The organism is Parabacteroides provencensis, assembly GCF_900232875.1.
GTDB classification, from domain to species: domain Bacteria; phylum Bacteroidota; class Bacteroidia; order Bacteroidales; family Tannerellaceae; genus Parabacteroides; species Parabacteroides chinchillae.
Genome location: NZ_LT960490.1, coordinates 230,687 through 288,357, shown reverse-complemented (window position 1 = coordinate 288,357; position 57,671 = coordinate 230,687). Strand labels below are relative to the sequence as shown.

The window sequence follows — 57,671 nt, the reverse complement described above, 5'->3', positions numbered from 1 at the left end:
GCGCTCCATCCATATGCAAATACATACTATTAGAATGAAGCAAATCGGCGATAGCCTTAACTTCTTCTATCGTATAGACGGTTCCCAATTCTGAAACCTGAGATATATAAACTGCCTTCGGTTGAGAATGATGACAGACACCAAAATTGTGTAACCGAGGCTTTATTAACTCCGGTGTCAATTTTCCATCCGGTGTAGAAATTGGTACAACAGCACACCCTGTCATTCGTGCCGGAGCACCACATTCATCTACATTTATATGTGCCGTCTCAGCACATATAATACTGTTAAATGGACGAGTAACGGCTTGCAGAGCTATTGAGTTCGCTCCTGTTCCATTAAAAACGAAAAAAGGAGATGCTACTTCTCCAAACACACTCTTAATTTTATTAACTGCGTCAGTGGTCCATGGATCATCGCCATAACCTACAGCATGATTATCATTTGCATTTACTACAGCATCCATAATTAAAGGATGCACACCTGAATTATTATCACTTGCAAAACTTCTCATCTTATTCCAATTTTGCACCAAAATTACAGATTTATTTAAAAGTATATCTTAAATAGTAACTATTTAAAACAAAAAAACCGCCCTACTAACTGTAGTAAGACGGCTTAAATTATGTTGTGTAATTATTTAACCATGCTTGAAGTCTTTTAGAATTTTTTGTAGTTCCTGACGGGCAAAGAAAATACGGCTCTTCACTGTTCCCAGAGGTACATTCAGTTTATCTGCGATCTCATTATATTTATAACCACTCAGAAACATAGAAAACGGTATCTTCAATTCATTATTCAAACTATTAATAGCTTTCGTAATTTCCTGAATCTGGTAAGCGCCGTCCGGCGTATCGAATCCCGAATCATTCACAACATCCAAATTGTACAGATCCACTCCTTGGTCTACAACCGTTTGTGTTCTTACAATTTTATGATAGTTGTTTATGAAAATATTACGCATAACGGTCAAAACCCAACCCTTGAAATTGATATTATCAACGAATTTTTCCTGATTATCCAATACCTTCAGCGTTGTGTCTTGCATCAAATCTTGAGCATCATCTCTGTTTGCTGTGAGCATTAATGCAAAATTCATCATATTTTCTTGCATGCTCAATAATTTTTTCTGAAATTGCAATGCATTCATACTAAGTTTATAATTAAAGGTTAAATACCTGAAAAGTATTATCCTTTCATTGTTGAAGGATGTACAAATGTAAATATAATATTTGAAATAAAAACCCATTTGAGAAATATTAATATTAAAAATCGCAACTTAATATTTCAACAATAAAACTTACTGAAAATGAGCGGAATTTACAACAAAATCGGGCCTTAAAAATCAATATTTACAAGTAGTATATTACAAAATGCAACATAACAAAAAAAACAAGAAGAATTAAGCTAAATGAGAAGTCTATTAACATTCATTTTACTCGGATTATTTTATCCTTCTATTCTATTGCTAGCCAACGCAAATGAAAAAACAATCATATATCAAATCGATATAAAAAAAGAAATAGATAATACCACCCGTCTATATCTTAGTAACGGATTGATAGAAGCACAAAGGCTAAAAGCAAAGGCTGTCTTAATCCATTTAAATACATACGGAGGATTATTAGAAGCAGCCGATTCTATGCGGACATCTATTCTTTACAGTCCGATTCCGGTATATGTGTTTATCGATAACAACGCAGCTTCGGCTGGTGCACTCATTTCCATTGCATGTAAAAAGATATATATGCGCAAAGGAGCCAATATAGGAGCTGCAACCGTAGTAAATCAAACGGGAGCAGCCATGCCTGATAAATATCAGTCATACATGCGTTCTATGATACGTTCTACGGCCGAAGCTCTCGGAAAAGACACTATTATACAACAAGGAGATACGACCTACAAATGGAAAAGAGACCCTCGTATTGCCGAAGCTATGGTAGACGAACGAGTAGTAATACCCAACCTGATAGATACAGGAAAGGTTCTGACTTTCACGGCTGATGAAGCCCGGAAATGGGGTTACTGCGACGGTATAGCAGAATCGACAGACGAAGTAATAACCAAATATCTAGGATTCCAAAATTACAAACTTGAATCATATACGCCATCCTGGTTCGACAATATCAAAGGGTTCCTTATGAATCCGATGGTTCAATCCATACTTATTATCATTATTATCGGAGGAATTTATTTTGAAATGCAAAGTCCAGGTTTAGGATTTCCGTCTATAGCCTCCCTTATTGCAGCTATACTCTATTTTGCACCTTTGTATATAGATGGATTAGCTCAGAACTGGGAAATTCTGGTATTTATAGCCGGCGTTATATTAATCGTTGCTGAAATATTTATTATTCCGGGATTCGGAATAGCTGGCATTAGTGGGATCATTTGTATAATAGCCGGACTCACCATGAGTCTTTTGAACAACACAGACTTCAACTTTGAAGGAGTTTCCGGGATCGAAGTAGGAAGGGCATCCCTTACCGTCCTCATGGGGATTGGAATCAGTTTTGTACTAAGTATCTGGATATCGAGTAAAATAGGAACCAAAGGCATATTTAAGAAAGTAGCATTAAATGCAGATTTGGAAAAGGCTGTATCTACTCCCATATTTAACAACTTAATAGGGAAAGAAGGCATTGCCGCCACCATCCTGCGTCCTTCCGGGAAAGTAAATATTGACAACGAATTATACGATGGTGTTTCCGAGAGTGGTTTTATAGAAAAAGGGCAACGGGTAAAAGTTATTCGTTTTGAAAATGCCCAAGTATATGTAGAAACAATATAAAAACAATGTAAAACAGTTAGATAAATTTGATTATACAATCTACTTTATCTAACTGTTTGTTTCTGATAAACAATATGTTTTTCTACGACAATATAATGTAAGGTACCCATAGCCATCAAATCACTTAAAATATTTTTTGCGGTATAGTAATTAATATGAGCAACTCGGCAGAATTGGGCAATACTTATACTATCATGTTCATCCAGCCAGGCAAACAGCTTTTCAACAGGTTTGCCTATTTTTAACAAAGTACCTTCCGGCTTCGACTTTTTCTTCCACGAAAGTATCAAAACTTCATTTGCCAGTATATTCTCATCTGCAACACGTATATAGGCTTTATATTTGTCTTCCTTATCCGGAGCACAATAAGGCTTATCCATGCCCGGTGCTATATAAACTTCGAGCACAATTTTACCATTAATATCCCATTTGGTTGCAGTAAAAGGCACTTCGGGACGAGTATACATTTTCGATGCAGCTTCTATCATATAATACTCTTCTTCACTCCTTATACCCGATATAGCTCCGTTGTCTTTCACTCCTATCAGTAAACGCCCTCCATCCGTATTCGCAAAAGCGCTCAAAGTACGTGCTATTTTTTTACTATCACTTACTTCAAATTTAAAATCGAGTTGCTGATGCTCTCCTTGTTCTATCAATGTTTCTATTGGATGCCTCTTCTTCATTTTGGCAGAATTTTTGACCTGCAAAATTAAAATAAATACATAACTTTGCCAATTGAAAAATCAACGAAACAATGTCCCAAATAGCTCCGCTAATATCCGACCTTGCTGTAATACTTATATCTGCCGGGCTAGTAACCTTGTTATTCAAATGGTTAAAGCAACCGGTTGTTTTAGGCTACATTGTTGCCGGAATACTCGCCGGACCGGCTATAGAACAAATTCCAACAGTATCCGATATAGAAAGCATTCATATCTGGGCAGACATTGGTGTCATTTTTCTTCTTTTTGCCTTAGGACTGGATTTCAGTTTTAAGAAATTAATGAAAGTCGGCGGAACAGCCGTCATCGGAGCAATTACTGTTGTTATCGGCATGATGACAGTGGGTTATATAACCGGGCTCTCTCTTGGATGGGGGCACATGAACAGTCTCTTTTTAGGAGGTATGCTTTCCATGTCATCCACAACGATCATTTTTAAAGCCTTTGATGATATGGGACTTCGTAACCAACGTTTTGCCGGTGTTGTTTTCGGCATATTGGTTGTCGAGGACTTATTTGCCGTCTTACTAATGGTATTACTTTCTACCCTTGCCGTCAGTAAACATGTAGAAGGCCTTGAATTACTTAACAGTGTAATAAAACTAGGAGCATTCCTTCTTTTCTGTTTTGTTGTCGGTATTTATCTAATTCCTTCCTTTTTGAAAAAAGCACGGGGTTTTCTAAATGATGAAACGTTATTAATTGTTAGTATCGGGCTTTGCCTCGGCATGGTTATAATAGCAACGAAAGCCGGATTTTCTGCTGCACTCGGAGCATTCGTTATGGGTTCTATCCTAGCTGAAACAGTTGAAGCCGAAAACATCGAACACCTTGTAAAACCGGTAAAAAACTTATTCGGTGCTGTCTTTTTCGTGTCTGTTGGAATGTTAATAGACCCGATGCTATTATGGCAATATAAAGTACCGATCATCATATTGACACTAGTAGTAATGATAGGACAAATCGGATTTGCTTCTTTCGGCGTATTACTATCAGGCCAACCATTAAAAATAGCAATACAATCAGGTTTTTCCTTAGCTCAAATCGGAGAGTTTGCATTTATTATCGCTTCTTTAGGATTAACGCTGAAAGTAACAGATCATTATTTATATCCTATAGTGGTTGCTGTATCTGTAATAACCACATTCTTTACGCCCTACATGATCCGGCTTGCCGAACCTGCATACAAAATAGCAGACCGGGTCATACCTAATTCCTGGAAAAAATTTTTGGTACGCTACTCTTCCGGTTCCAATACAATCCGGCAAAAAAGCGCATGGGATAAACTTCTCAAAGCATTAATGCGTATTGTTGGAACTTATACGGCCGTATCATTAGTACTCATCTTTATATGGCTCGAGTTTGTGGCACCTATTATCACCAAGGAGATACCCGGTATCAAAGGAGCTATATTAGCATTATGCCTCATCCTTGCTTTGATTTCCCCTATGCTACGGGCTATTATGATGAAAAAAAACCACTCGGAAGAATTTTTACAATTATGGAATGACAGTAAATACAACCGGGGACCTCTGGTTTCGCTTATCATACTTCGTATACTTTTATGCATAGGTATGGTTATGCTCCCCGTTGCCCAACTATTAAATTTGAAAGTGGGGATTGTATTGTCGGTTGCCTCTGCCGTGATTGCTATAATTATATTCTCAAAAAAATTAAAAAAACAGTCCATTTTAATGGAGCGTCATTTTTTCAGCAATTTAACTGCCCGCGAAACAGAAGCAGAGAAAAAAGCTCCAATCAATCAACGTTTTGCCAACCATTTACTAGAGAGAGACCTTCACTTAGCCGATTTTGAAGTTCGTCCCAACTCACCCAGTATGGGCAAAACATTACTGGAACTCAATTTCAGACAAAAATGCAATGTAAACATTGTAACTATTATACGTGGAAACAAACGGATTAATATACCGGGAGGCAATGAACGTTTATATCCATACGACAAATTAGTTGTTGTAGGAGGAGACGACGATCTGGAACATTTCCGCAAGTATATAGAAGAACGATACCGTTTATCCAATACCAATACAATCTCCGACAATACCGAAGAAATAAATATGGAACAGTTCACCATCGTATCCGGCTCACGATTAATCGGAAGAACCATTGTTGAATCAGGAATACGAGACAAAGCCGCTTGTCTGGTCATTGGTATCGAACGAGGAACTACATCCATCATGAACCCGCCTCCCAGTACAGTTTTTGAAGAAGGCGATATTATTTGGATCGTTGGAGAACGGGAAAAAGTTCTCCGCCTGAGCGAAGGTAAAAAATTATAACTTTACTATTACAAAGTACATAAATCATATAAATATGAAATTTATAGGAATTATACCCGCACGATACGCTTCCACCCGCTTTCCGGGAAAGCCTTTAGCCGATATGGGAGGAAAACCCATGATTCAGCGTGTTTACGAACAAGTGCAAAACGTATTGGACGCTGTTTGTGTTGCCACAGACGATAGTCGGATCGAAAATGCAGTAAAGGCATTCGGAGGTAACGTTGTTATGACCTCCGACCAACATCGTAGTGGAACAGATCGTTGCTACGAAGCCTTTTGTAAAACAGGCAATGGATATGATATTGTCGTAAATATCCAAGGCGACGAACCATTTATTCAACCCAAACAAATAGAAACAGTCAAAGCTTGTTTTTCCGATGACAGTGTCCAAATTGCAACTTTGGTGAAACCATTCCGTCCCGACGACGATTTCGAAACCACACTGTTCAATGCCAACTCTCCGAAGGTTGTATTAAACAAGAACAATGAAGCCATGTACTTCAGCCGTTCTATAATTCCTTATATGAGAGGAAAAAAATATACAGAATGGTTGCCCAATCATACCTATTATAAACATATCGGTTTATATGCATACCGTGCAAATGTTCTTAAAGAAATCACCTGTTTACCGCAATCTCCCTTAGAATTGGCGGAAAGTCTGGAACAACTGCGCTGGTTGGAAAACGGATATAAGATTAAAGTAGGAATTACTGAACTGGAGACAATCGGCATAGACACTCCCGATGATATGGAAAAAGCCCTTGAATTCCTTGCCTCCCACAAATAAGAATCGGTAATAGCCTCAACCAGGCCTATAGCATCCGGAGAACTAAACTTCTTCTGGATGCACTTTCTTTGTGCATTAGTTCCTGCAATCAGGATAAAGACCAACAATACAATTAAGAAAGAAGCAGACTTTACATTCAATTTTATTTTTCTGACAGTTCGTATCTGCAATACCAGCAAACCAAATACTAAAACCATGGCAGGCACCATAGCCCGTATCATTATGTAAGGATACAGATAAGCCTCTTCTTCCGAGATATCATAATAGCAAGCACCCAAAACAGGAAGCAAATAACTCAAGACCAAAAGTATCACCCAATATGTCCAACGAACCCTGCCACTTTCCGCTTCGTATAGAAGAACCATTAAAGAAAAAGCTATCAGACGTCCGCCCGCCACAAAATAAATCAATGGAAGCACTGCAATCCCAAGAATAAGAGACGCCCACTTTCCTTTTATTTTTGCATAAAGATAAAATGCGACCAAAGCAATCATTATCGATAAGGTGGAAGATAGCGAATTTGACAATTGGCAATAGAATATCCATTCAAATACAACCGGAAAAAGAGCATACAAAATAGCAATATTTCCAATATTGAATTTATTCAACATCTTGGTAATGATAAACCACTCAACTAAGAAAACCAAAGTTATTACACTCGCTACCACAGTAGGCGAGGAAAACCGAGAACTCAAGAAATCTCCTATAAAACTAGCTAATACAGCAGGTTTATCCAAATAGGAAGACAAATCGGAAATAGACACCGGAACAGGCATTTGCCCTGAATGGAACAAATAAAACGGATAGGAATAATTAAAAAACAAAAAACACGCAGTTACAAATATCACTGCAACTACTCCCCTCAACACAATTATCTTTTTTGCCATTATTTACGAATAATATGGTAGGAAAGGCCCAACGTTTTTTTAATTCCAACACACCAGGACCTTATTTCTATTACGGTGCAAACGAATTATCTATATATATTATACAAATTAGGCTATACAAATGTTCACAGTTTTTACGGGAAAATATCAATCATATTTAAAAATTCAAGAAAAAAAGGAGAAACCGATTTATACATCTGTTTCTCCTTTTTCAATTTGAATATTCGTGTCGTAGTTTATTTCCTTTTCTGCTGTTTTTGTTTTTCCAACTGAGCCTGCTGAACTTTCTGAGCCTCTTCCAGACGCTTCATAAAGCCAGATTTTTTAACGGGCTTCCTTTTATTGGCTTCCAATTTAGCCAGCAGCTTATCTTCGTTAATAGTATAACGGAATACAAGTGTCTGGATAATAGTTATCAATGTAGAAATAAAATAGTAATATGTCAAACCGGATGCATAGTTATTAAAAATAAACAAGAACATCAACGGCATCATATACATCATAACCTTCATACCCGGCATCTGTTGTTGTCCTGTATTGGTCATTTCCATATTATACTTTGTATATATAATATTGGTAATAGTCATCAACAAACAGAACAAACTGATATGATTACCAAAATAGGTCGAGATTATAGGTATTTGCGTATTCCAGCTTACAATAGCGTCGTACGTAGATAAATCGTGCGCCCAAAGGAAACTCTGGTGACGTAATTCAATAGCCGACGGAAAGAACATAAACAGAGCAACCAAAACCGGCATCTGCAATAACATCGGCAAACAACCACTCATCGGACTGGCTCCGGCACGACTATATAATTCCATCGTTGCCCTCTGACGCTCCACAGCCTTATCCTGTCCCGGATATTTAGCATTAATCTCTTCTACCTGCGGACGCAATACACGCAGTTTGGCAGAAGACATATACGACTTATAAGTCAACGGGAACAAAATAATCTTCACTATTAATGTTAACAAGAATATTATCAATCCGTAGCTATGGATAAACGAACCCAAAAAATCAAACAACGGAATAACAAAATACTGGTTTACCCAACGGAAAATACCCCAACCCAGCGGAACCAACTTTTCCAGATCCAACTGCTGGTCTTCCACTTTTACATCTTTATCAAAAGACTTTAACAAAGCAAATTTATTAGGACCGAAATAGAAACGGAAGTCTGTAGATTCTTTTCCCTGCAAATCGAACGGAACGGACGTAGTCGCTTTAAACCGCTTCAATATGTCGCCACTGGGAACCACTTCCGAGTCCAAAGTAGTTGCTTCAAAGCCTGTATCCGAAATCAATACTGTCGAAAAAAACATATCCTTATAACCAATCCATCTCAGACGGTTCGGAATCTGCTTGCTGTCGCTTTTAGATTCACTCAGGTATTCTACATTATCGGATATAAATTTATAGTACAATCCCACATAACGGTCTTCAAACTTACGTCCTTTCTCCTGCTGGATAATACCTTGTTGCCACATCAAATCAAGAGAGTTGGTAGACGGTGCCAACACGCCATTCATGCCTGTACCCTTTACTGAAAAAGAAAGCATATAATCATCCGGCTTTAATGTATATGTAAAGTCCAAAGAACTTCCTTCGCCCGTACTAAGGCGCATTGTTATTGTGTTCGGATCATTACCTTTTACCGGAGTAAAATACAATTCGCTTGTATTGACAACACGGTTTGTAGCCGTTACCAGTGTAAAGTTAAACTTAGAATCATTTTCATCAAAAAGAACAAGAGGTTTCGAATCATAAGTATCATATTCCTTCAGACGTGCATAACTGACACGTCCCCCTTTATTACTCAAATGAAGTTCTACCAGATCGTTTTCCAATACAGTATAGCTGTCTGTTCCTACCATAGCCTCAGCAAATACGCCGAAACTTTTCTCCAAACGGGCTACACGTACAGAATCGGGTAAGCTCTCTAATGCCTCCTCGGCATCAGCCGTCTTATTTTCCTGTTTTTGTAATTCTTGCTGTTGAGCATATTCAATCTTCGCGATCGAATCATTATAACGGCGTTTTGCCTCCAACTGCTCCGGCGAAGGCTGGTTCAGCCAGCTAAACCCAAATAAAACTACGCCTATTAGCAGGAAACCTATTATTGTATTTTTGTCCATCTATTATTTCTTCGATTTTTTATTATCTACAGCCGCCTTCACAAAACTAAGGAAAAGCGGATTCGGATTCACGACAGTGCTGTTATATTCAGGATGATATTGTACGCCGACAAACCATTTCAATTTCGGGATTTCTACGACTTCCACTAAATTGGTATCCGGATTCTCACCCGTACACTTCATTCCGGCAGCTTCAAACTGATCTTTATATTCATTATTAAATTCAAAACGGTGGCGATGGCGCTCCTGTATATGTTCTTTGCCATAAGCTTCATAAGCTTTAGAGCCTTTCTTCAAAGTACAGTCGTATGCACCTAAACGCATTGAACCGCCCATATTGGTTACATTTTTCTGTTCTTCCATTATGTCGATCACCTTATGAGCCGTATTCGGTTCCATCTCTGTCGAATTAGCATCGGCCATACCCAGCACATCACGTGCGTATTCTATAACCATACACTGCATACCCAGGCATATACCCAAGCAAGGTATATCATTTTCACGGGCATATTTAATAGCTGCAAACTTACCTTCAATACCACGCTGCCCGAATCCCGGAGCAATCAGTATTCCATCCATGTCCTTCAATAGTTCGGCAGCATTGCTGTCGTTCAACTTTTCAGAATGGAATAAATGCAAATCCAGTTTACGGTGATTATAAATAGCAGCCTGCAACAAAGATTCGTCTATAGACTTATAAGCATCCTGCAATTCTACATATTTACCTACCAATCCTATTTTTACTGATTCCGTAGCAGAAGTCTTCAGTGCAAGGAACTCTTTCCAGGGTTTTAATTCCGGTGTAGCTCCAACTTCCAATCCAACTTTGCGTAAAATTATTTCGTCCATTTTCTGACGTTGCAATACCAAGGGAACTTCATAAATCGTAGGGACATCTATTGACTGTATTACCGCATCTTCCGCCACATTACAGAACAAAGCAACTTTGCGTAATAAATCCGTTTTAAGTTCATGTTCGGTACGCAACACCAGCACATCCGGTTGAATACCTAATTCCTGCAACTGTTTTACAGAATGTTGCGTCGGTTTCGTTTTATATTCTTTCGCAGCCGCTATATAAGGCACATAAGTAAGATGTACGCAAATACAATTTTTACCTAATTCCCATTTTAACTGACGGACACTTTCAATAAAAGGCAATGATTCAATATCGCCTACTGTTCCGCCAATCTCCGTAATTACAAAATCAAATTTATATTTTGAACCCAGCAATTTTACGTTACGCTTAATTTCATCAGTGATATGAGGAACGACCTGTACCGTTTTCCCCAGATAATCGCCTTTACGCTCTTTACTGATTACGCTCTGATAAATACGTCCTGTAGTAATATTGTTTGCACGGGTCGTCTGAACATTCAAAAAGCGTTCATAATGACCTAAGTCCAAATCAGCCTCATGTCCGTCTACGGTTACATAACATTCCCCATGTTCATACGGGTTCAGTGTACCCGGATCGATATTAATGTACGGGTCAAACTTTTGGATAGTAACCTTGTAACCTCTTGCCTGAAGTAATTTACCCAATGATGCGGAAATAATGCCCTTTCCTAATGAAGAGACTACACCGCCCGTAACGAAAATGTACTTTGTATCTGCCACGTTAGTAATATTTTAGTTATCTTATTATTAGCATATTTGTATTTCAAAACTGCAAAGTTAGTGATTTTCATTTACACATACCAACAAGTAAACCATATTTATATTTTTCAAAACTTATAAGATACATTCCAAAACTTACATTCAACAATGATTGTATATGCCATTATACACACCAATAAATAAAAATATCACTACCCATTAAAATCCCCCACCTACTATTTATATAAAAAATCCTGTACTTTTATTCTTTTGACCTGGGTCAAAAGAATAAATATCCGTATCGTTTTCAATAAATTGTGCGATACAATAAATCAAACCACAAGGGGTCGAATGACAACGACAGAAGCTCATATAAAATCATCCGGATGAAAAGATTGTTATATGATGTAAAAGATTAGTAGATATCATTCTTTTTGGCTAATTTTGCACGCATTATAGCTAACAAATGTAAAACGGTATTATGATGATGAAAGGGTATAGCGCATGTGTATTATTGGGACTATTGTCCATAGTGCACTTTACAACGAAGGCTCAGGAATCTAATATTCTAACAGGCAATGCCATACAGCAGGCATCGCAGGCACAAATCATAACAGACACAATTCCTTCCGTCAACCTTGACGACAAGAACTTAAATAAAATTGTAGACATCCGTTCCCAATTCGAAAAGCAGAATAAAACCTATTCCGCTCCATCTGTTCCAAACGAAAGCCTGCTCCGTTTTCTGAAAAAGGATGAATTGGAACTTTCCGAAGAAGCATTGTATTGGGCACACCTGGTACGTGATGCCTCTACAGCTTTTAATGAAAACATGACTTTCAAAGATACAATTATCGTAAACCCGTTGTTTATGCCAATCGTCTTCAAAGGAGAAGTTCTTCCTAAAGACCTGAACTTCTTTGATCCGAATTCCCTGAAACCAAAAAGCATATTAAAACCTTTTGTCCAAACTGATACAATTTTTAAAAATGAACTATTGAATCGTAAGATAGAAGATCTGGCATATCAATATGTACAAAATAACTATCCAACTTATTTCCGCTATTCATTAAATGATTTGCCCAAGGACGTCATAAAACCAAAGGCTATCAAGAAAACGACTTACGAAGATTTACCTCTAAAAGTAGAAAACGAAGCTAGCTTCAGCGATGTCGATGCTCCGGTTAAATTCATCCCGGAAAGACGTTACTGGATATCACATTTTGAAAGCGCCATCCAGTTTGCCCAAAATTATATCTCGCCGAACTGGCATAAAGGAGGTGTAAGTACTTTAAACCTGACAAACCGTCAATACTTCGTATACAATTACAATAAAGACAAAATACAGTTTACCAACGAGTTGGAGTGGAAAACGAATCTATACACAGCGCCAAAGGATACTTTGCGCGATTATAAAATAGGCGATGACGTATTCCGCGTCCACAGCAACTTTGGTTACAGAGCATTCAATAAATGGTATTATACATTTGATGCCACATTCCAGACACAGTTATTTTCCAATTATCAGGAAAACACAAATAACATAATGGCTGCTCTTTTAGCACCATTCAGTGTTAACCTCGGTCTCGGTATGAAATATGACCTGAATAAAAAATTTGCGAACAAACGTCATAAAAACCTGACGATGTCTATAAATCTCGCACCTCTTTCTTATACATTTATGTATAGTATAGATAAGGATATCGATTTAGGACGTCACGGTTTCAAAAAAGACGAAGCAACCGGAAAGTTTGACAACAAGTTAAGCCAGTTCGGTTCTACTGTCAATGCTACCGCGACATTCCAGTTTAACCGTAATGTAAGCTGGTATTCGCGTTTTTACTACTTCACCAGTTACGACCGCATATTAGGCGAATTTGAAAACCGGTTAACAATGGCTATCAGCCGGTTCTTCTCAACCACTATATCTTTAAACCTCCGTTATGACGACGCTGTTGCCAAAAACGAAGACTTCGATTCTTATCTTCAAATTAATGAGTTGCTTAGTTTCGGGTTTAATTACAAATGGTAAGAAGAATTGAAAATATTCACATACTAAACTTTGTTAATCATGACATAATATCTAAATAATGACTATTTTTGCCTCGGTTTTGCAATGTCGAGATTACAAATATGAGTGATAGCATAAATCATAACGGAGTAATAGAAAAGATAGAAGGAAACCTCGTCTTTGTCAGAATTACACAGCAATCGGCCTGTTCAGGATGCCATGCAAAGTCTATGTGTGCAGCATCCGAATGTAAAGACAAAATTATTGAAGTTCCCGACTATACCGGAAAATTCCGGGTAAACGAAAACGTTACGATTTGCGGGCAAAGCTCATTAGGTCTTCAAGCTGTGTTGCTGGCTTTTATTCTTCCCTTGATTATTGTTGTCATCGCCATAGTTATAGGCAACAACCTGCAATGGAAAGAAACCATCAGTGGACTTTGCGGCCTTTTTGTATTAGCGGTGTATTATTGCATCTTATATTTTTTACGCGATAAACTAAAAAAGCGATTTATTTTTACTTTGAAAAAACTTAATTGATAATAATATCATGATTTTAATTGCCGTTATTTCTTTAGGAGTAATTGGAGCAATCGGTGCTTTGTTATTATACGCCGCCTCCAAAAAATTTGAAGTTTATGAAGATCCCCGTATTGCACAGGTTCAGGAAGCTTTACCGAGTGCAAACTGTGGAGGTTGCGGATATCCGGGATGTTCAGGCTTTGCAGGAGCTTGCGTAAAAGCTGATACTTTAGACGGGCTGTTATGTCCAGTCGGTGGAGCACCTACAATGGCAAAAGTTGCATCTATCCTGGGTAAAGAAGCCGCAAGTGCGGAACCGATGGTTGCAGTTGTCCGTTGTAACGGTACATGCTCGGCCCGCCCACGCAATAATCAATACGACGGATCTCAAAGCTGTGCCATAGCATCCACATTATATGGAGGAGAAACAGGTTGTTCCTTCGGTTGTCTGGGCTACGGAGACTGTGTAAACGCCTGTACATTCGATGCTATTCATATCAATATAGAAACCGGGCTACCGGAAGTAGACGAAGAAAAATGTACCTCTTGCGGTGCCTGCGTAAAGGCTTGTCCGAAGAACATCATCGAACTGCGTAAAAAAGGTCCGAAATCCCGCCGTATTTATGTCAGCTGCGTAAATAAAGACAAAGGAGCTGTTGCAAGAAAAGCATGTACAAACGCTTGTATAGGTTGCGGTAAATGTGAGAAAGAATGTCCGTTCGAGGCAATAACCGTTACAAATAATCTTGCTTATATCGACTATGCCAAATGCCGTTTATGCCGCAAGTGTGTAGCCGTATGTCCGACCGGCGCTATCCACGAATTGAACTTCCCGCCCCGCAAGGAAGCTGCGACGGACACAAAAACCGGAGATGATAAACCAACTCCTGCTCCAAAAACAGAAAAGACGCCGGTAACAAAGGAAGTTGCCGCCCCACAAGAAAAGGTCAAAGAAAAAACAAATTAAAATAAAATCTAATAGTATGCTAAGGACATTTCGAATCGGAGGTATACATCCGCCCGAAAATAAACTGTCTGCCGGTAAAAAGATTACAACGCTAGCTGCACCTAAACAGGTTATCATACCGTTAGGACAGCATATCGGTGCTCCGGCTGTTGCAGTAGTAAAGAAGGGTGACACGGTAAAAGTCGGTACGCTTCTGGCCAAAGCCGGTGGCTTTGTATCGGCCAATATCCACTCATCAGTTTCCGGCAAAGTAAATAAAATAGATAACGCTCTCGACGCAAGCGGTTACAGACGTCCCGCTATCTATATAGATGTAGAAGGAGATGATTGGGAAGAATCCATCGACCGCAACGAAACGTTGGTTAAGGATTGCAAACTATCATCTAAAGAAATCGTAGATAAAATAGCTGCTGCCGGAGTCGTAGGCTTGGGAGGGGCTACCTTCCCTACTCAGGTAAAGCTTACTCCGCCTCCGGGCAATAAGGCAGAAATAGTTATTATCAATGCTGTCGAATGCGAACCTTACCTTACATCCGACCATTCGTTGATGATGGAAAAAGGAGAACAGATCCTGGTAGGCGTTACCCTGCTAATGAAAGCTGTCAATGTGAGCAAAGCTATTATAGGCATCGAAAACAATAAACCGGATGCAATCGCTCACCTACAAAAGTTAGCAGCCAATTTCAACGGGATCGAAATCATGCCTTTGAAAGTTCAATATCCGCAAGGAGGAGAAAAGCAACTGATCGACGCCGTTATCCGCCGTCAGGTGAAAAGCGGTGCACTTCCTATCTCTGCCGGAGCAGTGGTACAGAATGTAGGAACAGCTTATGCCGTTTATGAAGCAGTACAAAAGAACAAACCGTTGTTTGAACGCGTAGTTACCGTTACAGGTAAAGGCGTAGCCAATCCTTCCAACCTGTTGGTTCGCATCGGCACTCCTATCCAGGAATTGATCAATGCGGCCGGCGGTATTCCTGAAAACACAGGCAAGATTATCGGTGGCGGCCCGATGATGGGAAAAGCTTTAATCAGCGCAGAAGTACCGGTAACAAAAGGCAGCTCCGGTGTGCTGATTATGAATAAAGAAGAATCCGTACGTAAACCTATGCGCGACTGCATCCGCTGTGCCAAATGTGTCAGTGCATGTCCAATGGGTTTAAATCCAACTCTATTGATGAACTCTACCGAATTCACAAATTGGGAACTCGCAGAAAAGAATTATATAACAGACTGTATTGAATGCGGCTCATGTAGCTATACATGTCCGGCCAATCGTCCGTTACTGGACTATATCCGTTTGGGTAAAGGTAAAGTAATGGGAATTATCAGGGCAAGAAAGTCATAAAAAAGAGCAATATGGAAAACAAATTATACGTATCGCCTTCGCCTCACATTCACGGTGGCGACAGCATAAGCAAAAATATGTACGGTGTACTGATTGCCCTTATTCCGGCTTTTCTGGTATCGCTTTACTTTTTCGGACTGGGAGCACTCATTGTTACTGTAACATCTGTTGTCTCCTGCCTGGTATTCGAATATCTGATCCAAAAATTCCTGATGAAAAAGGAAGCAACACTATATGACGGATCAGCTATATTAACCGGTGTTTTACTGGCATTTAATCTGCCGTCCAACCTTCCGGTCTGGATCATCGTAATCGGAGCTTTAGCAGCTATCGGTATTGGAAAAATGTCATTCGGAGGTTTGGGCAACAATATATTTAACCCGGCATTGGTAGGACGTGTATTCCTGCTGATTTCCTTCCCCGCACAAATGACTACATGGCCGGTTGCCGGCGAACTGCCTATGACCTATACGGATGCTCAAACCGGGGCAACCGTATTATCATTAATGAACGAAGGAATAACCCAATTACCTTCCTATGGTAATATGTTATTGGGAAATATGGGCGGTAGTTTAGGCGAAGTCAGTGCTGTTGCATTAATACTGGGACTTTTCTATATGTTATGGAAAAAAATCATTACCTGGCATATCCCGGTTTCAATACTGGCAACTGTATTTGTATTCACCGGTATTATGTATCTGGTAAATCCGCTGCAGTATGCAAATCCGTTTGTACACTTACTATCCGGAGGTTTATTATTAGGTTCCATATTCATGGCAACAGATTATGTAACATCCCCTATGAGTAAGAACGGAATGCTGGTTTACGGTGTAGGAATCGGTATTTTAACTACGGTTATCCGTTTGTTTGGTTCCTATCCGGAAGGCATGTCATTTGCCATTCTCATTATGAATGCGTTTACTCCGCTGATTAACAGTTATATCAAACCTAAACATTTCGGAGGAAAGTAAGCATGAAAAAATTAAAATCGACATTACCCAATATGCTCTTATCCCTGACTATTATCTGTCTGGTAGCCGGAGCAATATTAGCAGGCGTAAATATGTACACTCTGGAACCAATTGCAGCCTCAAAAGCTGCAGCTTTGCAAAACGCAATACAGCAGGTTGTTCCGGAGTTTGATAACAACCCGACTGAACAGGCTTATAAAGCTGTCACTTCCGAAGGCGATTCTTTAGTCATCTATCCGGCAACGAAAGATGGTAAATTTGTAGGAGCCGCCGTAGAAAGTAACACAAAGAAAGGCTTTGGCGGTGAAATTAAAGTAATAGTAGGCTTCGATCCGGAAGGTAAGTTGCTGAATTATTCAGTACTGCAACATACAGAAACCCCGGGATTGGGTTCTAAAATGCAGGAATGGTTTCGCACGGACAAAAACAAGCAAAGCATAATTGGCCGTTCTATGACAAATGGAAATTTGTCTGTAACAAAAGACGGCGGAGATGTAGATGCCATTACGGCAGCCACTATTTCAAGCCGTGCATTTCTGGATGCAGTAAACCGCGCTTATAGTGCATACAAAGGCGGAGCCGACGGAACAAGTGGAGCTACAAGTAAAACACAAACAGAAGAAGGAGGTGACAAATGAGCAACTTTAAGATATTGATGAACGGTATCATCAAAGAAAACCCGACTTTCGTCTTATTGCTGGGTATGTGTCCCACATTGGGTACAACCTCCTCTGCCTTGAACGGTATGAGTATGGGGTTGGCTACCATGTTCGTATTGATCTGTTCAAACATTGTAATTTCAGCGTTGAAGAACCTGATTCCTGACATGGTGCGTATACCGGCATACATTGTGGTAATCGCCACTTTCGTAACTGTCGTACAGATGTGTATGGAAGCTTTTGTTCCTGCGTTATATGCCAGCCTGGGACTCTTTATCCCTTTGATTGTAGTAAACTGTATCGTATTAGGGCGTGCCGAAGCATTTGCTGCAAAGAACGGCATTATTCCTTCTGCCTTTGACGGTTTAGGTATCGGATTAGGATTCACGATGGCTTTAACTCTATTGGGAGCTATCCGCGAAATGTTGGGAACCGGTAAATTCTTCGGCTTCTCTTTCATGCCGGAAGAATACGGTTCATTGATCTTTGTATTGGCTCCGGGTGCTTTCATTGCATTAGGTTATCTGATTGCAATTGTAAATAAACTCCGTAAAGCCTGATTATAAAAAACGAACGATATGGAATATATACTTATATTTATTGCCGCTGTATTCGTCAACAACGTAGTACTGGCACAGTTTTTAGGCATTTGTCCGTTTCTTGGAGTTTCCAAGAAAGTAGAAACCGCCGCAGGCATGGGAGCTGCCGTTACATTTGTGCTCACCATTGCAACGATCGTGACCTTCCTGGTCCAGAAATATGTTCTGGACGTCTTTGGATTAGGATTCATGCAGACAATCAGCTTTATCCTTATTATTGCCGCTCTCGTGCAAATGGTGGAAATTATATTAAAGAAAGTATCTCCGGCGCTTTATCAGGCATTGGGAGTATTCCTGCCTTTGATCACAACAAACTGCTGTATCCTGGGTGTTGCCATTCTGGTAATACAAAAAGAATATAATTTATTACAATCCGTAGTATATGCAATATCAACAGCTATTGGATTTGCGCTAGCTTTGGTTATCTTTGCAGGGATTCGGGAACAATTGGCTATGACCCATGTTCCTGAAGGCATGAAAGGCACTCCTATCGCATTGATTACTGCAGGTCTGTTAGCTATGGCTTTCATGGGATTTTCTGGTATTGTATAATTACGAATTTAAATAACACTAGAATGAAACAGAAGATTTTAGTAGCAGGCGGTACAGGCTATATAGGCTCACATACCACAGTGGAATTACAAAATGCAGGTTATGAAGTTGTCATCATCGACGACTTGTCTAATTCCAATATCGAGGTACTGGACGGTATAGAAAAGATCACGGGCATACGCCCTGAATTTATCAAATTAGACCTGAAAGACAAAGAAGGAACCCGCGAAGCACTGAAAGCCCACGCGGGAATAAAAGGCATCATTCTTTTTGCAGCAAGCAAGGCTGTTGGCGAATCGGTTCAACAACCACTTAAATACTACCGTAATAATATTGTCACGCTGGTTAACTTGCTTGAGTTGATGCCCGAATCCGGAATCGAAGGTATTGTATTTTCTTCTTCATGCACGGTCTACGGACAACCGGATCCGAAAAACCTGCCTGTAACAGAAAATGCCCCTATCATGCCGGCTACCTCTCCTTATGGCAATACAAAGCAGATCAACGAAGAGATTATCCGCGATACAATCCATGCAGGTGCTCCTTTCAAAAGCATTATTCTCCGTTACTTTAATCCGATCGGAGCACATCCAAGTGCAGAAATCGGAGAATTACCCAACGGCGTTCCTCAGAACCTGATTCCATACCTGACGCAAACAGCAATAGGAATCCGCAAAGAATTAAGCGTTTTTGGAAATGACTACAATACCCCTGACGGTTCTTGTATCCGTGATTATATAAATGTGGTAGACCTGGCAAAAGCACACGTTATTGCTATGGACCGCATGCTGGGCAACAAAACAAAAGAGAATGTTGAAATATTCAACCTCGGAACAGGAAAAGGTGTAACCGTACTGGAATTGATCAATACATTTGAGCAAGCTACCGGTGTAAAAGTTCCTCACAAAATCGTAGGTCGCCGCGAAGGTGATATTGAAAAAGTATGGGCTAATCCGGAACGTGCCAACAAAGTTTTAGGTTGGAAATCGGAAGAGACGTTGGCCGACACACTGGCCTCTGCATGGAAATGGCAACAAAGGCTGCGCGAACGCGGTATCATGTAACAAACATAAAAATCCTATATATTGAAAGAGGATGTCCTTTCGGGCATCCTCTTTTTATATTATGATTCGGATAAAGGCAATGTAAACCAAAAAACAGAACCTTTTCCCTCATCCGACGCAACTCCTATTTGGCCTCCCAGAAACTCGATAATCATTTTACAGATAGCCAAACCAAGTCCTGTACCTTGCTGGAAACTATCCAACTTTACAAAACGATTAAACACAATCCGGCAATCTTCGGCAGAAATACCTATTCCGGTATCGGCGACAGAGACGTAAACGTCGTCTATCCTTTTCTTATAGGAAATGGTAATAGAACCTTTTTTAGTAAACTTAATCGCATTCGAAAGGAAATTGAAAAGCACCTGCATAATCCGCTGTTCATCGGTATGCAATACCAATGAAGGATGTTCAAAATTAAAAACAAGCTCCACTCCCGGATTCACCCGCACGGCGTGTACATTATACGCATCCATACATATTCCCTTCAAATCCGCATCGGCAAAATTATAATTCATTTTACCGGATTCTATTTTCGAAAAGTCTAAAATATCATCAACAAGCTGCAGTAGCAAAGCATTATTCTTATTGATTACTTCCATATACGAATCGCGCTCTTCATGATTGTCCGCTTCGACCAATAAACTTGAAAAACCTACGATTGCATTTAACGGAGTACGTATTTCATGGCTCATATTTGCCAGGAAAGCAGATTTCAGCCTATCGGCCTCGCGTGCTTCCACCAAAGCCATTTCACTTTCATATTCTTTGGTTATATCAGACAGGTAATAAACAACACAACTAGGTGTTCCGTCGGCATTATACCTGTAAGGTTGTACATTCGCTTCCACCCAAAGTACCTGTCCTTCAAATATTCTACGATACTTTATACTATAACTTTTTATTTCACCCCGGATCAGGCGTTCAAAATGATCATAAAACACATTTTGCCTGTCATCAGGATGAATAGCATTCAAAAAATCTTCTTTATTCCTGAAAGGCTCTATTCGTAAACGCGAGAATTTCGTATGTTCGTTTAAGTCGTAATCAACGTGAATCAGATCATGCTGTACGTCATATTCCCAGATCAGAGAATCACCAATATTAACAGCAGCTTTTAAAATAGCAATCTTCTCCTGGTCTCGTTCCGCTCCTATGGACTCAGGCATTGTACGCATCTGTATATCCCGGGTTTTTTCTTCTAATGATACTAGATTACCGGTCAAATTTTTCTTTGACTCGTCTTGATGTTTATTCAGCATACATTTCACCCTCTTATTATTGGGCACAAAAATAAATAATTATTTGAATGCATAACTATTATAAATCATCAATATACAATAAAAATCAACACTTTTCACAAATATAAGACAAAATAAAAAGGCGAACCGGTCGGTTCGCCTTTCCTGCATTTTATTCTCTTGTCAAGACAACTTATGAATTACAAGGCCTGATCGCAGCTTCGGTTCAAACCACGTAGTTTTCGGAGGCATAATGTTTCCGGTATCTGCTATATCCATTAATTGTTTCATCGTAACAGGATATAAAGCTAAAGCTACTTTCATCTCTCCGCTGTCTACCCGGCGTTTTAATTCTCCCAAGCCGCGGATACCGCCTACAAAGTCGATACGTTTGTCGGAACGAAGGTCTTTGATACCCAGAACCTCATTCAATATCAGATCAGAAGATATAGTTACATCCAACACCCCTATCGGATCATTATCGTTGTATGTTCCCTGTTTTGCAGTTAAAGAATACCACTTTCCGCCCAGATAAAGGGAAAAATTATGTAAAGCATCCGGTTTATAAATATCCGTACCCTTTTCTTCCACTATGAAATTACCGGATAGTTTTTCAAGGAACTGAGCCTCTGTCAGGCCATTCAAATCTTTTACTACACGATTATAGTCTATAATGGTAAGCTGGTTGGCAGGAAAACAAACTGCCATAAAATAATTGTATTCTTCATCACCACAGTGGTTCGGATTCTGTTTTGCCTTCTCCGCTCCCACTAAAGCGGCAGCAGCGGAGCGATGATGGCCATCTGCAATATAAAGAGCCGGCATAGCCGAAAACAGCTCGGTAATACGGGCTATATCGGCCTCATCGTCTATAATCCAGAATGTATGTCCGAAGCCATCCAACTGGGCAACAAAATCATATTCAGGCTGTCTGGCGGTATATTTCTTTACAATAATATCCAGCTCCGCATTATCAGGATATGCAAAGAATACAGGTTCAATATTGGCATTATTCACACGGACATGCTTCATACGGTCTTCTTCCTTATCGCGGCGTGTCAATTCATGTTTCTTGATGATGCCGTTCATATAGTCGGGAACATAAGCACCAACAACCAAACCGTATTGCGTCTTGCCGTTCATTGTCTGTGCATACACATAATAGCATTCTTTCTCATCCTGAACCAACCATCCTTTATCCTGAAATTTCCGGAAATTCTCGGCTGCCTTTTCATATACAGCAGGATCATGCTCGTCTGTACCGACAGGAAAATCTATCTCCGGTTTTATAATATGATATAAAGATTTCTCATTACCTTTCGCCTCTTCTCTCGCTTCCTCCGAATTTAAAACATCATAAGGACGAGAAGCTACTTGTCCGATCAAATCTTTGGGCGGACGAATACCTTTAAAAGGTTTAATTTTTGCCATAATTCACGGTGTTTTTAATGAATATAGAAATCCGGCTTTTCATATTATGAATTAATTCACTCTGAATTTCTGATTACCTGTACAAAGGAAATCTTCAATTTGTCTTGCAGCAGCAATACCGGCATTTATATTTGCCTCGGCAGTCTGTGCCCCCATCTTTTTGGGAGTTCCGAAATAACGTTCGGGATACTTGGCAGCCAATTCTGCATCGATAGCCGGTTTAATATCTGTCATATATTTGAAATCAGGACGTTCTTCAAACATTTTAGCCAGGCCTGCCTCATCTATCACCTCCTTACGGGCTGTATTTACAATAATTGCTCCCTTGGGCATCGAGTTCATCAATTCAAAGTTGATAGAATTCTTTGTTTCGGCAGTTGCCGGAATATGTAATGATACAATCTGGCATTCCTTGAAAAGATCGGCAGTAGATGCAACAGCCCTTATACCGTCATTCTCTATTACCTGAGCATGGCAATGGGCATCATATGCACAAATATCCATACCGAAACCTTTAGCTATACGGCCTACGTTGCGTCCCACATTGCCATAAGCCAAAATACCCAGCTTCTTCCCTTTCAACTCAGTACCGGAAGTTCCGTTATAGAAATTGCGCACGGCATATACCAACATACCGAATACCAATTCGGCTACAGCATTCGAGTTCTGCCCCGGCGTATTCATCACACAAACCTTATGGGCTGTTGCAGCAGCCAAGTCTATATTATCATAACCAGCACCTGCACGGACTACTATTTTCAGTTTTTTTGCTGCATCAAACACTTCGGCATCTATAATATCACTACGGACAATCATGGCCTCCACATCCTTCACAGCATCCAATAACTGTTGCTTTTCCGTATACTTTTCCAGCAGGACTAATTCGTCGCCTGCTCCTTCTACTACTTCACGAATACCTTTCACAGCTACCGCTGCGAAAGGTTTGTCTGTTGCTACTAATACTTTTGCCATAATCAATGTGTTCTTTCAAATTCTTTCATGCAAGCAATCAAAGCCTCAACGCTGCTCTTAGGCATAGCGTTATACAAAGAAGCGCGGAATCCACCTACCGAACGGTGTCCCTTAATACCTACCATACCGGCAGCAGAAGCAAACTTGCTGAATTCGTCTTCCAAGTCTTTGTATTCGTCGTTCATTATGAAACAAACATTCATAATAGAACGGTCTTCTACAGCAACGGTACCTTTAAATAACTTGTTACGGTCTATTTCGTCATACAATATAGCTGCATTTTCTTTGTCTTTCTTTTCCATAGCAGCCACACCACCCTGCTCCTTATACCATTTCAATGTTTGCAATGCTGAATAGATCGGCAATACAGGAGGTGTGTTAAACATAGAATCTTTATCAACGTGTGTCTTATACTTCAACATGGTAGGGATAGGACGGTCTACATGTTCCAAAGCGTCTACACGAACAATAGCCAGCGTTACACCTGCAGGAGCCAGGTTTTTCTGTGCGCCGGCATAGATAAGGTCATATTTGGATATGTCAATCGGGCGTGAGAATATATCTGAAGACATATCTGCAACCAAACGAACCTTCATATCCGGGTCGTAACGCATTTCTGTTCCGTAAATCGTGTTGTTCGAAGTAAAGTGGAAATAATCGGAATCTTCGGCTACCTTATAATTTTTAGGAATATAAGTATAGTTAGCATCCTTTGAAGAAGCTACTACATCTACTTCACCAAACAGTTTTGCTTCTTTAATGGCCTTGGAAGCCCATGTACCGGTATCCAGGTAAGAAGCTTTCTTGTTCAACAAATTATATGGTACCATACAGAACTGCATGCTTGCTCCGCCACCCATAAATACAACTTCATAACCGGCAGGAACATCCAGTAATTCTTTAATTAATGCACGCGCTTCGTCATTGACTGCTACAAATTCCTTTCCTCTGTGGGAAACTTCAAGAATTGACAACCCCGTACCTGCAAAGTTCTCAACCGCAGCAGCGGTATTTTTAATTGTGTATTCACTCAGGATAGAGGGACCTGCAGAAAAATTGTGCTTCTTCATACCAATGTCTTTTTTGAATGTTATAATAATTTTAGTAACGTGTTTTTCAAAACAGGCGGCTAATGTACGCATTTAATTGATAATTGAAAACCAAAATCCGAAAATTATAAGCAAAACGATACAAATATATACCCATACACTAACGTTTCTCCCTAATTCTCAACATTCCTCCCGTCATTTAGCCATTATCTTTTTATTTAGTTTTCAACTTTCAATTATCCGTTTCCGGTTATTAAAACCTATCTCCCCAAAGCCTCTTCATCAGCTCCACCAACTTACTTTCGGCAGGATTCTCCTGCCCTATCCACAAACGTTCGTTCCGGACTTCCTTCGGCAGATACTCCTGTTTGACAAAATGGCCGGCATAGTCGTGTGCATATTTGTATTCTTTTCCATAATCAAGTTCAGCCATCAATTTAGTCGGTGCATTCCTTAAATGCAAAGGTACCGGCAAATTTCCGGTTCGTTCCACCAGGTCAAGAGCAGCATTGATCGCCATATACGAAGAATTGCTTTTGGGGCTGCAAGCCAGATAAACCGTAGTTTCGGCAAGGATAATACGGCCTTCGGGCCAGCCTATCTTTTTTAAGGCGTCAAAGCAGGCATTTGCCAGTAACAAAGCATTGGGATTTGCCAGTCCTATATCTTCGGAAGCCGATATAAGCAACCTGCGTGCTATAAACTCAGGGTCTTCCCCTCCTGCCACCATACGTGCCAGCCAGTAGATAGCTCCATCCGGATCACTCCCGCGGATAGATTTGATAAAAGCCGATATAATATCGTAGTGCATTTCGCCTCCTTTATCATACGCCGCCGGATTCTCCTGCAAACGCTCCACAACCTTAGCATCCGTTATTTCTATATCCTTTTCGCTTTCCTCGGCCGAAACCACCAATTCCAGAATGTTTAGCAGTTTGCGCGCATCCCCGCCGGAATATCGCAGCATAGCATCCGTCCCGGTAAGCGTAATGTTCTTTTCTTTCAGCACGATGTCTTCCGTTACCGCTTTATTAAGCAAAGTCAGCAGATCGTTCTTATCCAGCGATTTCAGCACATACACCTGACAGCGCGAAAGCAGTGGGCGTATCACCTCAAACGAAGGGTTTTCCGTCGTAGCGCCAATCAGCGTAACCACTCCCGTTTCAACCGCATTCAGCAACGAATCTTGTTGTGCTTTGCTGAAACGATGTATTTCGTCTATAAACATGATAGGCGATACGGCATTGAAAAAGCGGTTATTCTTAGCCTGGTCTATCACCTCGCGTACATCCTTCACGCCCGAACTAATCGCACTCAGCGTATAAAACGGCGCTTCGAGCTTGTTCGCTATAATCTGCGCCAACGTTGTCTTTCCCACACCCGGAGGTCCCCAAAGGATAAACGAAGGTACGCGCCCTGCATCTATCATCTTTCTGAGCACAGCCCCTTGTCCTACCAAATGCTTCTGTCCGATATAATCGTCCAGCGTCTTCGGACGCAATCTTTCTGCTAACGGTTGATTCATCATGTTGGCAAAAGTCGCATATTTTATTCATTTATCAAAGGGGAAGGAAAGAAATTTACAGTTCAAAACAGATGTTAAACAGCAGTATTTACTATCAAAAAGTAAGCATACTCCCCAATAACAGGCTATATACAGGGGTATACACTTACTATATGTTTGTTTATTTATGATTTATTTCACATTCACCTTTTCCAGCAAATCCGTCCCCGCCCTAAATTTCACACTTCGCCGCGGCCGTATTGTTACCGGAGTTCCGGTCTGTGGATTGCGCCCCGGCCGCTCCGTCTGGTTTCAAAGGGTAAAGGCGCCGAATCCCAGAAACCAAACCTTCTCGCCTTTGCTTACCTCGTCGCCCACAATATCTATCAAGATATTCAGAAGCAACAGGTAAAACAAAGTTTCCGCTCTTCCATATCTTATTTGTACCATCTATCCTATTAGTAGTATTTGACTCAGCCACAATAAAAACAAATTCTGCTTCTGTAAGAACACAACAGACTGAAAACTCGAAGCTTTTTAGTACATTTGCGCCTTCTTTAATACATTACGCGAACCGGCAGGAGTTAAAGGAGAAGAGAAGTTAAAAAAGCAAGGGGCCAAGTAAACAAGTAGTTAAGTAGAAATAGCCTATTATTCTTAACTACTTGACTTCTAACAAATAAAACGAGAGATAACTACTGCTGATTCGCATACATTAATATATAATAGAGAATGATTTCAGTAGACGGACTAACAGTTGAATTTGGCGGAAGCGCCCTATTTTCGGATGTATCTTTTGTGATAAATGAAAAAGACCGTATTGCCCTGATGGGTAAGAACGGGGCAGGTAAATCGACGTTGTTGAAGATACTTGCCGGTGTACGCGAGCCAACCCGTGGAAAAGTTTCCGCCCCTAAAGATACAGTCATAGCCTATCTCCCGCAGCATCTGATGACGGAAGACGGACGCACCGTTTTTGAAGAAACAGCCCAGGCTTTTGCCCATTTACACGAAATGGAAGCTGAAATTAATGCTATCAACAAAGAGCTGGAAACACGCACAGACTATGAGTCGGACAGTTACATGGAACTGATCGAACGTGTGTCAGCTCTCAGCGAAAAGTTTTATTCGATCGAAGAGATCAACTACGATGCCGACATAGAAAAGACGTTACTGGGTTTAGGTTTCAAGCGCGAAGATTTTACCCGGCAAACCAGCGAATTCAGTGGCGGATGGCGGATGCGTATCGAACTGGCTAAGCTACTGCTTCAGAAACCGGATGTGTTGTTGCTGGACGAGCCAACCAACCACCTCGACATTGAATCTATACAATGGCTTGAAGATTTTTTGATCGATAACGGACAGGCAGTTGTGGTAATCAGCCACGACCGCGCTTTTGTAGACCGTATCACCACACGCACTATTGAAGTGACAATGGGACGCATCTACGATTATAAAGTAAACTACAGCCAATATCTTCAACTGCGTAAGGAACGCCGCGAGCAGCAACAAAAGGCTTTTGACGAACAACAGAAATTTATTGCTGATACCAGAGAGTTTATCGAACGCTTCAAAGGTACATATTCTAAAACCCTGCAGGTACAAAGCCGTGTAAAGATGCTTGAAAAACTGGATATACTGGAAGTAGACGAAGAAGATACCTCGGCCTTACGCCTTAAGTTTCCACCTTCTCCCCGCTCCGGCTCTTACCCGGTGATGATAGAAGGTGTAACAAAAAGCTACGGGGATCATACCGTATTCCGTAATGCAAACCTGACGATAGAACGCGGCGACAAGATTGCTTTCGTTGGAAAAAACGGAGAAGGTAAATCTACATTGGTGAAGTGCATCATGAAAGAAATAGAGCACGATGGCACACTAACAATCGGCCATAATGTAATGATCGGTTATTTTGCACAGAACCAAGCATCCATGCTGGATGAAAACCTGACGGTATTCCAGACCATCGACGACGTAGCACAAGGCGATATCCGCAACAAGATAAAAGACTTGCTGGGTGCATTCATGTTCGGAGGTGAAAATTCGGCCAAGAAAGTAAAGGTGCTTTCGGGAGGAGAACGTACGCGACTGGCAATGATAAAGCTGCTACTGGAACCTGTAAACCTGCTGATTCTGGATGAGCCGACCAACCACCTGGACATGAAGACAAAAGACATCCTGAAACAAGCACTGCTCGATTTTGACGGGACATTGATTGTAGTATCACACGACCGAGACTTCCTGGATGGCCTTGTAACAAAGGTATATGAGTTCGGCAACCAAAAAGTGACCGAACATCTGGAAGGTATTTACGAATTCATGCAACGTAAGAAAATGGAAAACCTCCGCGAGTTGGAACGGAAAAGCTAAATATATAAATCATCCCGATGTTTTTGGAAAATCATCCTGATGTTTTTATAAAATGATCGGGATGATTTTCCAAAGCATGTTTATATCCGGACGCCCACACTCAGCATGACATCGTAAGTGGAGCTTTCAATATCATCATAATATTTATAATGTGTACGGCGGGAAAAATAGCGGTTGCTTAAAATAATACTCCATCTGTTTTTTATCAGATAGAACAGTTTTGCAGAAAATACCGTTAAGCGCGCATGGCCGGTATCGCCTTGCACATTCAGCGTTGTAGGATCGATCTCATTCCAATTTATATCCGGGTCATATCCTTTCCAGGTAAAAAGATGATAGTTTTCAATATCCAGCAGAAGCCCCCATTTTTTATTGTAACTCAGACCCGTATAAGCCTTCACACTATAACCGCTACCCAGATTGTAATCGCGTTCAGCCAATTTCAGGTAATCGGATACGCTGGCGCCAAGAGCAACCCCGGTAGCATAAAACTCGGTAAATACATCCACCTTGTCATCTGGAGTAGATTCTTTATAATAGATAAGACCTCCCCCTATTGCCGCAGCTTCCGATATACGATAAGGTGCCACTTCTTTATCACTATTCGAGCGGAGTTCGGAATCGTAGTAGTCAAAATGCTGGAAAACACCGACCGTCAATGCACGAGGTCCTTTATTCCATACTCTTTTCCCCCATAAAGCTCCTACAGCATTTACCTGGCTGATGACTGGTTGGGCGGAAAACATATCCATTCCGAAACGAAACTGGAACCATTCGTACGGAGAATAAAATTCGTCATAAAAAGGATCGCCATAATCCAAACGGAAATTTATATTCAGACTCGTAGTACCATTCTTTGAATTCTCTTGCTCTGCCAGGAAGCGGGGCCCCATACTCACGATAAAATTTATCGGTACGGAAGAATAGGTACGCCCTTTAGAAGGGCTACGGCGCCAAGCCTCTCCCGTTATAATACGGTTAAGTGCACGGACAGGGGATAACACACCTGTCAATACTTCGCGCCCGACACGCTCCATACCCGAAGTACGGTTATCGATAAACAAATCCGATAAACGATACGTGATTTCACCCAACTCTACCCCACCGAAAGTGGTAGCCAACATGTCGTTTATAGAGGGAGGCTCATTTTCCATAAAAAACTCCCACATCAAACTGCCTCCCGCTGAAAAGGGAATTGATTGCCAAAAGTTCAGCCCATTGCTACGTGCAGCATTAAAATACAGGGAACCGTGATACGGATGAGAGAAAAGATTAGTTGAAAACTTGTCTGTATCCCATACCGGACCTTTTCTAAAATTACTTTTGATCGTATTCCAGTTTATATGGGCAAAATCTTCATTCATTGCATAGCGGTCGAAAGCCCATACAGCCATATTAAGTCCGAAGACTTCTCCGGCTGCCCTCCAGGGATGACGGGGAACAAAAAGGGCTGAATCACTGACATAATTACGACTTTTCATTCTGGGAAAATGTTGTCCCCATAACCACTGAACCGAAATAAAAAATAATAACCCTGATAACAAATATCTTTTCATTCGTATACTCTTTACACCTTCACTACTATCATTTTACCCGCAAACTTATGTATTATAAACAGTACTATATTCGTTTGGTTTAAATTATTGTTAGGTATTCTTAATATAAAGAGCGATATTCCAAACTATTCCATATTTTTGCAGAAAAAACATAATGATAGACTTTATCACATTCTGCGACTATACGGGAACGTTTGCATTCGCAATAAGCGGCATAAGGTTAGCCTCCGCCAAGCAATTTGATTGGTTCGGTGCATACGTTATCGGGGTAGTAACAGCCGTAGGAGGAGGAACAATACGCGATATATTACTAAATGCAACCCCTTTCTGGATGGAGCAGGCCTCCTATCTTACAATATCGGCTGTGGCGCTGTTATTTGTAATCATATTCAGGAAATATGTAATCAGCCTGAACAATACGTTCTTTATATTCGATGCTATCGGGTTGGGATTATTCGGCGTCGTAGGTATAGAAAAAGCTCTGTCATTCGGTTTCCCGATGTGGGTAGCTATCGTAATGGGCACAATAACAGGGGCATTCGGAGGTATGATACGCGATATACTGATAAACGAGGTACCTTTGATATTCCGTAAAGATATTTATGCATTAGCCTGCGTGCTGGGAGGAGTTGTATATTATATATGTATACTGTTGTCGTTTAGTCCCCCTCTCACTCAGCTTATCGCAGCTGCCAGTATATTCATCTCCCGTATATTGGCTGTAAAGTATCATATAAGTGTACCTGTATTAAGAGGAGAAGAATAATAATTTATTACCTTTGTGTCCCAATGACAGCTAATATGAATAACGAACAGGGAAAAGCCTCTATCCTGCTGATATATACAGGCGGAACTATCGGAATGATGGAAAACTCGGAAACGGGTGTACTGGAATCCTTCAACTTCCAGCATCTTAAAGACAATATGCCTGAACTGAAAAAACTCGGTTATTCCGTTTCTACCATACAATTCGATCCCCCTATGGACTCTTCGGAGATGGGGCCGGAATCCTGGATGAAGATTGTAAGAATCATTGCCGACAATTACCAGCAATATGACGGATTTGTCGTATTGCACGGTACGGACACAATGTCTTTTACGGCCTCAGCCCTGAGCTTCATGCTCGAAAATCTTAGTAAACCGGTTATCCTGACAGGTTCGCAACTACCTATCGGAATGTTAAGGACTGATGGAAAGGAAAACCTGATCACAGCTATCGAAATAGCTGCTGCAAAAGAAAACGGAATGCCTATCGTCCCGGAGGTATGTGTTTTCTTTGAAAATGATTTGCTGCGCGGAAACCGGACAAGTAAGATCAATGCAGATAACTTTAATGCATTCCGTTCATATAACTACCCGGCATTGGCGCATGCCGGTATATATATCAAATACGATACCGGACAAATATATCATCCGGTATCGCGTAAACCGCTTAAACCGCATTATCTGCTGGACCGGAATATCGCCATATTAAAACTGTTTCCGGGTATTTCTCCACAAGTGATAGAAAGTATCCTAAATATCCCCGGACTGAAAGGTGTAGTAATGGAGACATTCGGTAGCGGAAATGCACCGTCGCAGGAATGGTTCCTGAAGATGTTGAAAGAAGCGGTAGACCGTGGTATTGTAATTGTAAATGTTACTCAATGTAGCGGGGGAAGCGTTGAAATGCACCGCTATGAAACAGGGCACAAATTACTGGAAGCCGGTGTAATAAGCGGCTTTGACAGTACAACAGAAAGTGCAGTAACAAAACTTATGTTCCTTTTCGGCCACGGGTTAAGCCCCGAGGAAGTAAAGGATCACATGAATTGCTCACTCATCGGGGAAGTAACAATCCCCGAATCATTCCGTCCCTGAACAAATGGACGGAAAACACTATGTAGAACACAAAAGCAGTGATGCGGAATAAAAGATCATGAAACTATCATTTCTTAGTTTAGCAAGCGGAAGCAGTGGAAACTGTTATTATCTGGGAACCCCTGAATTCGGGGTACTGATTGATGCAGGTATCGGTATCCGCACTATAAAAAAAGTATTGAAAGACAAAGCGATTAACTTCTCAAAAATCGTAGCAGTCTTAATTACCCACGACCATGCAGATCATATAAAAACGGTTGGCTATTTAGGCGAAAAGCTTTGTATTCCCGTTTACAGTACGGAAGGGGTACACGAAGGCATCGAGAAAAGCCGTTATGTTGAAGAAACATTAATTGGTTCGCGCAAGATTATAGAAAAAGAAGTTCCTTTTATGATACGGGATTTCAAGATTACCGCTTTTGAGGTTCCCCATGACAGCACAGACAATGTCGGTTATCATATCGAATATGAAAATCATAAATTCACTTTTGCTACCGATGTCGGACATATCACCGATACCGTAAGCAAATATATGTGTCTGGCTACAGATCTGATCATAGAGGCCAATTATGACGAAGAAATGTTGAAATTCGGTACTTACCCGGCATTCCTAAAAGAACGCGTTGCAAGTCCGACCGGACATCTGAGCAACAGGGAAGCTGCCGAATTTATTGCGACACACTATGATCCGAAACTGAAAAACATCTGGTTATGCCACCTCAGCCGTGATAATAACCATCCGGAGCTAGCTTACAAAACAATCGACATACGCCTTTTTGAAGAAGGTATACGGGTTGGGAAAGATGTCGCCCTTGTTGCTTTAAAGCGCACCACTCCTTCTGATATATTCGAATTTGAATAGATATACGTTAAAAAAGACAATGAAAAGTTTGCAGGGAAAAATTAAAACAATATCTTTGCACCCGCAATCGAGAAACAAACGATAGCAAGAATGACTTGGTAGCTCAGTTGGTAGAGCAAATGACTCTTAATCATTGGGTCGAGGGTTCGAGCCCCTCCCAGGTCACTCAATAAAAAAGCCAACAACAACATTCTGACTTGGTAGCTCAGTTGGTAGAGCAAATGACTCTTAATCATTGGGTCGAGAGTTCGAGCCTCTCCCAGGTCACATCAACAAACAGCATTTTACAGGATCAATTGTAAAGTGCTGTTTTTGTTTTTAAACTCTTCTGTCCGATTCATAAATCGGGAGATATCCTTGATATATGTATCCCCTTTTTTATTTTAAGTTATATTTTCTATTTGACGACTTGTAAATATTGAATCCCGTATCTCCAATAAGTTGTATTTTTCGCTCATTTTCAGCCTGTTTTATAGCTGAATTATTAAGGTGGCATTTTTAATACTAACAATCATTAAAGATGTGTTTATTTCTGTTTATTATTTATATTTTTGAAACATCAATCAATAGTGATAGGGTAATAAATAATTAATTAAAAAATAATATCATATGAACGCCTTACTATTTCAGAAAAAATTATTGAGCATGCAAGAAAATATGATGAATTTTGCATTAATGCTCACAGCAAACAGAGACGATGCTCAGGATTTGATGCAAGACACAACGCTGAAAGTATTGGATAATCAGGAAAAATTCGTTGATAATATCAATTTCAAGGGTTGGGTTTTGACCGTTATGCGTAATATTTTCATAAACAACTATCATAAAATTGTAAGAACACAAACGGTTGTAGACCAAGGAGTGGATCTGTACAATTTGGATGTTGTGAATGATTCGGGATTCGATACGCCGGACGGCGCTTACCAGATTCAGGAAATTACGAAAGCTATTAATAGTTTGAATAATGAGTTGAAGATACCGTTTTCTATGTTTCTGAGTGGTTATAAATATAATGAGATCGCAGATAAACTGAATGTACCTCTGGGAACAGTGAAGAGCCGTATTTTCTTTGCCCGTCAGGAACTGCAGAAAATTTTAAAAGATTTCAGGCATGGTTAAATAATTACACAACATAATTTAAGCCGCCTTACTGACTGCAGTAAGACGGTTTTTTTTTTAAAAACCATCTACTTTTGCATAATCAAAAGGAATGGGAAATGACCTTAACACATCCATCATCTCTGATGCGGACGGCAATATATTCATAAGTTCACCTAATCATATCCAAGAAATAATTTTATACGATATAAACGGCCACTTATTAAATAAACAACTTACGGGAAGCAATCAAACTGTTTCCATTTCGTATAAAGAATACCCTGCTGGTATTTACATTATTTATATATACACATCCAAAGGTAAAAGTAGTCATAAGTTTATAAGCGGGTTCTACCAACTTTTTTTCTTGATACATTGTTTATAATAAAACAACAAATGAAAGATGAAAAATAGAATTACTTTAAAACGAGTAGCTGCTATCCACGATTTATCAGGTTTTGGCAAATGTTCGTTAACAGTAGCGCTTCCCATCCTATCCGCAGCAGGCATAGAGGCCAGTGCCCTGCCAACAGCCGTTTTATCCACCCATACAGGAGGTTTTGACGGATATACTTACAGAGATCTTACTAATGACATGCGCCCTATCATTAAACATTGGAAGTCATTAGATATTCAATTTGATGCTATATACACAGGCTTTCTAGGCTCGTTCGAACAACTGGATATTGTAAAAGAATTCATTCAGGAATTCAAGACAAACAACAACCTGGTTCTTATTGACCCAGTAATGGCGGACAATGGAGAATTATATAAAATATTCACTCCTGATTTTGCCAAAGGTATGAGATCTCTGTGTGAAAAAGCAGATATTATCGTACCAAACCTTACCGAAGCTGCGTTGCTTCTGGATGAACCTTACAAAGCAGGACCTTATTCGCAAGCCTATATTGAAAGTATATTAAGGAAGTTAAGCAAATTAGGCCCTCAAAAAGTTGTATTGACCGGCGTATATTTCAAAGAAGACGAATTAGGGGCGGCTACTTATGAAAAAATTTCCAACACGACAGGATACTTCTTCATAAAAAGAATACCGGGTTACTATCATGGCACCGGAGATGTTTTTGCCAGTGCTTTACTATCTGCCTTACTTAATAGTTTTAGTTTAGTAGAATCTGCAGCCATCGCAGTACGTTTTACAGCAAGTAGTATATTAAAAACATACAAGGCAAAAACAGATTACCGGTTCGGGGTCAATTTCGAACAAAGCATTCCCGAATTTTTAAAAGAACTAAAACTAGTATAAGATAGTTCCAATTTTATTTTCCATCTTTGCATAATACAAGTTAGATAATTATGAGTAAATTAAGAATTGCATTTTCCGGAATCGGAGCCGTAGGCGGTTACTACGGAGGTATGCTGGCCGCCCGGTATAAAGACAAAGAAATTGCAGATTTTTTCTTTATATCCCGGGGTGAAAACTTGCGTGCTATTAAAGAACACGGACTACATATAAAGACCGGCATACGCACTCTTATAGCGGTTCCTGCTCTTGCAACCGATAATCCGGCTGAAATAGGACCGGTAGATTACATATTCTGCTGCACAAAAAGTTATGACCTGAAAGAAAACATCGAGCAACTAAAGCCTTTATTAGGGCCTGAAACCGTCATTATTCCATTACTTAACGGCGTTAATATAACAGAACAGATACAGGAACTATTACCGGGGCAATCCGTATGGAAAGGTTGTACCTATATAGGAGCACGATTAATAAAACCGGGATATATAGATAAATTCAGTGGTAAAGAAAGACTTTTTTTCGGATCAAAAGACGGAGACAAAGCAAAACAAGAAGCATTGCTCCAGCTTTTAACTTACTCACGGATTAATGCTTACAACCCTGACGATATAGATTTAAGGTTATGGAAAAAGTTTCTGATGATTTCTACTGCTGCAACTATTACAACCTTTTTCAACCAGAATATAAGTGATGTTATCGAACAACATTATGATATGTTCATCGCATTAGGTAATGAATTGAAAAGTGTAGCGGAAGCAAAAGGTATCCACTTACCTGCCGATATCGTATATGCTTCTATCGAAGCACAAAAAATGATGCCCGCCGGTGCTACAACATCCATGCATGCAGATTTTTTGGCCGGTAAACCTACAGAACTGGAAACGTTAACAGGTTATGTAGTCCATACTGCAGATAAATTAGGTATTGATGTCCCAACCTATCGCTTTATGTATAACGGAATTACAAAAATGCCATATCCATGGGTTTAAGCAAAATACAAGTCAAAAAGGGGAGCTGATTTAATATCAACTCCCCTTTTCTTTACTATAATGTTACTCTATATAAGTTTCCATTAACTTAGCACCCGGCGCCGGAGATATTGTAACAACTTCCGTATCAGCAGGGATCAATACGGTTTGTCCCTGATGAACATAAATTTCATTGCCTTTACCATCTCTAATTGAGGCCTTACCTCCCATACAGATATAAACAACAAAAGAATCAAGTTCGGAAAAGTCACGAACCATGATCGTATCCAAATCAAGTAAATTTGTTGTAAAATATTTGCAAGTTGCCAACTCTACTGTTGCATTTGTATGCGCTTTGTAATGCGTACGATAATCAGGGGATAATGTATAATCGATAGCATCCTTCGCTAATTCCGTATGCAACTCACGGCCGTTGCCATTTGCATCCTTACGATTATAATCATATATACGATAAGTTATGTTACTGGTCTGTTGTATCTCTGCAATAAAGCAACCGGCTCCGATAGCATGGACACGTCCCGCCGGCAAGAAAAACACATCACCCGGGCTTACCTCATAACGCTGTAACACATCCATTATAGTGTTATTTTCAACCCGTTTCACATATTCCTCTGCATCTATTTGCTTAGAAAAACCTGAATATAAAGCAGCACCTTTAGCCGCATTAATAACATACCACATTTCTGTCTTTCCGAAAGAGTTATGACGTTTTTTGGCCAACTCATCATCCGGATGAACTTGTACGGATAAGTTATCGCGGGCATCTATAAACTTAATCAACAAAGGGAAAGTAGTGCCAAATCGTTCCAGAACTTTTTCTCCCAACAATTGTTTGCCATATCTACGGATCAATTCGTCCAGCGAAAAACCTTTTAATTTACCATTGGCAACAATAGAATAATTACCTTCAACATGAGAAAGTTCCCAACTTTCCCCGATACCATCCTGTATCGGTGTAATACCCTTAAACGGGCAGATATCAGAACCACCCCAAATAATCTTTTTAAGGATTGGTTCGAACGTAAGCGGATACAACATAAAATACGTGTTTTTATTTTTTAGTTTTACTATTTATTGTTTTAGCTTTAGCTGTCGTAGCCTTCGCCTTCACTTTCCTTAAAACCACTGCCGAGCGAGCGGGAATATATATTTTAAGCCACTCTTTTTTCTCTCCTTTATACAAAGGATCAAACTGTGTAAAATGGCGTATGCTATCATCTGATAAACCAAAACCTCCAAAACGTGTAGCATCAGTATTCAATACAACCTCATATTCTCCTTTCGGAACTAAAAAGCCGTAATCTGTAAATGATTTTGTAGGGTTATAGTTAAAGACAAAGACAAGATCTTTACGCATATAAGCTAAAATCTGATCGCCATCATTATCCCAAACTTTTTGTATCGGAGTATCCTGGAAATTCTTCACACTACTGATCAAAGCCAGCATCTCCTCATCGAAGTTACCCAAAAAATGATATTTTAAATCCGGATTATCAACTAGACCCCATTGACGGCGAGCGTACTTATATGACCACCCGTTTCCCTCACGAGGGAAGTCAATCCATTCCGGATGGCCAAATTCATTCCCCATAAAATTAAGATAGCCACCATTAATAGTTGAGGCTGTAGATAAACGAATCATTTTATGAAGAGCAATTCCTCTTTCTACTATAAAGTTATGGTCGTCTTTCTGCATGTGCCAATACATTTCGGCATCAATCAAACGGAAAATAATAGTCTTATCCCCCACAAGGGCCTGGTCATGGCTTTCGGCATAACTAATTGTCTTTTCATCCGCACGACGATTTGTCGTCTCCCACCAGATTGAAGACGGATGCCAATCTTCGTCTTTCTTCTCTTTAATAGTCTTGATCCAGTAATCCGGAATATTCATTGCCATACGATAATCGAAACCATAGCCACCTTCTTCGTATTTAACGGCCAGCCCCGGCATGCCACTTACTTCTTCTGCTATGGTAATAGCATTTTTATTTACTTCATGAATCAACTTATTTGCCAACGTAAGATAAGCAATAGCATCTCCATCCTGATGACCGTTAAAATAATCTCCATAATTGCAAAATGCCTCTCCTAACCCATGACTGTAATACAACATTGAAGTTACACCATCAAAACGGAATCCATCAAATTTATATTCTTCCAACCAGAATTTACAGTTTGACAATAAGAAATGAAGGACTTCATTTTTACCATAGTCAAAGCAAAGAGAATCCCAAGCCGGGTGTTCACGACGCTCGCCACTCAAAAAATATTGATTATAAGAGCCGTCAAAACGCCCCAATCCTTCTATTTCATTCTTTACAGCATGACTGTGAACAATATCCATAATAACAGCAATTCCCATACTATGGGCTTCGTCAATCAATTCTTTAAGTTCTTCCGGAGTTCCAAAGCGAGAAGATGCAGCGAAGAAACTACTTACATGATAGCCAAACGAACCATAATACGGATGTTCCTGAATAGCCATTATCTGGATAGCATTATATCCGTCTTTCAGTACACGGGGCAATACATTTTTACGAAATTCACTATATGTACCAACTTTTTCTTCACTTGACCCCATACCTATATGGCACTCATAAATCAGCAATGGAGCAGTGTTTGGTTTAAATTTTTTAATCTTAAAATTATACGGATTTTCAGGAGCCCATACTTGTGCACTAAAAATCTTTGTTTGTTCATCTTGGACAACCCGGCGAATCCAGGCAGGAATACGTTCTCCACTGCCGCCATCCCACTCCACCAATAATTTGAAAAGATCTTCGTGGTGAAGCAAACCTTCTTCCAAAACAATTTCCCAAACACCATTATCCTGACGGTTCATTTTATACCTGTCATCTTTCTGCCACCCGTTAAAAGTTCCAATCAGATAAATAGCCTTTGCGTTAGGAGCCCATTCACGAAATATCCATCCTTTGGAAACTTTATGTAATCCGAAATAAAGGTAACCGGAAGCAAGTTCGGACAAAGTTTGTCTACCGTTATTTGTTAGACTCTTCTCTTTATCAACAACATATTGATATCGTCCTTCTATGGCTGCCTTGTAAGGTGCCAGCCATGGATCATTTTTTATCAGATTTAGTGACTCCATGATTCAATTGATTGGTTATTGGACAAAGATAAAAGAAAAAAACATACTATTTGAGATAATATAAGGATATTTCTTATATTTGCAGCAAACCGTATGGCTGATGAGTAAAGGGACGAAGAGCATAGCATTCTACTTACTGATGATTCTTATTTTCGGTTCGTTAATGTACTTAGTTGCAAAGGAAGGAGAAAGCCAGCAACTGGAAAGTGCAATCACTTCAGCATACGATACCCCCAGAAACTTACAAGAAGGCTTTTCTCTATTTTCCACATTATTAGTTCATCATATAGAAACTCCTATTGGAATCTTACTTCTTCAAATTATCACGATTTTGCTTACATGCCGGCTATTCGGTTGGCTATTTTTAAAATTAGGCCAACCTACGGTTATCGGCGAGATTGTTGCAGGTATCGTTCTTGGCCCGTCTATATTAGGACATTTATTGCCGGATGTTTCCAATTTCCTGTTCCCCCTGGATTCCCTTGCCAATATCAACATATTAAGCCAATTCGGATTAATACTATTTATGTTTGCTATCGGTATGGAATTGGATATAACCGAAGTAAGAAAAAAACTGAAAGAAACAATTCTTATCAGCCATACGAGCACAATAACACCTTTTTTCTTTGGAATGCTTACTGCATATTATGTATATGGCTCCTATGCAAACAAAGACACCCCATTCCTGTCCTTTGCTTTATTCATAGGAATTGCAATGAGTATCACAGCATTCCCTGTACTGGCCCGTATTATCCAGGAAAAAGGTCTTACAAAAACACATTTGGGAACCATTTCACTGGCTAGTGCTGCTAACGGAGATATCACAGCCTGGTGTCTTCTGGCGGTTGTTGTAGCTATTGCCCAGGCAGGAACAATGTTAAGTGCCATTTACAACATTGGTTTTTCTATTATTTATATCGCATTCATGTTTTTCGCCGTACGCCCCTTCTTACGTATGGTAGGACATATATATCATAATAAAGAAGTCATAGACAAAGGGCTGGTAGCCTTCATGTTCTTATTGCTCATTATATCATCTTATCTGACAGAAATACTAGGGTTGCATGCATTATTCGGCGCATTCATTGCAGGGGTAGTAATGCCAAGCAATATAAAATTCCGCAAAATTATGACGGAGAAAGTAGAAGATGTTTCCCTTGCTTTATTCCTTCCGTTATTTTTTGTTTCAACAGGGCTACGTACGGAAATAGGTTTATTAAACAACCCGGACCTATGGCGCATGTGCGGTATATTTATAGTAGTAGCAATTGCCGGCAAATTCGGAGGAGCTTTCTTCTCAGCCCGTTTCGTAGGCGAAAGCACGAAAGATAGTCTTTATATAGGAGCTTTAATGAATACCCGCGGGTTAATGGAACTGGTAGTACTTACGATCGGTTATGAAATGAAGATACTTCCGCCTCCTATTTTCGTAATGTTGGTACTCATGACTCTGGTGACCACGTTCATGACGACTCCGTTAATTTCATTTATCAAATTCTGCTATAAAACGCGAGACAAGATTATCGAACATAAACATGTTGAAGCTGTAGCAGGAATTTTTAAAGTATTACTTTCGTTCGGGCGTGCAAGCAATGGCCAGATTATGCTGGATGTTGCCTACCAAATGTTTTCTCACGGAAAAAATAAATTAGAAATTACAGCACTTCATTTAACTGTTGGTTCTGATGTAAACCCCTTACATACCGATAATTTCGAAGAAGTTAGTTTTGGACCAATCCTATACGGAGCACAAAAATTGGGTATTCCTATCCAGACCCGGTATGAAGTATCTACAAACGCCAGCCAAGATATTTGCGATATTGTGAATAATGAAGGCTACGATTTCTTATTGGTAGGTGCCGGTATCTCGATGAGTGATTTACCCACGGATATTGATGCCAATCGTTATCGTACCTCTTTCTACAATCGTTTCTTCAAACGATTCAAAGCGCCTGAATCATGGTTTTATCCCGGAGCTTTATTAAAAGATAAAACTAAAATGTTTATCGAACAAAGCGATTGTCCTGTAGGAGTATTCATTAACAGAGGCTTTGTAAAAGCAACAAACATAATTATTATCGTTAATTCGGCTGATGATCTGTTCTTGCTTGACTATGCCCGGACATTACTAAAAACAACTCATGGTTCGGTTAATATCGTTAACCAGGCAAGCAGTACAACTCCAGGTATAGAAACTATCAACCAGAAGCTTAACGAATTTACAGAAACTATTAAACAGGCTACATTATTACCCAATAAAGATTTAACTCCCGAGATTTTCAATGGGCACAATTTCATGCTGGTAAGCTATGCCACATGGAATGATATATCCGAACACCGTAAAAAGGCGCTTCAAAAAATGCCTTCAACATTAATTTTAAGTAAATAATCCGCCATAGAACTACATTATTTTCAAAGAGCTTCGTCCGTTTCCACTCCGTTGTACCCGAATCTGGGTAGGAATACGTTCCGTCATTTCCTGCACATGAGAAATAACCCCAATCTTCCGGCCTTGCGTATGAAGACTCTCCAAGGCATCCATGGCAACGCGCAAAGTTTCGGAATCCAAAGAACCAAAACCTTCATCAATAAACAAACTTTCAACTTTCATTCTATTTGAAGAAAGAGAAGATAAGCCAAGAGCTAAAGCCAAGGAGACTAAAAATGATTCGCCACCAGACAAACTATGGACAGATCTAACCTCATCGCACATATCCTGATCTATCACCTGCAAAGCCAATGTGTCAGGCACCCTCTCTAAACGGTAGCGTTTGGTAAGCCCTCTTAATTGAACATTTGCATAATTCAGTAAAACATCCAAAGTATAGCCCTGAGCTATCCGGCGAAATTTAGCACCATCCGAAGAACCGGCCAGATCATTTAATTTAGCCCAGCGCTCACTAATAACAGAGCGCTTATCCAGTTCATCTTTCAGACCTGCTACTTTCCGTAAATTCTCAGCATGTGTACGCAAACGGAATGTACATTCTGCTTTTTCTTTTGATGCCTGAGTCAAAGCATCCTCTAAAGAAATACCTCCGGATAATTCATTATACTGATTAATCCAAACCTCCAATGCCGCTTTTTTCTCCGATAGCATAACAGAAGTATCAGCCAGATCTTTTGTAATCTGTTCCGTGACACCTTTATATTGTTCAACAATCCCAGACTGTTCTACCTGCATAGATTGTAGTTTTTTCAAATTCTCTTTCAATTCCTCCAGGTTGCGCACATATTCTTGCTCCACTTCATCAGCAGATCGTCCCGATAATAAACGGTTACGATCATCCCGATGATTTTTTAAATCATCCCGATGTTTTTGAAAAATCATCTCGAACTCTTTCCACTGTGCTATTTGCTTGGGTAGAAAAGTGCTATGCGACTCACATTCGGCCTTTAGTATTCCTTGTTGCCGTTCCAACTGCTGCAAACATTCTTCATTATTACGCCACTGACGGGAAAAATCTGTCAATGTTTTACGGAATGCTTCCGGATCCTGTTGCCAGGCATTCTGCCAAGAATCACTACCAAAAACCTGATTAGCAGCAAGTAATGAACGAGTCTGCACTTCCTGATGTTCAACGGATAGAGCTTCCTCATGAGATATTTGAGTATTAACTAATTTCTGCTGATTCAGTATGCCAATTCGTGCATTTTCGCTCTCCGTTATCTGTTTATGTAACTGAAGTTGGCGCTGTTGTAATAAAGCTTGCCGCTTCTGGTTGACAGTATAAGTTTCCGATTGCTTAACCAGCTGCTGAATTTGTATTGTAATATCCGAGATTCCTTTGGCTAAAGCCAGCAATTTTTCTCCAGTCTCGTGGGATGCATAAGGATGCTCCTTGCTTCCACAAACCGGACACGGAGTTCCTTCAGAAAGTTTATCCCGTAATGTTTTAATATCACCGGTAGTAACAAACTGAGCCTGTTCTACCAATAAACGTTCACGTTCGGAACGAGCTTCATTTATTGATTTATCAAGGCTTGTCGTATCTATTTGTTTCAGTAAAATATCAATCTGATTCAATTCAGTTTCCACTTTCAGCAAATCCGAGCGATGTTGCCCCATGGAAGCAGCCAATGTTGTTAATTCTATATCCAGCCGGCCTATCTGTTGTTTAAAGACTAAAATAGATTGCGTTGATTTCTCGAAAGACTGACGAGCACTAAAAGCTGCATCCAAATGCAAAAGTAAAGCGGGAAGCTGTTCGGCAATTCCGGCTTTTCCCTTATATTTCTCCCGCCAAGCTTTCAGTTTTTCTATTTCTTCTTGTCCTTGTCTCTCTTTCTTTTGCAAATCAAAAAGCTTATTTTCCGCTTCTTTTTTACTTTGAGCTGCTTCTTTCAAACGTTGCTCCGCTTCAGAAAAAGAACGCAAAACAGTTTCTATCTGTACATCTAATTTACGAGCCTGCTGCAACTCCGGTTGAAGACTTTTATAAAGAAACTCTGCTTTTTGTTGTTCTTCCAAGGCTATTTCATAGTCTTTACGGGATTTTTCCAATAATTCAATCGATCGAGCCAATTTATCAGAAATATCTTTTTGCTGTATCTGTTTCCCTGCAATCTGCTGTTCGGCCGACTTGACTGCATCTTGTAAGTGTTGCCGTTCCACCTTAGCGCTTTCAAGGCGCAATAGCAAAGGTTCAACTTCAGAAAGACGCTTTTCAAAAGCCTGTACCTCTTCCTCTGCCAGCATTTCTACACTTTGCATCTGAACCCATATTTTTTCATAAGCTTCCCTGGCTTCCGCATTCTTCGTAAAAATCAAACGTGAAATAGCAGAATATTGCTCTGTGCCTGTCAGTTTTTCCAGCAATGAAGCCTTTTCTCCCTGTTCCGCTTTTAAAAATGTGGAAAAATCATTCTGCGCCAATAGAACGGAACGGGTAAACTGCTCAAATGTCAGACCTATCAGTTCGATAATTCGTATTTGAAGATCTGAACGGGTTCCTTGTTCTTCCGTCTCTTTATCCAGATTAAAAAGTGTCGTTTTGGGATTTTGTAAACGTCCGCTCTCTTTATCACGGGCACGGGCAATCGACCAGCGTGCACGATAGCGAAAGCCGTTCAATGCAACAAAATCTACTTCCGCAAATCCAAAGGCTGTTCCTCTCCGTAGTATAAAACGAGGATCTCCCTGAGGCAGAAGATCTTCATTTACATCTCTCAATCTTACATTATTTTCTTTTGCCTGATCCGTACGGGGTGTACGGGAGAAAAGAGCCAGGCACATAGCATCCAACAATGTAGATTTACCTGCTCCAGTTGGACCGGAAATAGCAAATATACCGGCTGACAGTAAAGGTTCCACCGTAAAATCTATAGAAAACTCACCCTCAAGCGAAGCCAGATTACGCCCGCGTATCGCTAATATCTTCATAAAGCAACCTCCCGCATTACCTCTTTAAATAATTGTTCCATATCTTCAGGTAAGTCGCCGCCATACTTAGCAGCAAAAGCATGTTTCAACATATCCGTCGGATCAATTTTCTGCAAATCATTATAAGAAAGAGCATGGAAATCGTCTTCGCCTTCACTTTCCGGATAAGAAGGAACGATAGAGGTTAAACGAACCGCCTTTCCTTCAAGAACCTCTTCTACCCGATGACGAAAACCCGGATCCGGTTCAGTAAGCAAAACACGTACTTCCAGAAAAGGATTTGTATTATTGTCCCTATTCTCCGCATCGGGCAATTCTGTTAACATCGCTAACACAACATCGGGAGAAGCAGGAGAAGGCGGTATTCTTAACAACTCGGTCACTACAGGTACAGCCAAAGGTTCTATAAACAGAGTTTTTCCACTTTCAATAGTAACGGAAACGACCTGATGCCGATAGTTCGTTTCCGAAAACGACATAGGCAACGGACTTCCCGCATAACGTACAGAATCGCGACCACCTATCTTTTGGGCTTTATGAATATGTCCTAAAGCCGTATAAGCTAAACCTGTATTAAAAGTATTGACCGAAACAGATTCCAATCCTCCCATAATAATACGTTCACTTCTGTCATCATCCGACAACTCAGCTCCGGTTGCATGCAAATGTCCCATAGCAATAATTGCTTCCCCCGGAAGCCGTTTAGACTCTGCATACACATAAAGTCGGTTATACATCCGGTCTATTCCGGCCACATAATTATCTTGTCCTTCTTCTGACGAAGGATAATCGCCTTGTCTGAGAAATGGTACAGCCAGGCACAATGCTTGCCGTTCTCCTTTCCGGTTGTATAATGGTATAATCAATGAATCTAAGTCAATTTCACCATCTTCTTTCCGCTTAATAATTCCAATAACAGTAGTCCCTAATTCTTCCAATAAAGGAACCGGAGCTTCAAGACGAGCTGCCGAATCATGATTTCCGGCAGTAATAACAATTTGTAATTCCGGATTACGACGATTTGCCTCTTTCAAAAAACGGAAAAAACGGCGTTGTGCCATTGCCGAAGGATTAGCAACATCAAATACATCTCCCGAAATCAGAAGGACATCCGTTTGCTGATCATCTAATGTATCAACGAGCCATGAAAGAAAAGCATCATGTTCATTATCACGATCATAACCAAAGAAGGTTTGTCCTAAATGCCAATCGGCCGTATGTATCAACTTCAATGCCATATCCTGTCCGTTTTTACAGTATAAAATCTTTTCAGAGTTTACAAAGTTAATGACAAATCGGCAATTATCCAGAAAACTCGCCTATCTTTGCGGCCATCAATAACACAGAACAGGAATGAATTGGTTGATTGAAGATTTTTTAGCGCCGACAATGATTCAGGCGATCATAATAATCTCCCTTGTTGCTGCCGTTGGTCTGTATTTGGGAAGACAAAAGATTTTCGGCATATCTCTGGGGATAACTTTCGTATTCTTTGCAGGAATTATGGCCGGACACTTCGGTATCGTGGTAAATAAGGACATGTTGATGTTCGCCCAGAATTTCGGATTAATTATTTTCGTATACACACTTGGATTACAGGTTGGCCCCGGTTTCTTTTCTTCCCTGAAAAAAGGAGGAGTGGAACTTAATATGATGGGAATAGCCGTTATCTTCCTGGGAATATTATTGACTCTTGCATTACATTGGGTAACCGGTATATCTTTATCAAATATGGTTGGTCTACTATCCGGTGCTGTGACCAACACCCCCGCATTGGGTGCAGCCCAACAAGCTCTATTGCAAATTGATCCCTCCAATTCAAAAAGCGTTACCGATATGGCATTAGCATGCGCTGTAGCTTATCCGTTAGGAGTCATCGGCGTTATACTGGCAATTATCATATTACGAAAAATGTTTGCCAACCAATCGGACAACATACATAAAGAAACAAAAGATACCACTACTTATGTAGCCGAATTTCAAGTCTGCAATCCTTCCATATACAACAAAAGCATTCTGGAAGTAATGAAGCTAACGGGAAAACACTTTGTTATTTCCCGCGTATGGAGAAATGGAAAAGTAAGTATCCCCACTTCCGATTTCCAATTAAAAGAACACGATCATTTATTGATTATCTCTGTAAAATCAGACGTAGAAACAATCAAAACGTTATTTGGAGAACAGGAAAATGTAGACTGGAACAAAGAGGATATTGATTGGAATGCTATAGACAGCCAGCTTATTTCACGCCGTATTTTAGTAACCCGAAACCGGGTAAACGGAGTTAAGCTCGGTTCTTTACGGTTACGCAATTTATATGGAATTAATATAACCCGCGTCAACCGTGCAGGTATAGATTTACTAGCCTCTTCTAATTTGCGCCTTCAAATTGGTGATAAACTAACCATCGTGGGCGAAGCCAACGCTGTAAATACAGTAGGAAAAATATTAGGTGATGAGGTTAAGCGCTTGGATAATCCAAACCTTATTGCTGTATTTGTTGGAATCTTCCTCGGTGTATTACTTGGTTCCCTTCCCATTTCCATACCGGGAATAAGCACGCCTGTAAAGCTAGGCATTGCAGGAGGGCCAATTATAGTAGGTATACTTATGGGCGCTTTCGGTCCCAGATTCCATTTAACTACTTATACAACCCAGAGTGCCAACTTAATGATGCGGCAATTCGGTATCGTCATTTATCTGGCGGGGCTAGGTATTGATGCCGGAGCACATTTCTTTGAAACAGTGTTCCGGGCAGAAGGATTGCTCTGGATAGGAATAGGTTTTATGCTCACAATTGTACCTGTTTTAATAGTAGGTTTCATTGCATCCCAATTTTTTAAAGTAGATTACGCTAATAATGTAGGTATGCTTTGCGGAAGCATGGCTAACCCTATGGCATTGAGTTATGCTAATACGACAGTGGAAGGAGACGAACCATCTGTTTCGTACGCTACCGTATATCCGCTGTCCATGTTTATACGGGTTATATCAGCACAACTTATCATCATGTTATTTACGTAGCAATAGTAATCTGGATCTTTGACATTCATCTTTTATTAAAAATTTATCAGGATTATTACCAATATTTCTTACATATCATCTATATTTGTACATGCTTTTGAAATAAAATGACAGTATTTACCTAAATGAATGAGACAATACTGAACGGACTACTAAATCTGTTTGCCATTTTTGCATCGTTGGCAAGAATTGGGACGGAACAAGCACGCCAAGCTGTAAACACTTATCTTTCCAGCCATTTCGGAATCCGTTCACACAAAGAATATATCGAATTATACGACGAGTTGCAAAGTGTATATAATGATCCTGATTTTGATATCGACAAGGAAAATGTAATTATTAATGTATGCACGCAACTAAAACCTAAGTTAATGGCAGAAGAACAAATATTGCTGTTACTCAGGTTTATGGAATTTGCCCATAGTAACAGCGAAGGATTCGCCGATAATCTATCCATTTTCAGAAAGATTTCCTCGATATTCAACATCAGTTCAGAAGAATATGATACGCTACTCGCATTCGTAACCGGTAGTTACTCGCCCTATATACTGACAATTAGCAATGACCCGCCTTCTAACAATGACAATCACATACAGCGTAAAGGGTTGGAAGGTGAAATACGCGTATTGCAGTTATCCGGTTTCGACAGACTGATTTTCACCTATTATGGAAACAGCCAGGTATTTATGAATGACATACCTGCCACTGCCGGCATATTCTACAGTTGGCAACGAAGCAGTGTCATCAAAAGTCCGTTATTTCTTCCGGTTTATTATAGCGACGTACAAGAAGCATTCAACCGAAACGAACATAATGAGCGTATCGTGCTGGCCGGACGCGATATTGATTTCCATTTTAAAAACAGCGAAAACGGATTGCATAATTTCTCATTCAACCTCGAATCCGGACAATTAGTGGCCATTATGGGAGGAAGTGGAGTTGGCAAATCCACCTTGCTCAGTATCCTTAACGGGAACATCATTCCTCAGCAAGGTTTTATCTGTTTGAACGGACATCCTTTGAGTGATGAGAATTGTAAGCGACTGATAGGTTTTGTGCCTCAGGATGATTTATTGATTGAAGAATTAACCGTATTCCAAAATCTCTGGTACACGGCAAAGCTATGTTTTGCCAATCTGAACGACAAAGAGATAGAAGAAAAAGTAAACTCTATTCTCAATGATTTGGATTTATTGAAAATCAAATCATTGGAAGTAGGCTCTCCTGTACGGAAAACAATCAGCGGAGGACAACGGAAACGGTTAAACATCGCATTGGAGTTAATACGTGAACCGGCAATCTTATATTTAGATGAACCCACATCCGGGCTTTCGTCTTCCGATTCGGAAAAAGTGATGATGCTTTTAAAAGAACAGACACACCGGGGGAGATTAGTTGTTGTGAACATCCATCAGCCATCGTCAGAGATATATAAATTGTTTGACCGTCTATGGTTGCTCGACACAGGAGGTTATCCTATTTACGATGGAAACCCGATTGAAGCCATCACATACTTTAAACGAGTTGCCAATTACACAGACCAGGACATCAGTGTCTGCAGTACATGCGGTAACGTAAACCCCGAATTGATTCTGAACATTATAGATGCCAAAAAGATCGACGACACGGGTAATCAAACAAATATCCGCAAACTGACAGCAAAAGAATGGCACGAACTCTATTTAGCATCCAGACCGGAATTCAACAGTCCCCAGGTTCTGCCTTTACCTCCAAACAGACAGCAAAAGCCGTCCGCCTGGAAGCAATTTCTCATTTTCCTGGAAAGAAACATTAAAACCAAACTGACAAACAAGCAATACTTATGCATTGCTTTGCTGGAAGCCCCGTTGCTTGCCGTAATTGTAGCTTTGCTCACCCGCTACGAGACAGATGAAGGCTACACTTTGCTTACCAATAAAAACTTGGTAACTTACCTGTTCATGTCTGTTATTGTAGCCACATTTATCGGAATGAGTATTAGTGCGGAAGAAATAATAAAAGACAAGACATTGTTGAAAAGGGAACGTTTCTTACGGTTAAGCCGTCCAAGCTATCTCATTTCCAAGATGTTTTTCCTGTTCTGTATATCTGCCATACAAAGTCTTTTGTTTATTTTGGTAGGAAATGCACTGGTCGGGATCGGATGGGAAATGTTTTTTATCTGGTGGATCATCCTGTGGGCAACCTCTTTCCTTGCAAACCTGACAGGATTAATCTTATCACAAACACTAAACACAATTGTAGCCATATACATTACGATCCCGCTTCTGCTTATCCCGCAAATATTGTTATGCGGGCTAGTCGTTAAGTTCGATGATTTAAGTAAACAGGCTGCCAACCGCAACATCGTGCCGCTTATCGGAGAAATCATACCTTCCCGCTGGGCATTTGAAGCATTGGCTGTCGAGCAATTCTGCGACAATGCGTATAATCGGTCCTTATTCTATATTGAAAAAGAGAAATTCATCTCGCAGTATTATCAGAACATCCATTTACCGGAAGTAAGAAATTTAGTACAACAAACAGAGTTATCCGATAGTGAAAAAAAAGACAAGATAAAAACCATTGAAAACGAATTGTTAGTTCTAGGGCGAGCAGCCAGAATAGAACCATATTCATCAAAAGACAGCTACAATGCCTATTTAAATAAAGCAGAAAAAGCATTGAAAACAAGATCAGACAATTTCACCGCTTTATTAGGTAAAGTTCAAAGAGAAATTATTAATGAGAAAGGAGCCGACTGGTTCGCCAACCTTAAAAAGGAGCATCACAATGAAGCATTGGAAGAGCTGGTACTGAATACAACAAGCAACCTGCTTTACAAAGAAGCCCATCATAGAATTTATCCGAAAATAGGACAAATATACATGGAACCTGACAATAATTGGGGACGCGCACCATTCTACAGCTATGAGAAAAAAGTAGCCGGAATCCTGTTTTCTACTTTTTCGTTTAATTTATTAATGTTAGTAATCTTTGGTTTATTGGTAATTATATCTATCTTCGCAGAGTTTCCAGGCAAGTATTTAAACAAGAACAACGACTATTAAAGACATATATAAAATTATTAAATTGATATCATTATGAAGAAGAGTTTTGTAAGTCTGCTAACCGTGGCAGCATTTTTATTCGGAATGGCTTCTTGTAATAGCAGTGCAAAGAAAGCTGAAGCCGAAGCTCAGACAGAACAAGAGGCTGTTATAGCCGGAGAAGTCTCAAAAAGCCTGCTTACCGAAGAACTTAAAGTAGAAGTTTCCCAGTTTCTTAAAGACATGCCCGAATCTGATTTAGCTTACAAACTGGCAACCGGAGAAGTAACGGTATCTGTTGCCAATACAGATTTTATGTTGCCCGTAAGCAAAGCTTCAGAACTGACAACACAGGCTCAGAAAGCGCGCGCATGCGGTATGTACTTTGCAGATCTGAATATTCTGAAAGCAATGAAAAAGCCGACTACTGACGTTGAAAACGTTTTAGTAAAGCTGACTACAGACCTGAATATTCCATTCGTTATCGATATCATGAAAGAATCTGCTCCTGCCAATGCAAGCAAGGAAGAAGTTAATGCTTTTATGAAGGCTCAGGAAGATAAACTGATCGATGCTATGATGGAAAACGACAAAGCAGACATCGAAATCGAACTATTAGGCGGAATGTCGGTTGAATATGCTTATTTATTAGCTAATCCGGGCTTAGTTGTAAAGGGCGACGCTATCTCTGCAGGTTTAAGCGACAATATGATCAAACGCCTGGATACACTACAGCAGATTGTAGGCGATTTATCTAAGTATTATCCTGATTTGAGCCAACTGGGTGAAACTATTGCTCCGCTGAAAGAAATGGTAGTTTCTGTAAATGCTGCTCGTGCCGCTCAAAAAGACATCGAAGCTATGCGTACCAACTTATTGAAGTAAGTCAATAGCTAATACACAATATCAGGGAAGCCGGCTGAATCTCAACCGGCTTTCTTTATTTATGGCACTTTACCAACACCTTCACGCCGTCCGCCAGCGTAGTGGCAAAAAGATAGACCTCACCGCCATCGGCTATTTTTGTCCGCATACGGAGTTCGGCTACGGATAGAGGGAAATTGCGTACCGTGATATTGGCTTGCGGAATCGTTTTAGACAGCGCCTTACATTGTTTATTACTGAACGGTATCACCTCATCCACCACAAAACGGCGGCCGGGGAAATCGTCCCTAAGGTTGTCCGACGTATATAAATGGCTACTTGCATGCAGCTTCTCCAGTCCAAAGCGGAAAGCTGTCATCCGGAACGCACCAGATTTCAGTATCGAGGCATTCGGTTCATATAAATAATGCTTTACCCGATCCGCCTGATACAGGTTCACATCCCGCTCGTCATGCCACGCATATGAGAACGATTCTTTCCGTCCGCTACCTGCAAAATTTACACAAACGATCTGCGGACTATCCTTTTTATTTTCTCTCTCCACTACAAAAAGCAACTCTTTGCATTCATTCTTTACTGAAATAACATGCACTTCTGTAGTTCCGGGAAGCAAATCCAACGTAAACTGAATATCCGCCATAGGCGACAGTTTGGCAATCACCTTCGGAGCACGTTCAAGCAAGGACGGCAACAACTTTGGCAAATCAGGCTCGCAATCGGGCAAGGCAAACACCCGCTTATTACTCTCTCCACGCCGGGCAGGGTCGATATAAAAGACATCCGCCGGAGGCAATTGCAACAAATATTCGGCAATGTCGGTATTAATAACCTCTATATTATCGGCTCCCAATACTTCAAAGTTATGCTTTGCCACCTCACAGTAAGCGGCAAAACGTTCTATATAGGTAAGTTTCTTCACCTTTCGGGAAAAGAAATAACTATCTATTCCTAATCCTCCTGTTAAATCGCACAAACATTCACTTGCTTCTACCAGCCCTTGTTTATACAAAGCCGTAAGCTCGGACGAACATTGTTCGGCAGCTATCCGGGCAGGAAACAGCAATTCGTCATTCTCATACCACGAGGGCAGCTTCTCACGTATCTGTCTGCGTGCAGCTATTTGTTCTATCAAAAAGGGAACATTCTGCGCGGAATACTTAGACGCAGACAACAACAAGCGCGACAGATCATCTGCCGCATGCTCCCGGATAAATTGTTTCTGTTCTTCATTCAACTTCATTGTGCAACCTCTCCTTCCAGACGTTTCAGTGCATTCTGTGCAAATTCATATCCATCCGCCGCCGATAATTTATATAAACGTATGGCTTCTTCCATATCTTTCTCCACTCCTTTTCCAAATTCGTACATATCCGCCAGATTGCCCATAGCCCACGTATCACCCTGAGCTGCAGACAAACTATACAAACGGAAAGCTTCGTTCATATCCGCAACAACACCCCGCCCATATTCATACATAACTCCCAGAACAGACTGAGCACGCTTGTCACCCTGCATAGCTGCCTTTTTATACCATTTAGCTGCCAGGATATAGTTTTGAGTAACTTCTTTCCCTGCATCGTATGTCAATCCTAATTCGTATTGGGCATCCATGTCTCCGGTGTTGGCCTTATACATCAATTCCTGCAACCCGGCAGAAATCGCACCGCAGGTAAGAACCTGAACATTCATAGTACATGGATTAGTGCCGCCGTATTCCAGGTCCCGAATGCATTTTCTTGCGAGAAGACCAACATCCAGTTCTTTTGCGAAGCAAGACAAACGGCATGTATCTTCGCACACACCTCCACCGCCGCAACTATTATATATAGGACTTACACAAACATAGTAGTCTCCTCCCTGCCGGATGGACTTTATAAGACACGTCAACTGAGACAAATCTATCTCTTCTATATCCAGAATATTTGAAAACAGATGAAGGCTTGTCTGTCTTTCGGGGAAGTCTTCTTTGCATAAATCTTCTATATATTTACAAACCGTCCGAACCTCTGCATCCGGAAAAAAGAGACGTGCATGCAAAGCTGCCCGCTTCAAAGAAAGTTCCGATGGTTCTACCAAAGTTATGGAAGTAACGTTTGCCGCAAGCCCATTCAATTGCAAGTAATCGGCATAAGCCATTACTTCCAGTCCCTGTCCGCATCCCCAGGCTACAATATCCACCTTATTTTCCCAGAATATGGGAGGTAGCTGATCAAAGGCGTAGTTCAGTTTTGCCAGATGCATCTTTCCATACGAATAGAGATAGTAGGCAAGAAGTATTTCTGAGTCGATCACACCCCGTCCGTTCCCCAGACGTCTGTAAAGATCAGCCTTATCTTCGTCGCTCAGTTTGCCTACAAAATCCACCACCAACTGGCGAACCTTGTCAAAAGTAGGTCTGCCTATCGTTCGCAGCATATAGGCATAAACCGTATTCTCTTCCAATAGCAATTGTACATCCATGTCCCTCTTTTGCGTTTGCGTTTAACGTCCGGTAATCGTTTCCGAATACGGATTTTGCTGATGACAACGCCAGTTTGCCAGCGCCTTCTCCTTCGAACTGTTAGCATAGCAGTAGGCACAAAGATGCGGACAGGTATTATACTCTCCGATATCTTTACTGGTAATACACCCGCAATGCAGGCGTTGTCCTTTATCTTTATTGTCTCTTGTCTTTCGTATTATATCCTCCGGATGAAACAAATCGCCCGGAATACACTCCACCCCCAAGTGCTCCATCAACACTTTATCCTCCGAGAAGTAGCGAATCATCAGATCATCGTCTATACACTTATTCTGATATATTTCATAATCTTCTTCCAAAGATATTTCTTCTGCGCAGGTAGCCACATCATAGTTCCACTTTTCATTCAGAAGATGAACGCCTTTGGCAAAACAAAGCATATCCGCTTCGGTAAATTCGCGGTAGAGAAAGCCCTCACGATCCAGATTGGCCGCGACTTTCCGGTAGACCGAAATATCGGCATAACTAAACACCAGTTTGTCAGTATATCCATGCAATTGGTTGCCAACCACACGTACACGCTCCAACAAATCATCGACATCCATCCGGTCGGATAAGATCAAAGGATCAAAACGCCAGATCACTTTCCCTTTTCCCAGCACATCCGTCAAACTGCGAAACGTGGCAATACGTTCTTCCAGTGAAGGCAAATGAGGTTCCAGTCCGCTTCCTTCATAATTATTTAAGGTGAACTGTATGTAACAATGTATGCCTTTTCGTCTTAATTCCTCCAGATACGGCAACAACGGAGCCGGGTTCTTCGACCAGAAAACAATCACCCGCACATCTTGATAAGATACATACGACCGTACGCCATTAAATGGATTCATCCAGGCGGAATATCCCTTTTGCAAACGGCTGAAGAACCAATCCGTGTAAAAAGCCGGAATATCTGTCGCCCGGCTGGCAGACACGATTATAGGAGCCAGCGCATCCACCGTTTCCCCATTCTCCAATCTTATTTTCACCTTATTCCATGCCATCCTGGTCATTACAACAGTTGTAAATACAAAAGTAATCTTTATTATTGTTTTATTGCTCTATTTACTTGACTTCGGGTAAAGAAAGTAGTATTTTTATACCAACAAACTAATCGGCTCACAGCCGTGATTTAAACAGATCACATTTGTGACCTAATTAAATCACAGCTGTGAGCCAATTAAATCACAAGTGTGATCTGATTAATTTGTCGCGAGAAAACAACTAAATTATCACTAAAATAAACTTAATATGACAGCTTATTACGATTTCTACAAGAATCCGAAACCGAAAAACAGTAAAACAGGCACACATTATCATGCCCGTATCGTTACAAACGGAACCGTGTCTACAAACAATCTTATCCGAAACATTCACAGCCGTTGCACGCTGACGTCGGGTGATATACGTGCCGTCCTTACCTCCCTCTCGGAAGTGATCGTTGAAGAATTGCAGGCAGGCCGCCGCGTAAGCATCGAAGGTTTGGGATATCTGCAGATGACACTTAAATGTCCGAAGATTGAATCGACCAAAGAAGTACGCGCCGAGTCGGTCCGCTTCAAGTCGGTGGCTTTTCGTCCGGAGGAAGAACTGAAAAAGAAGTTGCAATACACCCCGTTTGAACGTATCAGCCGCAAATCGCACTCCTACGAGCGAACGGAAAATGAAATAGATGCATTATTACTGCAATACTTCAGCGAACACGAAACACTGAACCGCCAGCAGTTTCAACGTCTTTGCGGCTTCACCGCCTCCACAGCCAACCGCCGTTTGAAAGAACTGCGCGCCGAGGGAAAAATCAAGAATATAGCCCATCCCCTGCATCCGCTATACAAAGCGGGCGAAGCACTGGAACAACAGAGATAAAAGAACCCGAACCATTTGGTTATTCCGAAAACAGTTTAGATATTTGTATCTGTACATCAGCTCATTTTGAATATGAAAACGACGGCCGAATATATATCCATCCTGAAAGAAATGACCAAGAACCTCGATAAAATAACCGAACAGAAACTATTAATACAATACCCGAAATAAACTGGAGAAGCATTATGAGAATGCGAGACATCATTTCCCACCACTATTTTGAAATCGATGCCGAAGTTATTTTCGAGAGCATCAAACAAGACATCCCCGTACTTCAAAGAACGATACGGCAAATCATTTCTGATAATTCTACTGCAAATATCTAAATATAATATTGTATATTTGTCCTTTGGTTTACGACCGGTAAACTGTATATATATTAACAATCAAGTTTAATTCTATTTAAGTAAATGGGAAGAGTATTAGTTATTGGTGCTGGAGGCGTAAGTACCGTTGCTGTTAAGAAAATAGCGATGAATGCAGATGTCTTTACCGACATTATGGTAGCAAGCCGTACGAAAAGCAAATGCGACAAGATTGCTGCCGATATTAAAAATGTAAAGGTACAGACAGCACAAGTGGATGCAGACAACGTGGAAGAACTCGTTGCCCTGTTCAACTCCTTCAAACCTGATTTGGTTGTAAACCTGGCGCTGCCTTACCAAGACCTCTCCATCATGGATGCTTGTCTGGCTTATGGCGTTAGCTACCTCGACACGGCCAACTACGAACCGCTGGATGAGGCTAAATATGAATACAGCTGGCAATGGGCTTATAAAAAACGTTTTGAAGAAGCTGGCCTGACCGCTATTCTGGGATGCGGTTTCGATCCGGGCGTGACAGGCGTATATACAGCTTACGCAGCCAAGCATCATTTCAAAGAAATGCAATATCTGGACATAGTAGACTGCAATGCCGGAGATCATCACAAGGCATTTGCCACTAACTTCAATCCGGAGATCAATATCCGCGAGATTACCCAGCGTGGTAAGTTTTACGAAAACGGAGAATGGAAAGAAACAGATCCGTTGTCCGTGCATAAGGCATTAAACTATCCGGAAGTAGGACCCAAGGAATCATACCTGATGTATCACGAAGAACTGGAAAGTCTGGTTAAGAACTTCCCTACTATCAAACGCGCCCGCTTCTGGATGACCTTCGGGCAGGAATATCTTACCCACCTGCGCGTGATACAGAATATCGGTATGGATAGTATAAAGCCGATTCTGTATAACGGTGTGGAGATCGTTCCTATTCAGTTCCTGAAAGCCGTATTGCCTAATCCGGGAGATTTGGGAGAAAATTATACAGGACAGACTTCTATCGGTTGCCGTATTCGCGGTATCGGTAAAGACGGCAACGAGATTACCTACTACGTATATAATAACTGCAGCCACGAAGCCGCCTACAAAGAAACAGGCGCACAAGGCGTAAGCTACACTACCGGCGTACCGGCTATGATCGGAGCCAAATTGTTTATGCAAGGCCTGTGGAAAAAGCCGGGCGTATGGAACGTAGAAGAATTCAATCCGGATCCATTCATGAAGGAACTGAATGAGCAAGGATTACCTTGGCACGAACAATTCAATATTGATCTGGAACTATAAGAATGAGTGTTCTAAGAAAACTATATTATTCGTTCACACCATCCATGCGTCTGACGGCACGGCGTATCTATTACTATCCGGTGGATTTATGCGATACTATTTTGCGTAAACGGGAAGATATGATACCCCCAAAAGGCATGGTGTTTATCGGAT

General features: G+C 40.6%; 48 protein-coding genes, 2 tRNA genes and 2 pseudogenes (2 of these 52 running past the window's edge). 31 read left to right on the top strand and 21 right to left on the bottom strand.

Features of this window, described 5'->3' with window-relative positions; genetic code table 11:
* Together CTY47_RS12495 and CTY47_RS12490 are read right to left on the bottom strand one after the other, a co-directional pair.
* A protein-coding gene (locus CTY47_RS12495; protein ID WP_099465117.1) for a threonine aldolase family protein crosses the window boundary here: on the bottom strand, window positions 1–514 show its 5' portion. The gene continues 509 nt to the left of window position 1, outside the view; 514 of the gene's 1,023 nt are visible here — the first part of the coding sequence; the start codon lies at window positions 512–514; the stop codon falls past the left edge of the window.
* Window positions 515–640: 126 nt separating this feature from the next.
* Window positions 641–1,150 (bottom strand): RNA polymerase sigma factor, encoded by a 510-nt coding sequence (locus CTY47_RS12490; RefSeq protein ID WP_099465116.1) that lies wholly within the window; start codon window positions 1,148–1,150, stop codon window positions 641–643.
* Between the two features lie 261 nt (window positions 1,151–1,411).
* Between CTY47_RS12490 and CTY47_RS12485 the strand changes: the two genes are divergently transcribed.
* On the top strand, window positions 1,412–2,791 hold the full coding sequence (locus CTY47_RS12485; RefSeq protein WP_099465115.1) for an NfeD family protein: 1,380 nt from the start codon (window positions 1,412–1,414) through the stop codon (window positions 2,789–2,791).
* A 44-nt stretch (window positions 2,792–2,835) separates the two neighbouring features.
* On the opposite strand, the gene CTY47_RS12480 is transcribed toward CTY47_RS12485, so the two are convergent.
* On the bottom strand, window positions 2,836–3,477 hold the full coding sequence (locus tag CTY47_RS12480) for an AlbA family DNA-binding domain-containing protein (protein WP_099465114.1): 642 nt from the start codon (window positions 3,475–3,477) through the stop codon (window positions 2,836–2,838).
* Window positions 3,478–3,548: 71 nt separating this feature from the next.
* Between CTY47_RS12480 and CTY47_RS12475 the strand changes: the two genes are divergently transcribed.
* The 3 genes from CTY47_RS12475 to CTY47_RS16930 are packed head-to-tail and all read left to right on the top strand — an operon-like array spanning window position 3,549 to window position 6,831.
* Complete coding sequence (locus CTY47_RS12475; protein ID WP_099465113.1) at window positions 3,549–5,813, top strand: cation:proton antiporter; 2,265 nt, start codon at window positions 3,549–3,551, stop codon at window positions 5,811–5,813.
* A 34-nt stretch (window positions 5,814–5,847) separates the two neighbouring features.
* A complete protein-coding gene (gene kdsB / locus CTY47_RS12470) occupies window positions 5,848–6,603 on the top strand; it encodes a 3-deoxy-manno-octulosonate cytidylyltransferase (RefSeq protein WP_099465112.1) in 756 nt (251 codons plus the stop codon).
* 57 nt (window positions 6,604–6,660) lie between these two features.
* Window positions 6,661–6,831, top strand: a complete 171-nt coding sequence (locus CTY47_RS16930) for a hypothetical protein (protein WP_158228535.1) — start codon at window positions 6,661–6,663, stop codon at window positions 6,829–6,831.
* On the opposite strand, the pseudogene CTY47_RS17640 reads toward CTY47_RS16930, so the two are convergent.
* The 3 genes and pseudogenes from CTY47_RS17640 to CTY47_RS12455 all read right to left on the bottom strand — a co-directional run.
* Window positions 6,825–7,490, bottom strand: a pseudogene (locus CTY47_RS17640) (DUF6057 family protein); the annotation flags it as partial. The gene CTY47_RS16930 and the pseudogene CTY47_RS17640 overlap by 7 nt on opposite strands.
* Window positions 7,491–7,726: 236 nt before the next feature.
* Complete coding sequence (gene yidC / locus CTY47_RS12460; RefSeq protein WP_099465110.1) at window positions 7,727–9,628, bottom strand: membrane protein insertase YidC; 1,902 nt, start codon at window positions 9,626–9,628, stop codon at window positions 7,727–7,729.
* A gap of 3 nt (window positions 9,629–9,631) precedes the next feature.
* Window positions 9,632–11,248: a CTP synthase gene (locus CTY47_RS12455; RefSeq protein WP_099465109.1), complete on the bottom strand. Its 1,617-nt coding sequence runs from the start codon at window positions 11,246–11,248 to the stop codon at window positions 9,632–9,634.
* Window positions 11,249–11,708: 460 nt separating this feature from the next.
* Between CTY47_RS12455 and CTY47_RS12450 the strand changes: the two genes are divergently transcribed.
* From CTY47_RS12450 to galE, 9 genes are all read left to right on the top strand, one after another.
* Window positions 11,709–13,259 carry a DUF3078 domain-containing protein gene (locus CTY47_RS12450; protein WP_099465108.1) on the top strand — a complete coding sequence of 517 codons (1,551 nt, stop codon included), beginning with the start codon at window positions 11,709–11,711 and terminating at the stop codon, window positions 13,257–13,259.
* A 101-nt stretch (window positions 13,260–13,360) separates the two neighbouring features.
* Window positions 13,361–13,777 (top strand): SoxR reducing system RseC family protein, encoded by a 417-nt coding sequence (locus CTY47_RS12445; RefSeq protein WP_099465107.1) that lies wholly within the window; start codon window positions 13,361–13,363, stop codon window positions 13,775–13,777.
* Window positions 13,778–13,787: 10 nt separating this feature from the next.
* Window positions 13,788–14,726: a Fe-S cluster domain-containing protein gene (locus tag CTY47_RS12440; protein ID WP_099465106.1), complete on the top strand. Its 939-nt coding sequence runs from the start codon at window positions 13,788–13,790 to the stop codon at window positions 14,724–14,726.
* Between the two features lie 16 nt (window positions 14,727–14,742).
* Entirely contained in the window at window positions 14,743–16,074 is a 1,332-nt protein-coding gene (gene rsxC / locus CTY47_RS12435; protein WP_099465105.1) for an electron transport complex subunit RsxC, read from the top strand.
* An 11-nt stretch (window positions 16,075–16,085) separates the two neighbouring features.
* Window positions 16,086–17,045 carry an RnfABCDGE type electron transport complex subunit D gene (locus CTY47_RS12430; protein ID WP_099465104.1) on the top strand — a complete coding sequence of 320 codons (960 nt, stop codon included), beginning with the start codon at window positions 16,086–16,088 and terminating at the stop codon, window positions 17,043–17,045.
* 2 nt (window positions 17,046–17,047) lie between these two features.
* A complete protein-coding gene (locus tag CTY47_RS12425; RefSeq protein WP_099465103.1) occupies window positions 17,048–17,683 on the top strand; it encodes an RnfABCDGE type electron transport complex subunit G in 636 nt (211 codons plus the stop codon).
* Entirely contained in the window at window positions 17,680–18,264 is a 585-nt protein-coding gene (locus CTY47_RS12420; protein ID WP_099465102.1) for an RnfABCDGE type electron transport complex subunit E, read from the top strand. The genes CTY47_RS12425 and CTY47_RS12420 overlap by 4 nt, the downstream gene beginning before the upstream one ends.
* 18 nt (window positions 18,265–18,282) lie before the next feature.
* Entirely contained in the window at window positions 18,283–18,855 is a 573-nt protein-coding gene (gene rsxA, locus CTY47_RS12415; protein WP_099465101.1) for an electron transport complex subunit RsxA, read from the top strand.
* A gap of 23 nt (window positions 18,856–18,878) precedes the next feature.
* Window positions 18,879–19,919, top strand: coding sequence for a UDP-glucose 4-epimerase GalE (galE, locus tag CTY47_RS12410; RefSeq protein ID WP_099465100.1), 1,041 nt, complete (start codon window positions 18,879–18,881; stop codon window positions 19,917–19,919).
* 59 nt (window positions 19,920–19,978) lie between these two features.
* Here galE and CTY47_RS12405 read toward each other — a convergent pair whose 3' ends face one another.
* From CTY47_RS12405 to CTY47_RS17435, 7 genes and pseudogenes are all read right to left on the bottom strand, one after another.
* Window positions 19,979–21,181, bottom strand: coding sequence for a PAS domain-containing sensor histidine kinase (locus CTY47_RS12405; RefSeq protein WP_099465099.1), 1,203 nt, complete (start codon window positions 21,179–21,181; stop codon window positions 19,979–19,981).
* Between the two features lie 162 nt (window positions 21,182–21,343).
* On the bottom strand, window positions 21,344–22,591 hold the full coding sequence (locus tag CTY47_RS12400; protein ID WP_099465098.1) for a DUF1015 domain-containing protein: 1,248 nt from the start codon (window positions 22,589–22,591) through the stop codon (window positions 21,344–21,346).
* Window positions 22,592–22,642: 51 nt separating this feature from the next.
* Complete coding sequence (locus tag CTY47_RS12395) at window positions 22,643–23,563, bottom strand: NAD(P)-dependent oxidoreductase (protein WP_099465097.1); 921 nt, start codon at window positions 23,561–23,563, stop codon at window positions 22,643–22,645.
* 2 nt (window positions 23,564–23,565) lie between these two features.
* The gene (gene serC / locus CTY47_RS12390; protein WP_099465273.1) at window positions 23,566–24,633 is read right to left on the bottom strand and encodes a 3-phosphoserine/phosphohydroxythreonine transaminase; all 1,068 of its coding nucleotides are present in this window, start codon (window positions 24,631–24,633) and stop codon (window positions 23,566–23,568) included.
* A gap of 232 nt (window positions 24,634–24,865) precedes the next feature.
* Window positions 24,866–26,140, bottom strand: coding sequence for a replication-associated recombination protein A (locus CTY47_RS12385; protein ID WP_099465096.1), 1,275 nt, complete (start codon window positions 26,138–26,140; stop codon window positions 24,866–24,868).
* 168 nt (window positions 26,141–26,308) lie between these two features.
* Window positions 26,309–26,413 (bottom strand): annotated as a pseudogene (locus CTY47_RS17440) (HU family DNA-binding protein); the annotation flags it as partial.
* A gap of 15 nt (window positions 26,414–26,428) precedes the next feature.
* On the bottom strand, window positions 26,429–26,566 hold the full coding sequence (locus CTY47_RS17435; RefSeq protein WP_233202176.1) for a hypothetical protein: 138 nt from the start codon (window positions 26,564–26,566) through the stop codon (window positions 26,429–26,431).
* 282 nt (window positions 26,567–26,848) lie between these two features.
* Here CTY47_RS17435 and CTY47_RS12375 point away from each other — a divergent pair, with 282 nt between their 5' ends.
* Window positions 26,849–28,486, top strand: a complete 1,638-nt coding sequence (locus CTY47_RS12375; RefSeq protein WP_099465095.1) for an ABC-F family ATP-binding cassette domain-containing protein — start codon at window positions 26,849–26,851, stop codon at window positions 28,484–28,486.
* Between the two features lie 80 nt (window positions 28,487–28,566).
* On the opposite strand, the gene CTY47_RS12370 is transcribed toward CTY47_RS12375, so the two are convergent.
* Window positions 28,567–30,042, bottom strand: a complete 1,476-nt coding sequence (locus CTY47_RS12370) for a DUF3943 domain-containing protein (protein ID WP_099465094.1) — start codon at window positions 30,040–30,042, stop codon at window positions 28,567–28,569.
* Window positions 30,043–30,196: 154 nt separating this feature from the next.
* Here CTY47_RS12370 and CTY47_RS12365 point away from each other — a divergent pair, with 154 nt between their 5' ends.
* The 9 genes from CTY47_RS12365 (at window position 30,197) to CTY47_RS12325 (ending at window position 36,112) form a co-directional block, all read left to right on the top strand.
* Window positions 30,197–30,808, top strand: a complete 612-nt coding sequence (locus tag CTY47_RS12365; protein ID WP_099465093.1) for a trimeric intracellular cation channel family protein — start codon at window positions 30,197–30,199, stop codon at window positions 30,806–30,808.
* A 23-nt stretch (window positions 30,809–30,831) separates the two neighbouring features.
* Window positions 30,832–31,902, top strand: a complete 1,071-nt coding sequence (locus tag CTY47_RS12360) for an asparaginase (protein ID WP_099465092.1) — start codon at window positions 30,832–30,834, stop codon at window positions 31,900–31,902.
* Window positions 31,903–31,960: 58 nt separating this feature from the next.
* Window positions 31,961–32,764: an MBL fold metallo-hydrolase gene (locus CTY47_RS12355; protein WP_099465091.1), complete on the top strand. Its 804-nt coding sequence runs from the start codon at window positions 31,961–31,963 to the stop codon at window positions 32,762–32,764.
* A gap of 92 nt (window positions 32,765–32,856) precedes the next feature.
* Window positions 32,857–32,929: transfer RNA gene (locus tag CTY47_RS12350), tRNA-Lys, on the top strand.
* Between the two features lie 29 nt (window positions 32,930–32,958).
* Window positions 32,959–33,031 (top strand) — tRNA-Lys (locus CTY47_RS12345).
* Between the two features lie 342 nt (window positions 33,032–33,373).
* A complete protein-coding gene (locus CTY47_RS12340) occupies window positions 33,374–33,883 on the top strand; it encodes an RNA polymerase sigma factor (RefSeq protein WP_099465090.1) in 510 nt (169 codons plus the stop codon).
* A gap of 91 nt (window positions 33,884–33,974) precedes the next feature.
* Window positions 33,975–34,247 carry a T9SS type A sorting domain-containing protein gene (locus CTY47_RS17635; RefSeq protein WP_099465089.1) on the top strand — a complete coding sequence of 91 codons (273 nt, stop codon included), beginning with the start codon at window positions 33,975–33,977 and terminating at the stop codon, window positions 34,245–34,247.
* Window positions 34,248–34,265: 18 nt separating this feature from the next.
* A complete protein-coding gene (locus CTY47_RS12330; protein ID WP_099465088.1) occupies window positions 34,266–35,126 on the top strand; it encodes a pyridoxamine kinase in 861 nt (286 codons plus the stop codon).
* Between the two features lie 50 nt (window positions 35,127–35,176).
* Window positions 35,177–36,112, top strand: coding sequence for a ketopantoate reductase family protein (locus tag CTY47_RS12325; protein ID WP_099465087.1), 936 nt, complete (start codon window positions 35,177–35,179; stop codon window positions 36,110–36,112).
* Between the two features lie 63 nt (window positions 36,113–36,175).
* On the opposite strand, the gene CTY47_RS12320 is transcribed toward CTY47_RS12325, so the two are convergent.
* Window positions 36,176–37,150 (bottom strand): type I phosphomannose isomerase catalytic subunit, encoded by a 975-nt coding sequence (locus tag CTY47_RS12320; RefSeq protein WP_099465086.1) that lies wholly within the window; start codon window positions 37,148–37,150, stop codon window positions 36,176–36,178.
* A gap of 13 nt (window positions 37,151–37,163) precedes the next feature.
* Complete coding sequence (locus tag CTY47_RS12315) at window positions 37,164–39,224, bottom strand: alpha amylase C-terminal domain-containing protein (RefSeq protein ID WP_099465085.1); 2,061 nt, start codon at window positions 39,222–39,224, stop codon at window positions 37,164–37,166.
* Window positions 39,225–39,324: 100 nt separating this feature from the next.
* On the opposite strand from CTY47_RS12315, the gene CTY47_RS12310 reads away from it, so the two are divergent.
* Complete coding sequence (locus CTY47_RS12310) at window positions 39,325–41,613, top strand: cation:proton antiporter (protein ID WP_099465084.1); 2,289 nt, start codon at window positions 39,325–39,327, stop codon at window positions 41,611–41,613.
* Window positions 41,614–41,625: 12 nt separating this feature from the next.
* Here CTY47_RS12310 and CTY47_RS12305 read toward each other — a convergent pair whose 3' ends face one another.
* Both CTY47_RS12305 and CTY47_RS12300 read right to left on the bottom strand, forming a co-directional pair.
* Entirely contained in the window at window positions 41,626–44,607 is a 2,982-nt protein-coding gene (locus CTY47_RS12305) for an AAA family ATPase (protein WP_099465083.1), read from the bottom strand.
* Window positions 44,604–45,845, bottom strand: coding sequence for an exonuclease SbcCD subunit D (locus CTY47_RS12300; protein WP_099465082.1), 1,242 nt, complete (start codon window positions 45,843–45,845; stop codon window positions 44,604–44,606). Before CTY47_RS12300 ends, CTY47_RS12305 begins: the two co-directional genes overlap by 4 nt.
* A gap of 115 nt (window positions 45,846–45,960) precedes the next feature.
* Here CTY47_RS12300 and CTY47_RS12295 point away from each other — a divergent pair, with 115 nt between their 5' ends.
* The 3 genes from CTY47_RS12295 (at window position 45,961) to CTY47_RS12285 (ending at window position 51,545) form a co-directional block, all read left to right on the top strand.
* Entirely contained in the window at window positions 45,961–47,631 is a 1,671-nt protein-coding gene (locus CTY47_RS12295; RefSeq protein ID WP_099465081.1) for a putative transporter, read from the top strand.
* A 125-nt stretch (window positions 47,632–47,756) separates the two neighbouring features.
* Window positions 47,757–50,681, top strand: coding sequence for an ATP-binding cassette domain-containing protein (locus tag CTY47_RS12290; protein ID WP_099465080.1), 2,925 nt, complete (start codon window positions 47,757–47,759; stop codon window positions 50,679–50,681).
* Between the two features lie 33 nt (window positions 50,682–50,714).
* Window positions 50,715–51,545, top strand: a complete 831-nt coding sequence (locus tag CTY47_RS12285) for a hypothetical protein (protein ID WP_099465079.1) — start codon at window positions 50,715–50,717, stop codon at window positions 51,543–51,545.
* Window positions 51,546–51,600: 55 nt separating this feature from the next.
* Here the strand turns inward: CTY47_RS12285 and CTY47_RS12280 are convergent, their stop codons facing one another.
* From CTY47_RS12280 to CTY47_RS12270, 3 genes are read right to left on the bottom strand one after another with little or no spacing between them, the layout of a single operon-like run.
* Window positions 51,601–52,785, bottom strand: a complete 1,185-nt coding sequence (locus tag CTY47_RS12280) for a THUMP-like domain-containing protein (RefSeq protein WP_099465078.1) — start codon at window positions 52,783–52,785, stop codon at window positions 51,601–51,603.
* Window positions 52,782–54,005: a tetratricopeptide repeat protein gene (locus tag CTY47_RS12275; protein WP_099465077.1), complete on the bottom strand. Its 1,224-nt coding sequence runs from the start codon at window positions 54,003–54,005 to the stop codon at window positions 52,782–52,784. Before CTY47_RS12275 ends, CTY47_RS12280 begins: the two co-directional genes overlap by 4 nt.
* 21 nt (window positions 54,006–54,026) lie before the next feature.
* Entirely contained in the window at window positions 54,027–55,049 is a 1,023-nt protein-coding gene (locus CTY47_RS12270; protein ID WP_099465076.1) for a DUF1848 domain-containing protein, read from the bottom strand.
* 247 nt (window positions 55,050–55,296) lie between these two features.
* On the opposite strand from CTY47_RS12270, the gene CTY47_RS12265 reads away from it, so the two are divergent.
* From CTY47_RS12265 to CTY47_RS12250, 4 genes are all read left to right on the top strand, one after another.
* Window positions 55,297–55,911 (top strand): HU family DNA-binding protein, encoded by a 615-nt coding sequence (locus CTY47_RS12265; protein WP_099465075.1) that lies wholly within the window; start codon window positions 55,297–55,299, stop codon window positions 55,909–55,911.
* A gap of 185 nt (window positions 55,912–56,096) precedes the next feature.
* Complete coding sequence (locus CTY47_RS17430) at window positions 56,097–56,237, top strand: HepT-like ribonuclease domain-containing protein (protein WP_233202175.1); 141 nt, start codon at window positions 56,097–56,099, stop codon at window positions 56,235–56,237.
* Window positions 56,238–56,321: 84 nt separating this feature from the next.
* The gene (locus CTY47_RS12255; RefSeq protein WP_099465074.1) at window positions 56,322–57,518 is read left to right on the top strand and encodes a saccharopine dehydrogenase family protein; all 1,197 of its coding nucleotides are present in this window, start codon (window positions 56,322–56,324) and stop codon (window positions 57,516–57,518) included.
* A gap of 2 nt (window positions 57,519–57,520) precedes the next feature.
* Window positions 57,521–57,671 carry the 5' end (the start) of a class I SAM-dependent methyltransferase gene (locus tag CTY47_RS12250; protein ID WP_143813386.1) on the top strand. The gene runs 689 nt beyond the window's last position, so only the first 151 of its 840 coding nucleotides appear in the window; its start codon is at window positions 57,521–57,523; its stop codon lies off the right edge, out of view.

Coding starts and splice junctions, on each gene's coding strand:
- CTY47_RS12490 (WP_099465116.1), bottom strand. CDS start 1,150: ATGAATGCATTGCAATTTCAGAAAAAATTATTGAGCATGCAAGAAAAT.
- CTY47_RS12485 (WP_099465115.1), top strand. CDS start 1,412: ATGAGAAGTCTATTAACATTCATTTTACTCGGATTATTTTATCCTTCT.
- CTY47_RS12480 (WP_099465114.1), bottom strand. CDS start 3,477: ATGAAGAAGAGGCATCCAATAGAAACATTGATAGAACAAGGAGAGCAT.
- CTY47_RS12475 (WP_099465113.1), top strand. CDS start 3,549: ATGTCCCAAATAGCTCCGCTAATATCCGACCTTGCTGTAATACTTATA.
- kdsB (WP_099465112.1), top strand. CDS start 5,848: ATGAAATTTATAGGAATTATACCCGCACGATACGCTTCCACCCGCTTT.
- CTY47_RS16930 (WP_158228535.1), top strand. CDS start 6,661: ATGCACTTTCTTTGTGCATTAGTTCCTGCAATCAGGATAAAGACCAAC.
- yidC (WP_099465110.1), bottom strand. CDS start 9,628: ATGGACAAAAATACAATAATAGGTTTCCTGCTAATAGGCGTAGTTTTA.
- CTY47_RS12450 (WP_099465108.1), top strand. CDS start 11,709: ATGATGATGAAAGGGTATAGCGCATGTGTATTATTGGGACTATTGTCC.
- CTY47_RS12445 (WP_099465107.1), top strand. CDS start 13,361: ATGAGTGATAGCATAAATCATAACGGAGTAATAGAAAAGATAGAAGGA.
- CTY47_RS12440 (WP_099465106.1), top strand. CDS start 13,788: ATGATTTTAATTGCCGTTATTTCTTTAGGAGTAATTGGAGCAATCGGT.
- rsxC (WP_099465105.1), top strand. CDS start 14,743: ATGCTAAGGACATTTCGAATCGGAGGTATACATCCGCCCGAAAATAAA.
- CTY47_RS12430 (WP_099465104.1), top strand. CDS start 16,086: ATGGAAAACAAATTATACGTATCGCCTTCGCCTCACATTCACGGTGGC.
- CTY47_RS12425 (WP_099465103.1), top strand. CDS start 17,048: ATGAAAAAATTAAAATCGACATTACCCAATATGCTCTTATCCCTGACT.
- CTY47_RS12420 (WP_099465102.1), top strand. CDS start 17,680: ATGAGCAACTTTAAGATATTGATGAACGGTATCATCAAAGAAAACCCG.
- rsxA (WP_099465101.1), top strand. CDS start 18,283: ATGGAATATATACTTATATTTATTGCCGCTGTATTCGTCAACAACGTA.
- galE (WP_099465100.1), top strand. CDS start 18,879: ATGAAACAGAAGATTTTAGTAGCAGGCGGTACAGGCTATATAGGCTCA.
- CTY47_RS12405 (WP_099465099.1), bottom strand. CDS start 21,181: ATGCTGAATAAACATCAAGACGAGTCAAAGAAAAATTTGACCGGTAAT.
- CTY47_RS12400 (WP_099465098.1), bottom strand. CDS start 22,591: ATGGCAAAAATTAAACCTTTTAAAGGTATTCGTCCGCCCAAAGATTTG.
- CTY47_RS12395 (WP_099465097.1), bottom strand. CDS start 23,563: ATGGCAAAAGTATTAGTAGCAACAGACAAACCTTTCGCAGCGGTAGCT.
- serC (WP_099465273.1), bottom strand. CDS start 24,633: ATGAAGAAGCACAATTTTTCTGCAGGTCCCTCTATCCTGAGTGAATAC.
- CTY47_RS12385 (WP_099465096.1), bottom strand. CDS start 26,140: ATGATGAATCAACCGTTAGCAGAAAGATTGCGTCCGAAGACGCTGGAC.
- CTY47_RS17435 (WP_233202176.1), bottom strand. CDS start 26,566: ATGGTACAAATAAGATATGGAAGAGCGGAAACTTTGTTTTACCTGTTG.
- CTY47_RS12375 (WP_099465095.1), top strand. CDS start 26,849: ATGATTTCAGTAGACGGACTAACAGTTGAATTTGGCGGAAGCGCCCTA.
- CTY47_RS12370 (WP_099465094.1), bottom strand. CDS start 30,042: ATGAAAAGATATTTGTTATCAGGGTTATTATTTTTTATTTCGGTTCAG.
- CTY47_RS12365 (WP_099465093.1), top strand. CDS start 30,197: ATGATAGACTTTATCACATTCTGCGACTATACGGGAACGTTTGCATTC.
- CTY47_RS12360 (WP_099465092.1), top strand. CDS start 30,832: ATGACAGCTAATATGAATAACGAACAGGGAAAAGCCTCTATCCTGCTG.
- CTY47_RS12355 (WP_099465091.1), top strand. CDS start 31,961: ATGAAACTATCATTTCTTAGTTTAGCAAGCGGAAGCAGTGGAAACTGT.
- CTY47_RS12340 (WP_099465090.1), top strand. CDS start 33,374: ATGAACGCCTTACTATTTCAGAAAAAATTATTGAGCATGCAAGAAAAT.
- CTY47_RS17635 (WP_099465089.1), top strand. CDS start 33,975: ATGGGAAATGACCTTAACACATCCATCATCTCTGATGCGGACGGCAAT.
- CTY47_RS12330 (WP_099465088.1), top strand. CDS start 34,266: ATGAAAAATAGAATTACTTTAAAACGAGTAGCTGCTATCCACGATTTA.
- CTY47_RS12325 (WP_099465087.1), top strand. CDS start 35,177: ATGAGTAAATTAAGAATTGCATTTTCCGGAATCGGAGCCGTAGGCGGT.
- CTY47_RS12320 (WP_099465086.1), bottom strand. CDS start 37,150: ATGTTGTATCCGCTTACGTTCGAACCAATCCTTAAAAAGATTATTTGG.
- CTY47_RS12315 (WP_099465085.1), bottom strand. CDS start 39,224: ATGGAGTCACTAAATCTGATAAAAAATGATCCATGGCTGGCACCTTAC.
- CTY47_RS12310 (WP_099465084.1), top strand. CDS start 39,325: ATGAGTAAAGGGACGAAGAGCATAGCATTCTACTTACTGATGATTCTT.
- CTY47_RS12305 (WP_099465083.1), bottom strand. CDS start 44,607: ATGAAGATATTAGCGATACGCGGGCGTAATCTGGCTTCGCTTGAGGGT.
- CTY47_RS12300 (WP_099465082.1), bottom strand. CDS start 45,845: ATGGCATTGAAGTTGATACATACGGCCGATTGGCATTTAGGACAAACC.
- CTY47_RS12295 (WP_099465081.1), top strand. CDS start 45,961: ATGAATTGGTTGATTGAAGATTTTTTAGCGCCGACAATGATTCAGGCG.
- CTY47_RS12290 (WP_099465080.1), top strand. CDS start 47,757: ATGAATGAGACAATACTGAACGGACTACTAAATCTGTTTGCCATTTTT.
- CTY47_RS12285 (WP_099465079.1), top strand. CDS start 50,715: ATGAAGAAGAGTTTTGTAAGTCTGCTAACCGTGGCAGCATTTTTATTC.
- CTY47_RS12280 (WP_099465078.1), bottom strand. CDS start 52,785: ATGAAGTTGAATGAAGAACAGAAACAATTTATCCGGGAGCATGCGGCA.
- CTY47_RS12275 (WP_099465077.1), bottom strand. CDS start 54,005: ATGGATGTACAATTGCTATTGGAAGAGAATACGGTTTATGCCTATATG.
- CTY47_RS12270 (WP_099465076.1), bottom strand. CDS start 55,049: ATGGCATGGAATAAGGTGAAAATAAGATTGGAGAATGGGGAAACGGTG.
- CTY47_RS12265 (WP_099465075.1), top strand. CDS start 55,297: ATGACAGCTTATTACGATTTCTACAAGAATCCGAAACCGAAAAACAGT.
- CTY47_RS17430 (WP_233202175.1), top strand. CDS start 56,097: ATGAGAATGCGAGACATCATTTCCCACCACTATTTTGAAATCGATGCC.
- CTY47_RS12255 (WP_099465074.1), top strand. CDS start 56,322: ATGGGAAGAGTATTAGTTATTGGTGCTGGAGGCGTAAGTACCGTTGCT.